The organism is Acinetobacter sichuanensis (assembly GCF_003024515.2).
Taxonomy (GTDB): Bacteria; Pseudomonadota; Gammaproteobacteria; order Pseudomonadales; family Moraxellaceae; genus Acinetobacter; species Acinetobacter sichuanensis.
Map to the genome: position 1 here is coordinate 1 of NZ_PYIX02000037.1, position 43525 is coordinate 43525.

The 43525-nt window shown below is 38.5% G+C and carries 33 protein-coding genes, 2 tRNA genes and 1 riboswitch; of the genes, 17 read left to right on the forward strand and 18 right to left on the reverse strand.

Annotated elements, in window-relative coordinates; all coding sequences use genetic code 11:
- Nucleotides 1-186 (forward strand): helix-turn-helix transcriptional regulator (locus C9E89_RS23695; protein WP_228199059.1); only part of this gene is annotated, 186 nt, incomplete at its 5' end.
- On the opposite strand, the gene C9E89_RS17150 is transcribed toward C9E89_RS23695, so the two are convergent.
- On the reverse strand, nucleotides 176-1414 hold the full coding sequence (locus C9E89_RS17150; RefSeq protein WP_107009555.1) for a tyrosine-type recombinase/integrase: 1239 nt from the start codon (nucleotides 1412-1414) through the stop codon (nucleotides 176-178). The two genes, C9E89_RS23695 and C9E89_RS17150, sit on opposite strands and share 11 nt — an antisense overlap.
- A 166-nt stretch (nucleotides 1415-1580) precedes the next feature.
- A tRNA-Arg gene (locus tag C9E89_RS17155) sits at nucleotides 1581-1656 on the reverse strand.
- Nucleotides 1657-1843: 187 nt separating this feature from the next.
- Here C9E89_RS17155 and C9E89_RS17160 point away from each other — a divergent pair.
- The 9 genes from C9E89_RS17160 to C9E89_RS17200 all read left to right on the forward strand — a co-directional run bounded on the left by C9E89_RS17160 (nucleotide 1844) and on the right by C9E89_RS17200 (nucleotide 10119).
- Nucleotides 1844-2776, forward strand: coding sequence for an ABC transporter ATP-binding protein (locus C9E89_RS17160; protein ID WP_107009556.1), 933 nt, complete (start codon nucleotides 1844-1846; stop codon nucleotides 2774-2776).
- The gene (locus C9E89_RS17165) at nucleotides 2776-3549 is read left to right on the forward strand and encodes an ABC transporter permease (protein ID WP_107009557.1); all 774 of its coding nucleotides are present in this window, start codon (nucleotides 2776-2778) and stop codon (nucleotides 3547-3549) included. Before C9E89_RS17160 ends, C9E89_RS17165 begins: the two co-directional genes overlap by 1 nt.
- The gene (queF, locus tag C9E89_RS17170) at nucleotides 3549-4373 is read left to right on the forward strand and encodes an NADPH-dependent 7-cyano-7-deazaguanine reductase QueF (protein ID WP_107009558.1); all 825 of its coding nucleotides are present in this window, start codon (nucleotides 3549-3551) and stop codon (nucleotides 4371-4373) included. Before C9E89_RS17165 ends, queF begins: the two co-directional genes overlap by 1 nt.
- A gap of 23 nt (nucleotides 4374-4396) precedes the next feature.
- Entirely contained in the window at nucleotides 4397-5047 is a 651-nt protein-coding gene (locus tag C9E89_RS17175) for a hypothetical protein (RefSeq protein ID WP_107009559.1), read from the forward strand.
- 220 nt (nucleotides 5048-5267) lie between these two features.
- Nucleotides 5268-6116, forward strand: coding sequence for a metal-dependent hydrolase (locus C9E89_RS17180; protein WP_107009560.1), 849 nt, complete (start codon nucleotides 5268-5270; stop codon nucleotides 6114-6116).
- Between the two features lie 229 nt (nucleotides 6117-6345).
- Nucleotides 6346-7488 carry a rod shape-determining protein RodA gene (rodA, locus tag C9E89_RS17185; RefSeq protein ID WP_107009561.1) on the forward strand — a complete coding sequence of 381 codons (1143 nt, stop codon included), beginning with the start codon at nucleotides 6346-6348 and terminating at the stop codon, nucleotides 7486-7488.
- A gap of 70 nt (nucleotides 7489-7558) precedes the next feature.
- Nucleotides 7559-8524: a lytic murein transglycosylase B gene (gene mltB / locus C9E89_RS17190; protein ID WP_373431838.1), complete on the forward strand. Its 966-nt coding sequence runs from the start codon at nucleotides 7559-7561 to the stop codon at nucleotides 8522-8524.
- Between the two features lie 283 nt (nucleotides 8525-8807).
- Nucleotides 8808-9419 carry a septal ring lytic transglycosylase RlpA family protein gene (locus C9E89_RS17195; protein ID WP_107009563.1) on the forward strand — a complete coding sequence of 204 codons (612 nt, stop codon included), beginning with the start codon at nucleotides 8808-8810 and terminating at the stop codon, nucleotides 9417-9419.
- A gap of 253 nt (nucleotides 9420-9672) precedes the next feature.
- Nucleotides 9673-10119, forward strand: coding sequence for an Mpo1 family 2-hydroxy fatty acid dioxygenase (locus C9E89_RS17200; protein WP_107009564.1), 447 nt, complete (start codon nucleotides 9673-9675; stop codon nucleotides 10117-10119).
- A gap of 246 nt (nucleotides 10120-10365) precedes the next feature.
- Here the strand turns inward: C9E89_RS17200 and C9E89_RS17205 are convergent, their stop codons facing one another.
- Nucleotides 10366-10914: a DUF3465 domain-containing protein gene (locus tag C9E89_RS17205; RefSeq protein ID WP_107009565.1), complete on the reverse strand. Its 549-nt coding sequence runs from the start codon at nucleotides 10912-10914 to the stop codon at nucleotides 10366-10368.
- A 69-nt stretch (nucleotides 10915-10983) separates the two neighbouring features.
- Between C9E89_RS17205 and C9E89_RS17210 the strand changes: the two genes are divergently transcribed.
- Nucleotides 10984-11589, forward strand: coding sequence for a hypothetical protein (locus C9E89_RS17210; protein ID WP_107009566.1), 606 nt, complete (start codon nucleotides 10984-10986; stop codon nucleotides 11587-11589).
- A gap of 57 nt (nucleotides 11590-11646) precedes the next feature.
- Here C9E89_RS17210 and tsf read toward each other — a convergent pair whose 3' ends face one another.
- Nucleotides 11647-12525 (reverse strand): translation elongation factor Ts, encoded by an 879-nt coding sequence (tsf, locus tag C9E89_RS17215; protein ID WP_107009567.1) that lies wholly within the window; start codon nucleotides 12523-12525, stop codon nucleotides 11647-11649.
- A gap of 142 nt (nucleotides 12526-12667) precedes the next feature.
- Nucleotides 12668-13420: a 30S ribosomal protein S2 gene (rpsB, locus tag C9E89_RS17220; RefSeq protein ID WP_107009568.1), complete on the reverse strand. Its 753-nt coding sequence runs from the start codon at nucleotides 13418-13420 to the stop codon at nucleotides 12668-12670.
- 218 nt (nucleotides 13421-13638) lie between these two features.
- On the opposite strand from rpsB, the gene map reads away from it, so the two are divergent.
- The 3 genes from map to C9E89_RS24050 all read left to right on the forward strand — a co-directional run bounded on the left by map (nucleotide 13639) and on the right by C9E89_RS24050 (nucleotide 16143).
- Complete coding sequence (map, locus tag C9E89_RS17225) at nucleotides 13639-14466, forward strand: type I methionyl aminopeptidase (RefSeq protein ID WP_107009569.1); 828 nt, start codon at nucleotides 13639-13641, stop codon at nucleotides 14464-14466.
- 326 nt (nucleotides 14467-14792) lie between these two features.
- Nucleotides 14793-16019 (forward strand): MFS transporter, encoded by a 1227-nt coding sequence (locus tag C9E89_RS17230; RefSeq protein WP_107009570.1) that lies wholly within the window; start codon nucleotides 14793-14795, stop codon nucleotides 16017-16019.
- Nucleotides 16012-16143 carry a hypothetical protein gene (locus tag C9E89_RS24050; RefSeq protein ID WP_265935933.1) on the forward strand — a complete coding sequence of 44 codons (132 nt, stop codon included), beginning with the start codon at nucleotides 16012-16014 and terminating at the stop codon, nucleotides 16141-16143. Before C9E89_RS17230 ends, C9E89_RS24050 begins: the two co-directional genes overlap by 8 nt.
- A gap of 75 nt (nucleotides 16144-16218) precedes the next feature.
- Here C9E89_RS24050 and C9E89_RS17235 read toward each other — a convergent pair whose 3' ends face one another.
- Nucleotides 16219-17316 (reverse strand): AAA family ATPase, encoded by a 1098-nt coding sequence (locus tag C9E89_RS17235; protein WP_107009571.1) that lies wholly within the window; start codon nucleotides 17314-17316, stop codon nucleotides 16219-16221.
- Between the two features lie 123 nt (nucleotides 17317-17439).
- The gene (gene sthA / locus C9E89_RS17240; protein WP_107009572.1) at nucleotides 17440-18855 is read right to left on the reverse strand and encodes a Si-specific NAD(P)(+) transhydrogenase; all 1416 of its coding nucleotides are present in this window, start codon (nucleotides 18853-18855) and stop codon (nucleotides 17440-17442) included.
- Between the two features lie 255 nt (nucleotides 18856-19110).
- Between sthA and lipA the strand changes: the two genes are divergently transcribed.
- Entirely contained in the window at nucleotides 19111-20124 is a 1014-nt protein-coding gene (lipA, locus tag C9E89_RS17245) for a lipoyl synthase (RefSeq protein ID WP_107009573.1), read from the forward strand.
- Between the two features lie 79 nt (nucleotides 20125-20203).
- Here the strand turns inward: lipA and uca are convergent, their stop codons facing one another.
- From uca to C9E89_RS17270, 5 genes are all read right to left on the reverse strand, one after another.
- On the reverse strand, nucleotides 20204-23821 hold the full coding sequence (gene uca, locus C9E89_RS17250) for an urea carboxylase (protein WP_107009574.1): 3618 nt from the start codon (nucleotides 23819-23821) through the stop codon (nucleotides 20204-20206).
- A 2-nt stretch (nucleotides 23822-23823) separates the two neighbouring features.
- Nucleotides 23824-24477: an urea amidolyase associated protein UAAP2 gene (locus C9E89_RS17255; RefSeq protein ID WP_107009583.1), complete on the reverse strand. Its 654-nt coding sequence runs from the start codon at nucleotides 24475-24477 to the stop codon at nucleotides 23824-23826.
- Nucleotides 24478-24491: 14 nt separating this feature from the next.
- On the reverse strand, nucleotides 24492-25235 hold the full coding sequence (locus C9E89_RS17260) for an urea amidolyase associated protein UAAP1 (RefSeq protein WP_107009575.1): 744 nt from the start codon (nucleotides 25233-25235) through the stop codon (nucleotides 24492-24494).
- A 26-nt stretch (nucleotides 25236-25261) separates the two neighbouring features.
- Nucleotides 25262-25359: riboswitch (guanidine-I (ykkC/yxkD leader) on the reverse strand.
- 358 nt (nucleotides 25360-25717) lie between these two features.
- A tRNA-Ser gene (locus tag C9E89_RS17265) sits at nucleotides 25718-25807 on the reverse strand.
- 98 nt (nucleotides 25808-25905) lie between these two features.
- Complete coding sequence (locus C9E89_RS17270) at nucleotides 25906-27939, reverse strand: NADPH-dependent 2,4-dienoyl-CoA reductase (RefSeq protein WP_107009584.1); 2034 nt, start codon at nucleotides 27937-27939, stop codon at nucleotides 25906-25908.
- 241 nt (nucleotides 27940-28180) lie between these two features.
- Here C9E89_RS17270 and C9E89_RS17275 point away from each other — a divergent pair, with 241 nt between their 5' ends.
- Nucleotides 28181-29008: a hypothetical protein gene (locus C9E89_RS17275; RefSeq protein WP_107009576.1), complete on the forward strand. Its 828-nt coding sequence runs from the start codon at nucleotides 28181-28183 to the stop codon at nucleotides 29006-29008.
- A gap of 50 nt (nucleotides 29009-29058) precedes the next feature.
- Here the strand turns inward: C9E89_RS17275 and dld are convergent, their stop codons facing one another.
- The 5 genes from dld to C9E89_RS17300 all read right to left on the reverse strand — a co-directional run bounded on the left by dld (nucleotide 29059) and on the right by C9E89_RS17300 (nucleotide 35905).
- Entirely contained in the window at nucleotides 29059-30750 is a 1692-nt protein-coding gene (gene dld / locus C9E89_RS17280; protein ID WP_107009577.1) for a D-lactate dehydrogenase, read from the reverse strand.
- Between the two features lie 158 nt (nucleotides 30751-30908).
- Nucleotides 30909-32063 (reverse strand): FMN-dependent L-lactate dehydrogenase LldD, encoded by a 1155-nt coding sequence (lldD, locus tag C9E89_RS17285; protein WP_107009578.1) that lies wholly within the window; start codon nucleotides 32061-32063, stop codon nucleotides 30909-30911.
- 3 nt (nucleotides 32064-32066) lie between these two features.
- Nucleotides 32067-32810, reverse strand: a complete 744-nt coding sequence (gene lldR, locus C9E89_RS17290; RefSeq protein WP_107009579.1) for a transcriptional regulator LldR — start codon at nucleotides 32808-32810, stop codon at nucleotides 32067-32069.
- Between the two features lie 31 nt (nucleotides 32811-32841).
- Nucleotides 32842-34512, reverse strand: coding sequence for an L-lactate permease (gene lldP / locus C9E89_RS17295; RefSeq protein WP_171405165.1), 1671 nt, complete (start codon nucleotides 34510-34512; stop codon nucleotides 32842-32844).
- Nucleotides 34513-34993: 481 nt separating this feature from the next.
- Nucleotides 34994-35905: a DMT family transporter gene (locus tag C9E89_RS17300; RefSeq protein ID WP_107009581.1), complete on the reverse strand. Its 912-nt coding sequence runs from the start codon at nucleotides 35903-35905 to the stop codon at nucleotides 34994-34996.
- A 166-nt stretch (nucleotides 35906-36071) separates the two neighbouring features.
- Here C9E89_RS17300 and C9E89_RS17305 point away from each other — a divergent pair, with 166 nt between their 5' ends.
- Complete coding sequence (locus C9E89_RS17305) at nucleotides 36072-36923, forward strand: LysR family transcriptional regulator (RefSeq protein ID WP_107009582.1); 852 nt, start codon at nucleotides 36072-36074, stop codon at nucleotides 36921-36923.
- Between the two features lie 46 nt (nucleotides 36924-36969).
- On the opposite strand, the gene C9E89_RS17310 is transcribed toward C9E89_RS17305, so the two are convergent.
- Nucleotides 36970-43503 carry an Ig-like domain-containing protein gene (locus C9E89_RS17310; RefSeq protein ID WP_213069650.1) on the reverse strand — a complete coding sequence of 2178 codons (6534 nt, stop codon included), beginning with the start codon at nucleotides 43501-43503 and terminating at the stop codon, nucleotides 36970-36972.
- Between the last annotated feature and the right edge of the window lie 22 nt (nucleotides 43504-43525).

The window sequence follows — 43525 nt, forward strand, 5'->3', positions numbered from 1 at the left end:
ATTTTAACAGTACCACAGACACTAAAGCTTCTTCAGATCTCACGCACTACTTTATATAGAATGTTTGAAAATAGTGAATTGACTAAGATTAAGTTTGGTGAAAATAGACGTTCTTCTATCCGCGTTAAGTTATCTGAAGAACTGGAAAAGGAGTATGAGAAACAAATTCAAGCCCTTATTGTTTAAGGGCTTTTTCTTTAAGTGAGTCTAGATAATCAGACCATGCTTGCATCATAATCACACGCTCATCCAAGTATTTTGTTCTGTTGTATGCCCTGCCGTGCATGTCTCGCACTCTATGTCCAAGTTGTTGCTCAATACGCTCAATTGGAAATTTTAAGACTTCATCTAATAAAGTTCGTGCTGTTGCACGGAAGCCGTGACCTGTTGTTTCTCCGTTTTTAAATCCTAAACTTTTTAATGACTTGTTAATTGTACTGTCACTAAGAATTCTAGTCTTGCCCCAATGATTAGCAAAACAATATTCTGAATTGCCTGTGATAACATGAAGCTCTTTAAATAGATCTAGGACCTGTTTTGAGAGTGGGACAATTAATTGTGTACCTGTTGAGTTTTCAGTCTTAGCGGGTGTATAGGACCATACTGCATTTTCCAAATCAATATCAGACCACTTTGCGGTGCGTAGCTCACCCGGTCTGACAAAGACATGCGGTAATATTCTTAATACATAACATGTAATGATTGATCCTCTATTATCATATTGATCTATCTTAAGAAGAAGTTGCCCCAAAGCATCGGGATCAACAATTGCTGAATGGTGCTTTCTTTGACCTGTCTTTAAAATACCCTGTATGTCGGCTGCGACATTTCTATCACATAAACCTAAAACAATTGCATATTTGAAAACTTGACTTGCTTTAGATCGCATACGTCTTGCAGCTTCAAACTTACCCTGTTTTTCATAAATCTGACAAACAGTTAAAAGTTCACGTGCTGAAATTTCATGAATTGGACGCTTACCAAGAGCATCGAATAAATGTTGATAAGAAAATGCATTACGAGAAACAGTAGATGGAGCAAGATTTTCTGTTTTCATGAATTCACGTGCAACATGCTCAAATGTATTTGAAAGTGCATTTTTAGCATTTTCTTCTTCTTGTTTTTTCTCTATAGATGGATCTTTATTTTCTGCAAGCATTTCGCGATATTCATCGCGATATTTACGTGCAGATGCTAATGTAATTTCAGGATATACGCCAATACTGAGTGTTGCTCTTTTTTTTGTAATTGGACGCACATAATCAAAACGCCAATAAGTTCCACCTTTTTTGTCTAAAAATAAGTATAAACCGCTACCATCAGATAGTTTTTTGATCTTATCTGGTGCTTTTTTGTGAGCTGCGATTTCCGCTTTGATCTTCGTGTCAGTGAGACTTACAACGAGTTTAGCCATTTTTAACGGTACATTTTTGATGGTTTTAACGGTATACCGTATAAAATACCGTAAAGACCGTGAAAAATTACGGTACATGATGGTACATAACGGTACAATGAGTTTTATTGAATGCTTTTAATATAAAGGGTTTTGGTACTAAATGGAACTAAAAGGAACATTAAGATGGTGCGCCCAGCGAGACTCGAACTCACTCCACAGGCTTCGGAAACCCGTACTCTATCCTGTTAAGCTATGGGCGCTTAAAAGAAGTGCGCACATCATATCAAAAATTTAACTTAGGTAAAGCATATATCGTGCATTCGCACACTTTGCTGCTCAAGCTTTATCCAACGTTCTATATCAGCAACGCACTATTCCTAGCATTACACTTGGTTTATTTATCAAGTTCGCTCACAATATACGCTCCTACATTCACGTGAGAATTTCATGGCTGATGCATTGACGTTAAGAGATTTATCTAAAACTTATCGAAATGGCTTTCAAGCACTTAAAGGGATCAATTTAACTGTTCCTGAAGGTGAGTTTTATGCTCTTTTGGGTCCAAATGGTGCAGGAAAATCAACAACGATTGGGATCATCAGTTCACTTACACGTAAAACTTCAGGTCGTGTAGAAATTTTTGGGCATGATTTAGATACACATCCATCCAAAGCAAAACAGTGTTTAGGTATTGTTCCACAAGAATTTAACTTTGGGCATTTTGAGAAAACTTTTGATATTTTAGTCACGCAAGCAGGCTATTACGGTATTCCTAAAAAACTTGCTGAACAACGTGCAGAAGAATATTTAGAAAAATTAGGGCTTTGGGAAAAGCGTGATGTCCAAGCCCGTATGCTTTCAGGTGGTATGAAACGTCGCTTAATGATTGCTCGCGCTATGATGCATGAACCTAAATTATTAATTTTAGATGAGCCTACCGCAGGTGTAGATATTGAACTACGCCGTTCAATGTGGGATTTTCTGACTGAAATGAATGAGAAAGGCACAGCAATTATTCTAACCACGCATTACTTAGAAGAAGCTGAAATGTTGTGTCGTCAAATTGCGATTATTGATCGTGGCGTGATTAAAGAAGACACTTCCATGAAAGCTTTTCTCAGTCAACTCAATGAAGAATCTTTTATTTTTGATTTAGAACATCCAATTGAACCTTTTCATATTGAAATCTTTGGTTTGACATTTAACCTCATTGATCCAATGACCTTAGAAGTAACCATGGATAAAGCACATTCACTCAATGATTTATTTCAACTTTTAGAAGCACAAGGCATTCGTGTGCGCAGTATGCGTAACAAATCAAACCGCTTAGAAGAACTCTTTGTGAAAATGGTCGAAAAAAATCTAGAAGGAGATGCGTAATGAATTTTACCCAACTCAAAATTGCGCTTTTTACCCTTGTACATAAGGAAATTCGCCGTTTTATGCGGATTTGGCCTCAAACCTTATTACCCCCTGCAATCACAATGAGTTTGTACTTCGTGATTTTTGGAAATTTAGTTGGTTCACGTATTGGGCAAATGGGTGGTTTTAGTTATATGCAATTCATCGTGCCAGGTCTGGTCATGATGGCAGTGATTACAAATAGCTATGCTAACGTTTCTTCAAGTTTTTTTAGTGCAAAATTTCAAAAAAGTATTGAAGAACTCATTATGAGTCCTGTTCCACTGCATTTAGTACTTTGTGGTTATGTGATTGGTGGCGTATGTCGTGGCATCTTAGTCGGAACGATTGTGACATTAATGAGTCTGTTTTTCACTGACTTAGCGATTCATAATATTTTTGTGACAATCTATACCGTTATTATTACTTCTTTATTGTTTTCTTTGGGCGGCTTTATTAATGCTGTCTATGCAAAATCATTTGATGATATTTCAATCATTCCAACCTTTGTATTAACTCCACTTACTTATTTAGGTGGTGTATTTTACTCAATTAGTGCTTTAAGCCCTTTTTGGCAAAATCTCTCTTTAGTGAACCCGATTGTATATATGGTCAATGCTTTCCGTTATGGTATTTTAGGTCATAGCGATGTTAATGTGACCTTATCCTTAATTGTAGTGACATTATTTTGTGCTGTACTTTATGGAGTCGCTTACTATTTACTTTCTCGTGGTTCAGGAATGCGTGAATAATGACTGTTGAACAATCTCTTTTGGGTAAAGATACCGATTACCCAACCACCTATCAGCCTGATATTTTATTTCCAATTTCACGTACTCAAGCACGTGAAAATTACCAACATGTAGAAGGTATATATAAAGGAAAGGACTGGTGGCATATTTTTGAAATCTCTTGGTTAAATCTTCAAGGGATTCCTCAAGTTGCAATTGGTCGCATGACTTTACCTGCTTCGTCTGAGTTTTTACTCGAATCCAAATCATTAAAGCTCTATTTTAATAGCATGAACTTTACTCAATTTGAGTCTAAAGAAGCATTTATTCAAAGAGCTGAAAAGGATTTGTCGCACGCTGCTCAAGCCGAAGTAACGCTGACTTTATTTCATGTTGATGATTTAGAAATTTCAAAACCTGAAGGGATTTGTATTGATGACCAACAACCTGACTGCCTAGTCAATCACCCTGATGCACGTCTTTTGGCTTTTGATAAAACAGTCAATGATGCTGACAAAAATGTTGAAATTCAATTATATTCACATTTATTAAGAAGCAATTGCCCTGTGACAGGTCAACCTGACTGGGGCACGATTTTTATTCGATATCAAGGTAAAAAACCTTGTTATCGCAGCATTTTAGCTTATATTATCTCTTATCGTCAGCATAATGGCTTCCATGAGCAATGCGTGGAGCAAGTTTTTGCAGATCTTTGGCAAAATTTACAGCCAGAAAAGCTGATGGTCTATGCAACATATACGCGCCGTGGTGGTTTAGACATTAACCCTTGTCGTGTATCAGATGAATCATGGATGCCAAGCCCTATTCGATTGGCGAGACAATAAGACAAAACATTGAGGTTTTAACAATGCCCTTTTTTGGTTTTGTACCATCAGATGAGCTTTTAAAGAACATCCAGACTGGTATTGAGAAAAAAAATTCTAATGAACCACTGTACCCATTACGTGACCAAACAGCACTTTTAATTAATGATGAAATTATTGATGCTTTATTGGTTCAACTTGTGCAGCGTTTCCCAGCAAGTGAAAAACGCGATACAGCTGAAAAGTTAGCGGGTTATGTAAAATCAACTGTTGCTGTGCTACTGAAGCAACTCCTCAGCAAAGCAGACAATAATGTTGTGCGCCAATCTGTGGAGTTTTCTGAACGTAGTTTATTTAAAGATCCAACAGGTGAAAATCGTGTAGGAACAACTTTAGATGCAAATTTAGTTACAAGCCTTAAATATAATTTTGCTGAAATTAAAGCAGGAAATAAAATTGATAAAGAAGCTCTAGCTGAACTATATAAACAGTTTGCTGATGCTGCAATTCGTCATTTTATGATTGATTTTAATAAAACTTTAGATTTAGGCATGATTAAACGTAAAGCATCTGATATCGGTGCTGCTGCCGTGACTAAAGCGGTACATATTGCGATCAATAAACTGATTCCAAATCTAAGTCGTGAAGAGCTTAAAGCTGTTGCTGAATATCACGATTCGTTGTTCTTCTCTTAATCATTTGTTGTTGTCATATAAAATGCTCTTTTTAAAAGGGCATTTTTTATCTCTTATTTTATTGCGTCTAAATCTCAGCATTTAATATAAAGCTGTTTCATTCACCCAATTAAAGATATAAAAAAATTTAAAGCCAATGTTTCATCAATCCACTCTGGCACATTAATAAAAGCTGCACTCTTACTCACCTTTTCACAAAATAAAAAAGATAGGTAAAGCCATGTTGAAAAATCTTTCAAAAAATGCCAAGCAATATCAACGACATTTACAATCTACTATTTCAATACGTAAAACACGTTTTGATGCGCAATACACTGAACGCCACTACACTCATGCAACTTTAATTTCGCATTTTCTAACTGCCTTATCGATCACTTTTCCACAAGGTGAACGTTTTTTTGTAGAAACTGTACGCAATGTGAGAGATCAAATTGAAAACCCTCGCCTTCAAGCTGATATTTCGGGTTTTATTGGTCAAGAAGCGCATCATGCTCAAGCACATGAACAGTTTAATCAAGCAGTACAATCGCCACATTATAATTTGATGCACTACAATGCTGCTTTTGAAAAAGAAATGAAACGTTTGAGAACCTTAACTCAGCGTCGGCAACTTGCTGCAACTGTGGCTTTGGAGCATTTTACTGCACTCATGGCAGGTTATATGTTGAAATATCCTGAGTTTATGTTTAAAGGTCTTTCACCAAACATGAAACAACTATGGCTCTGGCATGCTATTGAGGAAATTGAACATAAACATGTTGCATTTGAAGTCTATCAAACGATTTTTAACCATTTACCACAACGACGTAGAAGTATGCGCACCATCACGATTGGTTTTATTAGCAGCACCACGTTTATGACCGCAGACTTACTCTGGCAAGATCGCAAAAATAGCTTATATTCACCACAACAGCTCTTTAAAAACATCAAAGCACTTTATGGATTAGGTTTAATGATGCTACGTTTAAGTCCTGAATATTTTGCTTTTTATCGTGCAGACTTCCATCCTGAACAATTAGATCAACAAGAATTACTTGAACAAGGACGACAACTTTTAAATCCAAGTTAATTGGTATTGAGTCAAATCATTTTCTCAAAGCTTAAGAAACAACTCAAAGTGATCTTATTCATGAAAAAATTCTCTTTGTCTAAAATGGAGTGACACCCTATTACTATTTTTGATTTTTTAAACTTTGCTGCATTTTTAAACTTAATATGAATAGATCAGCCCATAGATTACCTTCAAGTCTTATTGTGATAGCATTCACAAAAGCTATTTCCCCACACGCTCATTTGCCATGTCACCAAATTCACAATACAAATTTTTACGCCAATCACCTCGTGATGGCTTAAGTACACGCTCCAGTATTTCGCGTTGGCAACGTTTACATATCGACCCTTGGCTGAGCTTATTTTTAATTCTCAATGCAATACTCGGGCTTGGGGTTTTATATAGTGCTTCAGCACAAGATTTGGGTTTGGTTTCAAAACAAGCAATGAGTTTTGGAATTGGTTGTCTGATTATGTTTGGACTTGCACAAATCCCACCAAAAGTATATCAAGCCTTTGCACCCTACTTTTACCTATTTGCTGTGCTGTGTTTGGTTGCTGTGGTTATTTTTGGTGAAATTCGAATGGGTGCTCAACGCTGGATCGCAATTCCTGGGGTTGGCAGTGTACAACCCAGTGAGTTTATGAAAATTGCTATGCCACTTATGGTGGCTTGGTTTTTAACACGTCAACCACTCCCTCCTCGTTTTGGTCATGTTTTGCTCTCTCTGGTTTTAATTGGTGTTCCATTTTTACTGATTGCAGAACAACCTGATTTAGGTACATCCTTACTGATTTTAGCCAGTGGAATTTTTGTTTTATTTTTAAGTGGATTATCTTGGAAAATGATTACTGCCGCATTTGCAGCGGCTGCCGTTATACTTCCTGTTGCATGGCAATTTTTACTCCATGATTACCAACGTCAACGTGTCATGACTTTGCTGAATCCTGAAGCCGATGCTTTAGGTACAGGTTGGAATATTATTCAATCAAAAACAGCCATTGGCTCAGGTGGATTTACAGGTAAAGGCTTTCTTGAAGGCACACAATCTCATCTACATTTTTTACCAGAAGGTCATACAGACTTCATTATTGCTGCCTTTTCTGAAGAATTTGGTCTGATTGGTATCATTATTTTGATTTTAATTTATTTTGCAATTATCTTCAGAACCTTCCAAATCAGTTTGCAATGCTTTCATAATTTTGGACGATTGGTTGCAGGCGCCTTTGCTTTGTCATTTTTTGTGTATGTATTTGTAAATGCAGGCATGGTCAGTGGTATTTTACCTGTAGTCGGCGTGCCATTACCATTTATGAGTTATGGCGGTACTGCAATTATTACATTAATGGCAACTTTTGGTATTGTGATGTCCATTCATATGCATCGCTAATTTACCCCCATAGAAAATTAGGAAAATATACTTTATGTTAAATTTTAGGCTTTTTCAAAAAGTAAGAAACATGGGTTTTTGTGCTGTGGCACTGTCTATTACCAGTTTTTGCCAAGCAAATGATTTTGCGAATGATCCGCAATATAACAATTTCAAACTAAAAACAATGCAAACATATGGGCTAAGCAGCGATCAAGTGGATTGGGCAATGAATGGCTCTCGCAATTTACCTAATATTATTAATATTATGAATCGCCCTGGTGAAAGTAAGCCTTGGTATCAATACAAAACTAACTTTTTAGCAGAAGGTACAATTCAGCGTGGTGTACGCTTTAAAAATCAATACGCAGATACGCTAAATCGAGCAGAACAACAATACGGTGTTCCTCAAGCGATTATCTTGGGTATTTTAGGGGTTGAAACAGGTTATGGTGCAAATAAAGGCTCTTTTGTTACACGTGATGCTTTAGCAACTTTAGGTTTCGGTTATGAACGCCGAGCACAATATTTCCAAGATGAACTTTCGGCGCTGATCGCATGGTCATATAAAGATGGTGTACCTACAAATTCAATCGTAGGCTCTTATGCTGGTGCTGTAGGCTACCCACAATTTATGCCAAGTAATATTCCATTATATGGTGTGGATTATGATGGCAATGGTCATGTCGATTTGAGAAACTCGGCTGTAGATGCGATAGGTTCGATTGCAAATTATTTAGCACAAAAAGGTTGGCAACGTAATCAACCGATTGCTTTTCAAGCACGATATACAGGTAATAATCCTGATGCTGTCATCGCCAAAGATTTAACACAACCAACCCCCTTTGGCGTACTTAAAAATCAAGGAATTAGCGCTCTCAATCCAATTGTTAAAATTGATGATTTAGATATGGTAAATGTCATTCAATTACAAGAAAGTTATGGACCGACTTACTACATCACTTACCCGAACTTTCAAGTAATTACCACCTATAACAAAAGCAGAATGTATGCCACTGCACTCTGGCTTTTAGGGACTGAAATTGTGAGTCGTTAAAACTTATTTTTCTTCCCGATTAAATAAGTCAAGATTTTTCTCATCAAAAATGGTTACTATTTAATCTTTTTAAATGATTAGTTACAATTACGGTTATTTTTTATACTGATTCTGTAAGTTTTTGTCCTTTTTGTAACTAATCATCAAATATTACTAGACACATTCGTTACTGCATGAATATTATCCCCTACCGTTAAATGTGGTTGCAAAAGTAAATTTACAGACCTGAATGATGAATTTTCACGTTTTGAAAATTTGGTTTTAGGTTCCCAGGAGTTAAACAATGCATGCTTCACTAAAATATATGATCGCCCTGACCATGGGCTTGAGTATGACGCAAGTCAACTCAGAAATGGTACAGTCATCATACTTAAACAACGATTCAGATAGTTCAAGTCTTGCTTCACGTGTTGTAAACAAAGACTCAACTAACTTTAATTCACACTTTTCAAACCTAAACAGTTTGTCAATTACTGAACGTTCAAGCGATAAAATCCGCCGTGACACCCTTGCTGCAAAAGTTCAAGTGCAAGACAATGAGCCTTCAGTCATTGATAAATTAAATGCTGTTGCATCAAATACTGTACGTAAGTTCAGCCAAACAGGTGTTGCCTCTTGGTATGGTCGTCAATTCCACGGTCGTAAAACAGCGAGTGGCGAAACATTTGATATGAATGAACTTACCGCAGCTCATCGCAGCCTGCCACTGAATTGCTACATTCGTGTAACAAATAAAAATAATGGCAAAAGCGTTGTGGTAAAAGTCAATGATCGTGGTCCATTCCATGGCAACCGTGTACTTGATTTATCTTATGGTGCAGCAAAACGTCTTGGCATTACCAACTCAGGCACTGCTAGTGTGAATATCGAACGTGTAGACGGTCCTAACTCTTAAAATTTAGCTCCCATTTAACGTGAAAAGCCACTTTAAACGTGGCTTTTTTAATTCAATGGGATTTTAATATTCACTTTATCTTTCATCTTTTATTACTCACTTTAAATTATTAATAAAACTACTTTTTAAAATACATTGGCTTAAAATCTCAAAACTATCAATATTTAGTCTTTGACCATTATTAATTTCTCGTTTATATTTGCCAAAAGTGCTTAAAAAATAAATGAAATAAATCTAGCGCACGGAGTGCAATATGAAATCTATAACTGAATGGTTCGATGAATATAGCGAAAGCCATCAGAATCCAACCAATAAAGTCATCCACTGGGCATGTGTTCCTGCAATTTTATTTTCAATTCTTGGGATTTTGGCACACTTTAGTGCTTTGCTTACTGCTTTAGTGATTGTCTTAACCTTAGTATTTTATACTCGCCTTGATCTTGTTCTTGCGGTTGCGATGACTGCTCTGATTGCAGTAATGGCTTGGGTCATTTATTTCCTTCCTGTCGGTGTTGGTTTTTATATTGGTGTCTTTATTATTGCTTGGATTGGGCAATTTTATGGTCACAAAATTGAAGGTAAAAAACCTTCTTTCTTCAAAGATCTACAATTCCTCCTGATTGGTCCTGTATGGTGCATGGATGCCTACCTAGGAAAAGTACTACCAAAATGGAAATCGCGCCAAAAACTCGCATTTTAGCGCAAATAAATAAGGGTTAAATTTCACTGTTAAATTTAACCCTTATTTTCTGATATAAAACGAGTCAAAAGATATCAAAAATTACATTTGCTCAAATTTATTATTGCTGTTTTACGCTCTAAAATATGCTGAGAAAATTATATTGATTTAAGATCAAAACAAGATAAAAAGTTACATTTTCACTCAAATATTTTATTCTTTTTTAAGCGCTCATTATATTCTAGAAGCTGTTACTTCATTTACAAATTAACGAGAAATTTGACTATTATGTTTTAACCAACCATCTTCATGATGCCGATTTGGATCATGATGTGTCCAATGAATCACACCTCCTTGCTCGCTATATTCATATTCACCAAAAAACTCCACCAAATCACCCTTCTGTAAATTTTCTAGCCTAGGTGCTAAATCAATATTATGTGCCACTAACACAGTCAGACCATTTTCTAACGCTAAAATAAATTTTTGATGACGTGAGCCTTCACGATCATCTTTCAATATTGCCTTCACTTTACCCGAAGACTGAACTTGTATATTACTCAATTTAGTCTCATAAGCTTGACGAATAGTATCTAAACCTTGCTGATTCTGATGATTTAGTGAGGAGTTTTTTGGTTGAATGATTTGCTTTTGTTCTGTTGAATTTTCAATATTTTCCACATCTGAAGATGTTGTAGTAGTGAATGATTGATCAACTTGTTCAAGACTTTTTTCTTGTTTTAAATCTATACCTAAATAAGCAACGACAAGTATAACAATAATTGCACCTATGCTTAGGTTGGTCTTATTTGCCATCGGTATTCATTCTATGCTAAACATTAGTTGCTTAAATTATATAAATTTTTCTAACAACGAGAAAGCCAAATGTCTGAACAAGAACAATTAAGAAACGTATTTATAGAAATTTTTCCTGATCTGAGGATTCAAGATTTTCCTGAAATCAATACTAAAGACTATAGCAATACATGGCTGATGGATTGGAAAACTAATTATGAATGTGCTCAGAAAATCATTGCAAGCTGTGAATTTTCAAATTTCAGTTGGCTTTTAGAACAACATTTTAAAGCGTTAACTATAGTAAAATCATCAGGATATAATGTTTCAAATATTTTAAAAGACATATTTTCCTATATTGAACAGTTTGAAGATCAGACTGATCATGCATTAATTGACTTGAATGAATTAGAATATGATGCTTCATTTTTTGACGAAGATGAGCTGAGTTTTGAAGAACAATATGCGATTGCAATCGATAATATTACATCAGATATTCTTCAACATAACTTAAACGTTATTGTGATAGAACATGGTGAAAATATTGATTTTATTTTAAGTCAGGCGACTTTTAAAGCTTTATCGAAATTAGAAAAAATACTCAAAATGATCTATGACAATAGTGATATCACACTTTACTATCATACACATCAGCAAGATTATTCATTTGAATTTTTATTAGAAAACCGAATATAAATGCTGAAAAAACCCCTCAATAATGAGGGGTCTTTTCATTTTACTGAAATAGTAAAATTATTGTGCAGCAGCAGCTTGAGCAGCAGCAACTTCGTCAGCGAAGCTCATTTCTGCTTTTTTCTCAATACCTTCACCTACTTGGAAGCGAACAAATTGAGCTACTGTAGTACCTGTTGCTTTCAATACGTCAGCAACTTTTTTCTCATTGTCAATCACGTACATTTGACGCTCAAGAACAACTTCGTTCAAGTATTTTTCAACTGAACCAGTAACCATTTTTTCAACGATATTTGCTGGTTTACCAGATTCAATCGCTTTTGCTTCTGCAATTTCTTTCTCTTTAGCGATAAGATCAGCAGATACGCCTTCAGCATTTACAGCAACTGGGTTGAATGCAGCAACGTGCATTGCAATACCTTTACCAGTTTCAGCATCACCTGTGTAAGCTACAACAACACCAATTTTTAAACCGTGTTTGTAAACTGCAAGGTTTTTGCCTTCAACAATTGTTGCACGACGAACTTGGATGTTCTCACCGATTTTTTGAACAAGTGCGATACGTGCTTCTTCAACAGTCGCACCATCTTCAAGTTTCAATTCAGCAATTTTCGCAGCATCAGTTTCGTTTGCAGCTAAAGCAGCAGCAGCAACTTTTGCAGAGAAACCAGCAAAGTTTTCATCTTTTGCAACGAAGTCAGTTTGGCAGTTTACTTCTAAAAGAAGTGCTTTGTTGCCTTCTTGAGCAATTGTGATTGCGCCATCAGCAGCAATGTTACCCGCTTTTTTAGCTGCTTTTGCTTGACCAGATTTACGAAGGTTATCAATCGCTAACTCGATGTCACCGTCTGCTTCTGTTAATGCTTTTTTGCATTCCATCATTGCAAGACCAGTACGGTCACGTAATTCTTTTACCATGCTCGCAGTAACTGCAGTCATGTTGTTCTCCTAAATACGGTAGAAAATTGAATTCTGTTAACAAAAACGGCCCAAACATGAAATCTGGGCCGTTTTGCTGTTTCGACGCTTAATTTGCCACCATTACATGTCGCAAAAATGACAAGCCTGCGTCAAAAACGCATTAAGCCTCAGGAGCTTCTTTAGCAGCTTCTTCGCCTTTAGCTTGTGCATTTGCTTGAGTTTGAGCGTATTCTTTACCAGCAATAATCGCATCAGCCATAGCAGAAGCATAAAGCGTTACAGCACGGATCGCATCATCGTTACCAGGGATAACGAAATCTACGTTATCTGGGTTAGAGTTTGTATCAACGATACCAATTACAGGAATACCAAGGTTCTTAGCTTCTTTAATTGCAATCGCTTCGTGGTCAACGTCAATGATGAACAATGCGTCAGGTAAACCACCCATGTTCTTAACACCGCCAAGACCACGTTCAAGTTTTTCCATTTCACGAGTACGTTCTAAAGCTTCACGTTTAGTAAGTTTAGCAAAAGTACCATCTTGTGATTGAGTTTGAAGATCTTTTAAACGGTTGATTGACTGACGAAGAGTTTTCCAGTTAGTCAACATACCGCCTAACCAGCGATGATCTACATATGGTTGACCAGCGCGTTGAGCTTGTTCACGGATGATGTTAGAAGCAGCACGTTTAGTACCAACGAATAATACTTTGTTCTTTTTGCTAGCTAGGTTGTTAACAAAGTTCAAAGCATCGTTTAACGCAGGAACAGTGTGCTCAAGGTTAATGATGTGAATTTTGTTACGCGCACCAAAAATGTATTGACGCATTTTTGGGTTCCAGAAGCGAGTTTGGTGACCAAAGTGCGCGCCAGCTTGAAGAAGGTCGCGCATGCTTACGTTGTAATCTGCCATTTTCTTTACCTTAAAGTTTGGGTTAAGCCTCCATATGTCCGCATTCTCCACCCTTACGGGCACCCAGAGGAATGTGTCGACATATGTGCGGATTTTTAAATTTCCAATATCAAAATCTTCAATGAAGTCTCAAAGAGAAATTCACGAAAAGCATTTGATAAATTGGGCGGCTATTTATACCATAGTCACATACAAATTTCCAAAAGTTTTTAAAGATCATGAACAGTACTTACGAAGCTCCCCGTCGATTAATCAAAACCCCAGAAGAAATTGAGAAAATGCGTATAGCGGGCAAACTGGCGGCAGAAGTTTTGGATATGATCAAACCGCATATCAAACCAGGTGTTTCCACACTTGAATTGGACACGATTTGCCATGATTATATTGTTAATAAACAAGATGCTATCCCTGCTTGCTTAGGCTATGGTGCAGCACCAGGTCGTCCCGCTTTTCAACATGTGATTTGTACTTCAGTCAACCATGTGGTTTGTCATGGCATCCCTTCTGAAGCAAAAATTTTGAAAAAAGGCGATATTCTTAATATCGATGTCACTGTGATTAAAGATGGTTATCACGGTGATACCAATATGATGTATATCGTGGGTGGCGAAACCTCTATTCTTGCTGATCGTTTATGTAAAGTTGCACAAGAAGCAATGTATAAAGGCATGGAAACTGTTAAGCCTGGTTCAACCATTGGTGATATTGGTGCAGCAATCCAAAAATATGTAGAGTCAGAACGTTTTGGTGTAGTCCGTGAATATTGCGGTCATGGCATTGGTACTGTTTTCCATGATGAGCCTCAAGTATTACATTATGGTCAACCTAACTCAGGTATGATTTTAGAAGAAGGCATGACCTTTACTATTGAGCCTATGGTCAATGGCGGTGATTGGAAAACCAAACTGCTTGGCGACAAATGGACAGTGGTTACTAAGGATCATAGTTTATCTGCTCAATATGAACATACATTGTTGGTTACTAAAACAGGTGTGGAAGTACTTACAGCTCGCCCTGAAGAAGATCTTTCTCGTTTTGGTCAATAAGTTTTGATGGTTTATTGAATGTTTTTTATTATTCAGTAAATAAAAGGTTATCTATCAGTTATTAGACCAATTCCCCCTTCTTAAGCAGTATGACTGTTTATCTAAAAAAAGAAGGGGGAATATTATGGTAGTTAAAATAAAAATTAGGCTTAAAAATAAATCATTTTTTATTTCTGTTTGAATTTCATTACAATATAGCCTTGTTATTGTTAAAATTTTATATAAAACCTTATCACTTTATTTTATCAATAAGTAAATTTTTATTCTGTCGTTTTGATGATTTTATTGCTATACAATCCTAAAAGTATACATTCAATGGATTGATTATGTCTCGCTCTTTAGATGATACCCAATTTTCTAAATCCCTCATTTATATGCTGATTGGTAGTGCATTTATTTTAGCGCTATCTTTAGGTATCCGTCATGGTTTTGGCTTGTATTTAGTACCAATGAGCCATGAGTTTGGCTGGAGTCATCAAGTTTTTAGTCTGGCAATTGCAACTCAAAATTTGCTTTGGGGTGCAGTGCAGCCATTTACTGGGGCTTTAGCTGATAAATATGGCAGTAAAATTGTGGTTGCTGTTGGTGGGGTTTTGTATTGCATTGGCTTATTGTTAATGTCGATCAGTTCGCAAGCTTGGATGCTCAACCTAAGTGCAGGTTTGATTATTGGTCTTGCCCTTTCTGCAACATCATTTTCAGTGTTGCTTTCTGCGGTTGGTCGAGCAGCACATCCAAGTAAACGTAGTATGGCAATGGGGATTGCCAGTGCTGCGGGTTCTTTTGGTCAATTTATCATGTTGCCAACAACATTATTAATGATCAAAAGTGTGGGGTGGTCAGCAGCCTTAATCATCAGCGCCATTTTAGTGGCTCTCGTTGTTCCTTTAGCTTGGATGCTCAAAGCGCCCGCTTATGTTGCCCCAAAAGCCGTTACACAGTCCACTCAAGCCAATTTAAGTTTTAAACAAATTTTAAAAATTGCATTTACACATAAACCTTTTTTATTTTTGGCACTTGGATTTTTAGTTTGTGGTTTTCAGGTGGTATTTTTAGGTATTCATTTACCGGGTTACTTAGTTGATCATGGTTTTGATGCTTCAAGTGGAACTATTTTTCTTGCTTTGGTTGGGCTATTTAATATTGTTGGCACTTATGCTGCAGGTTATTTAGGAGATAAATTTTCTAAACCTCATCTCCTCATGGGTATCTATGGGTTACGAGGTATTGCGATTGTAAGTTTCCTTGTCATTCCTTTAAGCACATGGACTATTTATACCTTTGGCATTGTGATGGGTATTTTATGGTTATCTACTGTACCATTAACCAATGGAATTGTTGCCAATATGTTTGGTATTAAATATCTCACTATGCTGAGCGGTATTGTATTTTTTACCCATCAAATCGGCTCATTTTTTGGTGGCTGGCTCGGTGGTTTAAATCACGATCTCACAGGAAATTATAATTTAATGTGGATCGGTTCTATTGCTTTGAGTATTTTTGGTGTAATCGTTCATTTTTTTGTTAATGAAAAGGCGGTAGTGAATGACTGATCTTGGCTGGCTTAAAATATCGATTGTATTTGGTGTCGTAGCTCTGTTTACACTCGCTGCGATTCTATGGAGTCATACACCTGAATTATTTGAATATTTCAATATGGCATTTTGCGCGCATTAAACTTTACAAACGTTTCTTATGTAAAGATAAGCGCGCATCGTTCACATCAGAAGTCTATCGCACTGATCAAGCTTTTCAGGATATCGCCACAATGACGGTTTCACCTTGTTTTTGATCTAATTGAATATGATTGACTTCACGATAAGTTTGAATCATTTTTGCTAAATCAGGAGAATGTGTGGTGACTAAAATCTGAGTATATTGACTCGCTTCTGCGATCAGCATTGCAAGTGTAGGCAATAAATCGGGGTGTAAACTATTTTCAGGCTCATTGAGCGCCATAAAATATGGCGGTCTTGGGCTGAGTAAAGCAACCACCAAACATAAAAACCTTAAAGTTCCATCTGAAAATTCAGCACTTTCCAAAGGTCGCAAAACGCCCTCTTTTTTCATCATCATTTGAAAGCGCCCTCCCAATTCTTCAACATAAAATTGCGTATGTGGAAATGCCTTTTGCAAAATAGTCAACAACGTTTCAGTTTGCCCACGTTCGCGCAAAGTTTCAAAAGCAGCAGCTAAGTTTGCACCATCATGGCTTAAAACAGGTGAGCGAATGCCCACTTGAGGAACACGCATAGATGAAGATGAGCTGACAGAAAATTCATGATAAAAACGCCAATTTCTCATGGTTTCACGAATCTGTGAAATTTCAGGATATAAATGTGGATCTGCCAATTGTCCAAACAACGAATCTTCCTGCGTTAACAACATTGGATAACTGACACGTTCACCATCGACATTTTTAAGAAAGGCAGCTTGATTAACACGCTCCATTAATTCACTCATGCGCCGACGTTGATAACCGCTCAGCCAAAGATTTTCTTTTTTGACCAATGGATCTAATGCAAACAAACTGATTAGAGGTTCAGGAAAACCGATTTCCATTTGATAATCATAATGTTGCATTTCTACTGACAAGATCATTCGCTTTGGGTCTTTGGCTCGATCTCCTGCACGATGCCCACCTGCCCACATCACTTTTTGAATACCACCCTCTTCTGCAATCGCCTCTGATAAACGCCCATTGGCTGCTTCATGCAATAACCGCACAGCCTTGTAAAGATTGGATTTACCGCAACCATTCGCCCCACTGATAATATTGAGTTGTTGCAGGGGTAAAGTGATATTCCGAACTGAACGAAAGCCTTTGATGGTGACAGATTGAATGCTCATGCCATTTTCCAGATTTTATTTTTTTTGAATATAAAGGTTGTACAGAATCCATAAAAAACCCGCAAGCCTAAACTTACGGGTTTAAAAGTCACATTGATCTAATCTAGATAAGATCGGATGCTTTTAGAATAAACGATTCATACCATTTAAGGTTGCCACACGGTAAGCTTCAGCCATCGTTGGATAGTTAAATGTCGTTTCAACAAAATACTTAATGGTGTTGTTACCACTCTGCATTACTGCCTGACCAATATGGATAATTTCAGCCGCATTATTACCAAAACAATGCACGCCTAAAAGCTCTAACGTATCACGATGGAACAAAATTTTAAGCTCGCCGACCGTATCACCTGTAATTTGTGCACGTGCCAAATGGCGGAATGATGCTTGTCCCACTTCATATGGAATTTTTTCAGCAGTCAACTGACTTTCAGTTTTACCAAAGAAAGAAATTTCTGGAATGGTATAAATCCCTGTTGGAATATCCGTTACAGGTTTAACATTTTCTTCACCGCTCATGTTCGCACCAGCACAGCGCCCTTGGTCATACGCAGCCGAAGCCAGCGAAGGCCAACCGACAACATCACCTGCCGCATAGATATTTTCTACTTCAGTTTGATATTGCTCATTTACAGCGATTTGACCACGACCATTTGGATGAATACCCACATTTTCCAAACCTAAACCATCTGTATTTCCTGAACGACCATTACACCACAAAATAGCATCAGCTTTGATTTTCTTACCACTTTGTAAATGTAGTACAACATGGTCATCAAAGGTTTCAAGATGATCAATTTGTTCATTATGACGAATCAATACACCTTGCTCACGTAAGTGATAAGACAAGGCATCCGCAATTTCATCATCTAGATAACTTAAAAGCTGATGCTGCGTATTGATCAAATCAACTTTATGATCTAAACCAATGAAAATGGATGCATATTCACAACCAATTACACCTGCACCATAAATGATGATTTTATGAATGGTATAATCTAGGTCTAAAATTTTATCTGAATCAAATACACGTGGATGATTAAAATCTAAACCTTGTGGACGGTATGGTCGACTGCCTGTTGCCACGACAATTTGCTGACAAATTAGGCTCTCTTTAACACCGTCTTCATTAAAAATTAAGACTGTATTTTTATCTTGAATATATGCACGACCATGGAATACATCAATATTGTTACGATCATAGAAACGTGAATGCGTATCAACTTGTTGTTGAATCACTTTATGTGCGTTACGTAATACTTGTTTCATCGTAAATTGTTTCCAATCTCCAACTTTTTTAAACAATGGATCACGTTGGTAACGAATAATACTAGATACTGTTTGACGCAATGCTTTACTTGGAATAGTACCGACATGTGTACAATTACCACCAAGCTGTTCACGTACATCTATGATTGCAACGCGCTTACCTGATTTTGCAAGCTTCATTGCCGCGCCTTCACCCGCAGGACCAGAACCGAGTACAACTGCATCATATTTTGAAAAATTCCCGCTCACCAGTTCTTTTTTACGTGGCATTCAAAGCTCCTCATACTTTATTGGTACACTCGTCTTGTTGCATATTATGACTTAAAGTTGGTTGTTTTGCTGTATTTACCTAGCATATATTCTGTGATGAGCACATTTAGTAAATGAATAGTGTTTTTACCCCATCATTTCGCATTTCCGTTATAATGTAAAAATCAGTTTGAATGACAACTTATATACATTCCTTAAACGAATGTTCAGTTAACGTGTCAGATCTCCTCGTCAAAAACAGTGGAAAAGTTGAATATGTCAGAAAACCGTAAACCAGAACAGGGTGTAAAATTACGTGGTGCAGAAAAGGTTGCTCGTATTCCTGTAAAAGTTATACCAACGGTTGAAACACCTCGAAAGCCTGATTGGATTCGAGTGAAAATGGCTGCGCCTGATGAAGTTCAACGCATCAAAACAACATTGCGTGCACAAAAACTACATACCGTTTGTGAAGAAGCCGCTTGCCCAAATCTACCTGAATGTTTCGGTGGTGGTACTGCAACCTTTATGATTATGGGTGATATTTGCACACGTCGTTGTCCATTCTGCGATGTAGCACATGGTCGTCCAAATGCACTTGACGCTGATGAACCACGCCATATGGCTGAAACGATTGCAAATCTAGGTCTAAAATACGCTGTTATTACTTCTGTAGACCGTGATGATTTACTCGATGGTGGTGCGCAACATTTTGTTGATTGTATTAAAGAAGCTCGATCTTTAAGCCCTAATACTTTACTCGAAATTTTAGTTCCAGACTTCCGTGGTCGTATGGATGTCGCTTTACGTATTATGACTGAATGCCCACCTGATGTATTCAATCACAATATTGAAACTGTACCGCGTTTATATAAAGCCATGCGTCCAGGTTCAGATTATCAACATTCTTTGAACTTATTGAAAATGTTTAAAGAATACTGCCCAGATGTACCAACCAAATGTGGTTTGATGGTGGGTATTGGTGAAACTGAAGAAGAAGTGATTGCATTACTTGATGACTTACATGCACATGGTGTTGACTATGTCACCATTGGTCAGTATTTACAGCCATCCAAAGAACACGCGCCAATTGACCGTTTTGTAACGCCTGAAGAATTTGAGCGCTATACTGCACATGGTCAAAAGCTTGGTTTTAGAAATATTTGGGCTGCGCCTATGGTGCGTTCAAGCTATTTTGCAGACCGTCAATATTATGGCGAACCTGTTCCAGCAGTGCGTCGTAAAACCGATCCTGCCAAAAAAATTACAGTGCAAACCATTGAAGCTTAAGCTTATATAAAGCCTCCAAGCAAAAAGCCAATCATTTATGATTGGCTTTTTTTATAACAAAATATCCTTATAAATAGAATCAAGCCACAGGAGCCAACGTAAACAACACTTGCCCTGTTTTCACCCTTTGCCCTTTTTCAATCACAATTTCCTCAACCTTCATCCGTTCAGGCGCAATGATGGGAATCTCAATTTTCATGGCTTCAATCACAGCTAATGTTGCGCCTTCTTCCACAATATCACCCGAAGCACATTCAATTTTCCAAATAGAACCTGGCATATGAGATTCAACAGCACAACCACCTTCAGGAATCGTAACTGCTTCGCCATCATCTACAGCATCCAGACTTTCAGAAATATATTCCTGAAGCCCTGCCTCATGCCAACGACGGCGTTCAGCATCAAAGTTCGCTTGTTGTAAGGTTTTAAAAGCGTGAATACTTTCTTGATTCTCTTGCAAAAACTCATTGTATTCTTTGAGGTTTAATACACCTTCTTCAATGCGTAACTGCAAACGCCCTGCTTTAAAATCTTCACGCATTTGCAAAAGTTCAGTTTCAGAAACCTCATAAAACTTCACTTGGTCAAAGAAACGTAACAGCCATGGCATGCCTTCGGCAAAATCAGGATTTTGACGATAACGACTCCACATTTGCGTAGTACGCCCAACAAACTGATACCCCCCAGGACCTTCCATGCCATAAACACACATATATGCGCCACCGATACCCACTGCATTTTCAGGTGTCCATGTCCGTGCAGGATTATATTTGGTGGTCACTAAACGATGACGCGGATCAAGTGGTGTTGCGACTGGTGCACCAAGATAAACATCACCGAGTCCCATCACCAAATAGTTGGCGTTATACACCACATCTTTAACCGCTTGTTTATCTTTTAAACCATTGATACGACGAATAAATTCAATATTATCAGGGCACCACGGCGCATCATGGCGCACTGTCTGCATATAACGCTCAGTCGCTAACTGAGTCTGTGAGTCTTCCCAAGCCAAGGGTAAATAAACGGTTCGTGAAGGCACCTGCATTTCACTCACATCAGGCAATTGCGTTTCAGCGACTTGAAGTAAACGTAATAAATCCAATTGATCCAGTTGAATCGAATCAAAATGAATTTGCAGTGAACGAATCCCCGGTGTCAGATCAATAATCCCTTGAATATTCTGATCTTTTACCCATTGCATGAGCGCATGGATACGAAAGCGTAAATTGAGATCTAAAACTAATTCACCATATTCAACCAGCATATAGTTGTTACCTGCTGGGCGATAAACCACATCAGGCGCACCATTTTGACCTTTTAAAGTATCCAATATTGCATTTTTGAGTGTCGCCAGTTCAGGATAAAATGGTTCATCAAATGTTGCTTCCAAGCTATCTAATGCTGTCATTTGAGCATGATATTTTTCATTTAATACTTTGGCTTGTGCATAGCTGACAGGAACAAATCTGACCTGATCCCCTGCCTTGAGTTGTCCAACTTTCCAAAGCTCCGAATGGATAATCACCGCAGGACAGACAAATCCCCCCAGACTTGGACCATCTGGACCAAGAATAATTGGCATGTCGCCTGTAAAGTCGATTGCACCAATGGCATACGCATTGTCATGAATATTGGACGGATGCAGACCTGCTTCACCTCCATCCATTCGTGCCCATTCAGGTTTTTCACCAATCAACCGCACACCTGTACGGCTTGAGTTAAAATGAATTTCAAATGTCTGTGCAAAAAATCGTTCAATATCTTTTTTTGTGAAAAAATCAGGAGCGCCATGAGGTCCATACATCACGGCAATTTCCCATGTATTGCTGAATGTTGGTCTTTGCGTTGGTGCCAATGCCCTGATTTCTGCTGATGGATCTGTTGCGTGATATGCCGTAATCGGCAACATATCACCGACCAATAAATTGCGCCCTGCATGCCCACCAAACTGCCCTAAAGTAAAAGTTGCCTGAGAACCCAAATACTTAGGTACTTTCAACCCACCTTTGATACCAATATAACTGCGGCAGCCTGTTTTGATTTGACCTGTTTTCAGGATTTGCCCTTTTTTGACAATGATGCTTTGCCACATAGCAACAGCTTCACCATCCAAGGTTGCAACCATGTCACCACCTGTGATGACAATCTGACTGTCACAGTGAAATTTTAATGTCGGACCCTGCAAAGTACATTCCAGACCTGCACTATTATGCGGATTGCCGAGCAGTTGATTGGCAATATTCAATGATAAGGGATCAATTGCACCCGATGGCGGCACCCCAACATCCCAATAGCCCACCCGCCCCGTAACGTCTTGCACAGCAGTCTGAATCCCTGCCTGTAAGACTTCAATTTTTTGTATAGTCCATTCAAACGTATTTAAAAAGCGTGTGGTCTGTGTGCCTTGATGAAACACATCACAGGCAATAATATTTTCCAGATACTCAAGGTTGGTTTCAATGCCTGCAATTGAGGTGTTTGCCAATGTATCTGTCATGGCTTGAATCGCATCATCACGATTTTTTGCAGTGACAATGATTTTCGCAATCATCGGATCATAAAATGATGACACATTGGAACCTGTTTCCACCCAGGTTTCTACTCGTGCATTATCATCAAATTTCACAGAGGTCAGCAAACCTGCACTCGGTTGAAATTGCTTGACAGGATCTTCAGCATATAAACGAACCTGTATAGAATGCCCTTGCGACTGTAACTTTTCAGTTGGTGCAGTCCAATCACCACTTGCAAGGGTCACCATCCATTCCACAAGGTCTACACCAAAAACCTGTTCGGTCACACCATGCTCAACCTGTAAACGGGTATTGACTTCAAGAAAATAAAATTGCTGTGTTTCTGTGTCCATCACAAATTCGACAGTCCCTGCCGAACGATAGTTGACAGACTGCATCAATTGAATCGCAACATCTTGTAAATAATCACGTTGCTCATCATTCAGGTGCGGCGCAGGTGTTTCTTCAATGACTTTCTGATTACGGCGTTGTACGGAACAATCACGTTCACCTAAAGCCAATACTTGCCCTTTGCCATCACCAAAAATTTGTACTTCAATATGTCGGGCATGCTCTACAAATTTTTCTAAATACAATCCTGCATCTTTAAAGTTTGCTTGTGCAAGATAAGAAACGGTTTGATAAGCCTCTTTAAGCTCCGTTTCATTCCACACTAAACGCATACCAATACCGCCACCCCCTGCAGTACTTTTTAACATGACAGGATAGCCAATCCGTGAGGCTTCCCGTAATGCTTCTGCCTCATCTGCCAATAAGGAACTTCCCGGAAGCAATGGGACTTGGCTTTTAATTGCCAACTCACGTGCGGTATGTTTTAAACCAAAGTCTTTCATCTGACTTGAAGTGGGTCCAATAAATGCGATGCCTTGATTCTCACAAAGATCACAAAATTCGGCATTTTCAGACAAAAAACCATAACCAGGATGAATCGCTTCAGCCCCTGTCTGCTTGGCGACTTCAAGTATTTTTTCAATATTTAAATAGCTTTGACTTGCAGATGAATCCCCAATAAAGACCGCTTCATCCGCCAAAGTCACATGCAAAGAGTCACGATCTGCTTCGGAATACACTGCAACAGAAGCGATTCCTAATTTTTTTAATGTACGAATGACGCGGCAAGCAATCGCACCACGATTGGCAATCAGGACTTTATTCAACATTTTTATGCCTCCTCACCATGATGGACAATCAGTTGAATGGGGGTTGGGTTATAAGCATTGCAAGGATTGTTGAGTTGTGGACAATTTGAAATCAGCACAATTAAATCCATTGCGGCCAGTATTTCCACATATTTTCCTGGTGCTGAAATCCCATCATCAAACTTCAATGCACCTTCTGCGGTGACAGGTACATTCATAAAAAAGTTAATATTGGGTCCAATATGGCGTACATTTAGTTCATGTTTAAGCGCAATAGGATGCTGTGATAAAGCTGTCATAAAATTATTGCGGCAACTGTGCATTGGATATTTATCAAGCGAGTAGCGTACCGTATTACTTTCACACGAACATGCGCCACCTAGGGTGTCATGACGACCACAATTATCATCATGAATGGTGGCAATTTGATTCCCAAGGTTGCTGTATAAAATGCTTCCTTTTTCCAGATAAATCTGTCGATTCAGGGCTAAGGTATCTGTTGCACTATAACGCTCCTCAGGATTTTCCGCCGAGATGAACAAAGTATCGACCGCCTGATTACCCTCCAAGTCCACAATACGAAAATACTGTCCCTGTTTTACCTCACACATCCATGCTTCGCCTGCAAGACAGACCTCATCAATGACTGTGTTTTTAAATATTGCTGATGTCGTCATTTTCATTCTCCCGTTTAACCCGCCAAGGCGTAGTAGCGATGATTATTTTGAAAAGCCCGTTGATTTTGTGGACAGGCATCACGGCAGACATCTGTTGTTGCCAAAGGCAAAGCTTTAAATAAGGAAAGTTGTATATCAGCAGGTTGATAGGATTTGCTTTGATCCAAGCCGTGTGGTGTAGCGGATAAAAACACCAGACAATCCATTTCAAAACGCAACTGAAGCATTTGATGGGTACAATCTGATGGAATATGCCTCAGATGACCTGCATCATCAGGGCTGACTTTGGAAAATAAGTTCAGGGTTGCACTTAAATCACTGCACCCCAAAGCATATTTGCTCATTTCAAGGACTAAACTGTCCTTGCCATTGCGGTACATTTCATTACGTGCATCCTGAAAAGTCTGTTTGCCAAATTGTTTTTCAATTTGTTCAGCACTGCTTGCACCACAAAAAACATCATTCCAACCATGATCATCTCTGACGATGGAAGCCATGACCCGCCCCAGATCGGACATCAGAATATGCCCTGTACTTAAAAATGCAGTATGTTGTGCTTTTAAACTGTCAGGCATATTAAAACGCTCAAGTTTATCTTCAGCATTTACACAAAATAAGGACACATTGGCTTGTGCGCCCAATGCCTGAAATTGCAACAATGTGCCCCGCCGAATACGTCCCGACCAATGATGTCCGCCTGGTAAAAGTTCTGTCCATAATGGAGTCTGATCGTGAAAGATGCTGTCTGATCTGCTCATTTGCCTGACCTCTGCTGATTAGTCCAACCTCCCGGGCTTTTATCCCTCCGTGTAGCTCAAGCGAGCCGTGAACTCTCGGTCTCAGACATACAATTGAAGTATCGGAACCCTAGATCACTTTTTCATGACAGAAGAAATGCAAATGACGTGCCAGTTTAATATTACGATTTATTGCCTTCATCATACTCAATGGCAGCAAAAATGAGCAATGATTGCGCACAACCCTATGGTGGCGTATAAAAATGCACTGAAATATTCAACAATGCTTTAAATTCAGTGGTAACTATAGATTGAATAGTGCTATTGAAATTTTATAAAAAGTTAAATATGGCAGTCTTGATTCGACCAATAAGACAATTGGAATATCTTTCCATAGCAAATAACTTATAAGCTGATGTAATTTATTTTTATTCAATAAACTACACTAATCAAAAATAAAAGCAAAAAAAGACCCTTGAATGATCAAGGGTCTTTTAAATATTTGGCGGAAGCGGTGAGATTCGAACTCACGGAGGACTCGCACCCTCGTCGGTTTTCAAGACCGGTGCATTAAACCGCTCTGCCACGCTTCCATGTGCGAAAGAATACTAAGCTTTTTAAATTATGACAAGTAAAATATAAGCTTAAAGCATTCAAGTGCATAATGTTTCACCAAAATGAATGATTTTGTTTAAAGTTTGGCTGCAATTTCAGCACCTTCACGGATTGCACGTTTAGCATCTAACTCACCTGCGAGCTTGGCACCACCAATCACGTGATAGTTTGCCAAGGTATTTTCACCTTCATTCGGCATCAAATCTTTCACAGACTCCTGACCTGCACACACAACAATCGTATCAACACGCAATAATTGGTCATGACCATTGACCTCAACCCATAAACCTTCATTAGTCACAGCCTTATATTGCACACCACGCATCATACGCACTGCATGTTTTTTCAGTTGTGCACGATGAACCCAACCAGACGTTTTACCCAAACCTATGCCCAACGGGGTTGTTTTACGTTGCATCAGGTAAATCCGACGAATCGGTGCTTCAACCTCAGCAGGAACAGCACCACCTTCGGTCATATAGTTTGGATTTGAGTCAACACCCCATTCACGTTGCCAGTCTGCCAAAGGTTGTGGCTGAGGTTGATGTTCAGGTTTAAGTAAATATTCCGATACGTCAAAACCAATCCCACCTGCACCAATGACAGCAACACTATGTCCCACAGGTACACCACGTAACACTTCTGCATAAGACAACACTTGCGGTGCATCACTGCCTTCAATCTTTAATGCACGAGGTACTACACCTGTAGCGATCACGACTTCATCAAAGCCTTCACGCTCAAGTTGCTCACGATTGACTTTGGTATTTAAACGTAAATCCACACCCGTTTTTTCAATCTGAACTTTGAAATAACGAATAGTTTCATGAAACTCTTCTTTACCAGGCACGACTTTCGCAAGGTTAAATTGTCCACCCACTTCATTTGCTGCTTCAAATAAAGTCACTTGATGCCCACGCTCAGCCGCAACCGTTGCTGCAGACATGCCTGCCACACCACCACCGACAATCGCAATTTTTTTCGGTTTTTTCGCTTTTAGATAGACCAGTTCTGTTTCATGTGCAGCACGTGGGTTGACTAAACAACTCGCACGTTTATTTTGGAAACTGTGGTCTAAACATGCTTGGTTACACGCAATACAAGTATTAATTTCATCAACACGGTTGGTTGCTGTTTTATTCACCCAAAATGCATCGGCAAGTAATGGACGTGCCATCTGCACCATATCTGCTTTGCCTGCTGCCAGAATTTCTTCTGCTGTATCAGGCATATTGATTCGGTTGGATGCAATAACAGGTACAGAAACGTGTTTTTTCACTTCAGCGGTATAATCGACAAAAGCTGCACGTGGTACCGAAGTCACAATGGTAGGAACACGAGCTTCATGCCAGCCGATGCCTGTATTTAACAGTGTAATGCCTGCTTTTTCCAATGCTTGCGCTACAGTAATGACTTCATCCATGGTATTGCCATCATGAACCAAATCCAGCAAAGACAAACGGAAACAAATAATAAATTTTTCACCGACTTGTTCACGAATGGCTTTGACAATTTCCACGGCAAAACGCATACGGTTTTCAATTGGTCCACCCCAACGGTCTTCACGCTGATTGACATGGCGGCTTAAAAACTGATTCAGCAGATAGCCTTCTGAACCCATAATTTCCACACCATCATAACCCGCTTTTTTTGCCAGACTTGCAGTTTTGGCATAATCCTGAATGGTATCTAAAATCAGACGATCACTCATTTGACGTGGTTTAAAAGGCGAAATTGGTGACTTGATTGGACTTGATGAAACCACAAAAGGTTGATAACCATAACGACCTGCATGCAGGATTTGCATGAGAATTTTGGCACCATGCTTATGTACTGCATGGGTGACCAAGCGGTGTGGCGCAATATCTCCCAAGGTATTCATAGTACCGCCAGCAGGCAATAACCAGCCTTGACGGTTAGGTGAAATCCCACCCGTAATAATCAGCCCTACACCACCTTTGGCACGCTCACCAAAATAAGCAGCGAGTTTTGGATAATTATAAAAACGGTCTTCTAAACCTGTGTGCATTGACCCCATAACCACACGGTTTTTAATGGTCGTAAATCCTAAATGCAACGGTTTTAAAATATTGGCATAGCGAGTTGTCATGGCACATCCTTTTTTAATATTTGGCTTTGCAACTTGTTGCATACTACTGTATCGAAATTTAGAAATTTTAGGATGACTACTTCTATTTTTTTCCATGTTGATAATGTCAATTTCATCAATATATAAAAATAAAACTAATTCTTGCATACTGAACCCTACAGCTTTACAACAATTCTCATCATAAAGTTAGGCTAGGCTAAATCACATCATCATAAAACTTAAAAATAGAGCATCGAAGATCATGAGCCATCCTGTATTTTTAACCAGTTCAACATTTAGTCATATGCCTTTGGGCAGCCAAAATCAATGGCAAGATTTTTTTCAGACTGCTTCTTTTGAACTTGAAGCAAATGCTTTTATTCCAATTTTATGGTTCATGCTGTTTAAACAGAACAATCTTCATTGGGCAAAATACATTGAAGATTTAGATTTTAACGATATTCATCACCAAAATGATTTTGAAGAATATCAACAGGAATGTGCTGATGAACATTATGCCTATTTAGTCATTGATCGGCAGCAGGCTTTGGTCAATTTAGCACAGCAAAAATCTGTTTTTATTGAGATTTTTGGTGCGGAGAATGTAGGCTATTTTGCAGATTTTCAAGCGATGATCGAACAGCATTATCCTCAATATATTTTGCTTAGAACCAATGGCTTACCTTTAGATCCTGATGATGCTAAATTTTTACTGCATCCCTTACAACAACTTGAAAATTATCGGTTAAATACAGCACAAAACTCAGATTTCGCAAAATTTCAGCGTCAAGACTTTGCCCGTTTTGAAGATCATTGTTACTTTTTTTATGGTGAAACTCCACAGATCGTATTAGAATCAAAACTTAAAGATCAGACCGATCCCTTTGAAAATTCAGAAAGTTTTACCTCTATGACAACACAAGATACACAATCTTCTAGTTTAGCAATTTGGCTATGTACTGCCATTGTCGTTTTAGCAACTTTAGCCGTTTATTTTAGTAGTCACTCTGTATTGTATTCAGCAATTGTATTTTTTCTCAGTGCATTTGTTTTGGGGTTTATTTCTTCTAAAATCGGTCAACACAAATAAAAAAGCCATGTCTTTACATGGCTTAATGCATCATTTTTAAAATTAAAGCATTATTTCCAATGCTTTAACTTACTTGTCTGCCCAATTCCCACATTAAAACTATTGGTTGGATCAAGTTTTTGATAATGATTTTTCAATGCAGGTTTAGCCACATATAAATGCCCAACATTATGTTCAGCAGGATATTCCGCACCACGATCATCAAGCAAATGCCACATTGCATGCTCCATTGCCAAAGGATCTACGCCTTTTTTAACAATATAATCCTGATGGAACACATGACATAAAAAATGCCCATAATAGAGTTTATGAATGATTTGTTCATCCATCTCTTTTGGCAAAGTTTCCACCCATTCACGGTCATTTCGACGTAGCGCAATATCCAGTGCAACAATATCTTCCACTTCTGAACGATGTGTATCACGATAACGAATCGCAGCACCTGCCACCGCAAAGCGATGTAAAAATGCTTTACGCCCTTCTTCATCGGTACAACGGAAATAATTACCTGAATTTTTATCTGCAAAATAGCATTTCAGAAAATGATCAACTTGATCAACATCCTGATTTTCAATCCGAATCACCAAATGATGTTCATATAAGTCACGAAATTCATTCATACGTTTCGGTAAATGATTTGGCATGAACTTGGTCACAAGTTGCAAAAATTTATCGGATAAACCACGTAAATGAAGTTTTTCCAGATAACCATCGACTTTGTCTTTCATGGCAAATGCAGCAGGTACTTTTGCCGTACCAAACTTTTCAATGAACATGAAAGTGTCTTTGCCATATTCCGCACCAATGTCATAAGCAACACGGTGAATGTATTCCCCTGCAATCGGCAGACGTGGCAAATCTTTGAGCAAGAAACGGCGAATTTCTGTCAAATCATCATGTGAATTGGTACCAACATAAAACACCTGACTTGGAATTTTTTCAAAGGTATCCAAACGCACCGCAAAAACACAGACTTTACCTGCCGAACCTGATGCTTCAAATAAACGGCTTGGGTCAGCATTAAAACGTGCAGGAGTATTTTCATCGACCTGCTTCACATCATGTGAGTAACGCTGATCCGATGCACAGCAACTTGCATTGTTAACAATGTCTTTGATTTGATAATTTTTATTTTCAAGATTCGATAGAATTTCTTCAGGGGTTTGCCCTAGATTCACTCCGAGATGATTAACTAACTCTAACTTGCCCGAAGTATTGACCTGTGCATATAGAGCAAGTTCAGTATATGCCGGACCACGGCGCACCAACGCACCGCCTGAGTTATTGCACACACCACCCAAAACCGATGCACCAATACATGATGAACCAATCACCGAATGTGGTTCACGGTTAAATTGTGCCAAATCTTTTTCAAGTTTATCCAGCGTTGCACCCGGCAGGCAAATGACTTGCTGTCCCTCATTAATCACCTGAATACCTACCAGACGACGGGTACTCAGCAGAATCACAGGGCGGTCATAATCATCACCAAATGGCGTTGAACCGCCCGTCAAACCTGTATTTGCCGCCTGCATAATTACAATACAATCTGCATTCACCGCAGCCTGCAACACTTGCCATTGTTCCAGCAAAGTCCCCGGCACCACCACAGCCAATACCTGCCCCGAACCATAGCGACGACCTTGGCGGTATAGGCGTGTGTCATTGTCATCTGTCAAAACGTGTTGTTGACCCACGATGTTGATGAGGTTTTGGATGGTGTTTGATGATTGAGTTTGCATGGTCCTAGAGTCTTCCATTTTATAAATGTGTTCCCTCTCCTTTCAGGAGAGGGTTAGGGAGAGGTGCTTTTCAATTAAATGAAGGAGATAAATTCTTCCCCTCATCCTAACCTTCTCCCAAAGGGAGAAGGAACTTCAATGCATCTGAAATGACGTATTTAACCCGCTAACTCTTTCTCTAACTTAACCAAACAATCAGAGGTAATATCTGCAATGGTTTTAGCACCTGTTAAAGTCATTGCCACACGCATTTCTTTATCAATTAAATCAAGCAGATTGGAAACACCATCACCACCTGCTGCACCCAATGCATATACAAAGGCACGTCCCAACATACAAGTATCTGCACCAAGTGCAAGCATACGCACCACGTCCAAACCGTTACGAATACCTGAATCCGCTAAGATTTTAATATCACCTTTCACAGCATCGGCAATAGGCGGAAGCGCACGCGCAGAAGATAAAACGCCATCGAGCTGACGACCACCGTGGTTAGACACTACGATCCCATCTGCACCAAAACGTACTGCATCTTTAGCATCTTCAGGGTCAAGAATGCCTTTGATCACCATTGGACCATCCCAGAACTCACGAATCCACTCTAGGTCTTTCCATGAAATCGATGGGTCAAAGTTATTGCCCAACCAACCAATATAATCTTCCAGACCTGTAGGTTTGCCTAGGTATTTAGAAATATTACCCAAGTCATGCGGACGTCCCATCATGCCAACATTCCATGCCCAGTGTGGATGGAAACAAGACTGCATATAACGACGCATTGCTGCATTTGGACCACTCATACCTGAGTGTGCATCACGGTAACGTGCGCCCGGAACTGGCATATCCACGGTAAATACCAAAGTTGAACAACCCGCGGCTTTAGCACGTTCCAGCGCATTTTTCATAAAACCACGGTCACGCAGCACATACAACTGGAACCACATAGGACGGTTAATGGCAGGTGCAACTTCTTCAATCGGGCAGACGGATACGGTAGATAAGGTAAAAGGAATACCTTTTTTGTCAGCAGCAACCGCTGCCTGCACTTCACCACGGCGTGCATACATGCCTGTTAAACCTACAGGCGACAGCGCAACAGGCATCGACAAGGTTTCATCAAACAGCTTCGTTTCTAAACTCAGTTGCGACATGTCATTGAGCACACGTTGTCTGAGTGCAATTTTTGATAAATCTTCCACATTGCGTTTTAGGGTATATTCCGCATATGCACCACCATCAATATAATGAAATAAAAATGGCGGTAGACGACGTCGCGCGGCTTCACGGTAGTCATTTGCAGAAGAAATAATCATGTTCTATATCCTGTTTAATCGACTTGCACGTTGACGACGGGCTTCTTCCTCATCAATCATTCGTACTTGTTGAACTACAAACTCAATATGTCCACACACTGCACTTCGGGCAGCTTCTGGATCCTGTCGCTCAATTGCATCCATCACCTGAAAGTGCTGGTCACGCAACTGATCGTAACGTTTGGCTTCGGTATAGACTTTGCGTCTGCCCAAAACCACGTTGTATTGCAACAAATCAAATAAACCCCGCATCATCTGAATCAAGACCAGATTGTGCGAGGCTTCAGCAATGGCAAGATGAAACTTTGCATCGGCAATGGCTGCCTGATGGTCATCTCCCAATGCCTGAAAATGGGTGATCTGGTCATAACACTGACGGATATTTTCCAGATCCTGTGGTGTGGCACGCTGGGCGGCAAACCATGCCGTGCCACCTTCCAAAATAATTCGGGCTTCCTGCACATCAAAACGATAGGCAGGATCTTCATCGATCAGATTACTGAGCGGTTCAACAATCTGATATTTCGACCAATTGCTTGGCAGTTGCTGCAAAAAAGTACCCGCTCCGACTTTGCTGACCAGCATGCCCGTACTGGTCAGTTGTTGAATGGCTTCACGCAAAGAGGAACGGGAAACTGCGAGTTGTTCACATAGCTTACGTTCCGCAGGTAAACGGTCTCCGACTTGCATATTGTTGTCTTCAATCAACAACTTTAAATTTTGTACAATCTTGTCAGAGACTTTCATCTGCTTTCCTCAGCTCACATTCAACGTCGTGTTATGGAATCATCCATGGGAACACATAGGCTTGTAATGTGATAATAATACCAATCATCACAGTAAAGGTAATACTGTGCTTGACGGTAAAACGGAACAAATCAGATTCTTTACCCACCAAACCGACTGCCGCACAGGCAATAGCGATGGATTGTGGTGAAATCATTTTGCCAGTCACCCCACCACTGGTATTGGCTGCAACAAGTAAAACTTCGGGTACACCAATTTGTTGTGCTGTGGTCGCCTGCAATGCAGAGAACAATGCATTTGCCGATGTATCTGAACCTGTCAGGAACACACCCAGCCATCCCAAAAATGGTGAGAAGAAGGTAAATGCCTGACCTGTATGCGCAAGTGCAAGCGCAAGCGTTGCAGACATGCCTGAATAGTTGGCAATAAATGCAAAAGCCAACACCATCCCAATTGAATAAATTGGAATTTTCAGTTCATTCACTGTTTCAGCAAAAGTCACTACAGCATCTTTTGGCTTCATTTTTAAATAAATGATGGTAATGATCGCAGCAATAAAAATCGCTGTACCCGTTGCAGACAACCAGTCAAATTTATAAATGGCATCGTAGTCTTTGATTTCATTGACCACAGGTGGCATTTTTTGAATCATTTGATGTAAAAATGGCACTTTGATCGAAATCACTAAATCTGCAAGCGCACCATCTTTGGCAAATAATGCTTTAAATGGCTGAATACTCCAGATCGTAACCATTGCGGTTAAAATCGCAAACGGTGACCATGCTTTGGCAATCTGAGCAATACTGTATTTTTGCTGTTTTTGTGCAGCAAGATTTTCATCAATCGAGCTGTCTTCATTGGCAAAACGGAAAATATGTTTTGGCTTCCAGAATTTCAATAAAATGGTCAGCGAAACCAATGCCGCAATTGCCGCTGTAATATCAGGCAGTTCAGGACCAACAAAGTTCGAAGTCAAGTATTGTGCCAAAGCAAAAGAACCACCACCGACAATCACCGCAGGCCATGTTTCTTTCACACCACGCCAACCATCCATGATTGCCATGATCCAGAACAACACGATAATCACCATAAATGGCAACTGACGACCGACCATCTGGCTGATTTCCATGGTTTCAACGCCTGAAACCTGCCCTGCCACAATAATTGGAATCCCCATTGCACCGAATGCAACAGGCGCAGTATTTACAATCAGGCACAGACCTGCTGCATACAATGGTTTAAAACCTAAGCCAACCAATAACGCTGCGGTAATCGCCACAGGTGCACCAAAGCCAGCTGCTCCCTCAAGAAAGGTACCAAAGGCAAAACCCACAAACAGCATTTGTAAACGCTGATCTTCAGTAATCGACAGTATCGAAGAACGAATAATATCGAACTGACCCGTTTTCACTGAAATTTTATAAAGAAACACTGCCCCGATAATGATCCATGCGATTGGCCACAGACCATACAAAAAACCATAAACCATTGAGGCAAAAGCCATTGCCGTCGGCATTTGGTAGGCAAATAACGACACTAAAAGCGCCAGTACAACGGTAATTGTACCTGCGACACTGCCCTTCATTCTGAACACAGCCAATGCCAGAAAGAAGAAAATAATTGGGATCAAGGCAACTAAACTGGAAATCCAGATATTGCCCATCGGATCATAAATTTGTTGCCATTGGTGAAGCATTGTCATCTCCTTGAAATGCTTTCAGGAAAGTTGAATTTGGTCAGATCAGATATTTAAATTAAGTTAAAATTGGTCATACCAATTTTGTAATAAAACCTAAATACCCACCCATTTAGCGCAAAATTGTAGAATTATTCTATAAAATAAGCAATTAAAAACCAAAATACAAATACTGGTCATACCAATTTATTTGAAATTATGTGGATTGGTTCAAGTATTTTTGCTGATTAATTTAAAAATAAGTAAAGAAAATTTGCTGTTTTTATTTATATTTTTCCTAAAAATAACATTTATAAAAAAACAGCTACAACTTTAGTCTTAGATTTAAATTTTCAATTTTTTTAAATCGACTTTTTGCTTTTTTCTCTCAAAAATTAAAAAATCTCTCTACAAAAGCTCAGCATTTTACTGAATTGTAGAGAGATTTTCTGTCAAAATTACGACAACACTTATCTATAAAATAAAGTTTTTTATTGGCTTTTCTCTATCAAGATAGACTTTTTTGCTCAGCACTTCGTGATTGAGCTTTTATTTTTAATGAACTAAAAATAATGCCTGAACAAATAAAAGCAGCACCGATCAAAATATTGACTGTCAAAGGTTCATGCCATAAAACATAACCAAAAAATAAACTTAAAATTGGAATACACATAATCGAGATAGAAGCCACAAAAGTATCCACCTGACTCACGATCCAATTCCAAAGTACAAAGGCAAACCCTGTTCCAATGACAGCAATATAAAACAAAATCGAACTATTTAAAGGATTTGTCCACACACTCAAATTGATCGGTTCAAATACCAAAGCCCCGATTAAAATCACGCTTCCACCTAGCAAAAGTTGCCAAATGGTCAATTTCATTTTGTCGTATGTTGCAAAATTCTTTTTCATATAAATGGTGGTTAAAGCCCAGAAAAAGCCAGAAAGAATCAGGAAAAATTGTCCAATTAAAGCCACATTGACATGAATATGTTGTAACTGAGGCCACAGAATCGCAACCAGTCCCAAAGTACCTAAAATCAGTCCCATAATTTTTTGCGAATTTAAACGCTCATTTAAAAAGTAATGTGCCAATACGCCAATAAAAATAGGCATTGTAAACACCAAAACCGCTGACAGTCCTGAGTCTACAAACTGCATCGCAAAAACTTGTGTTGCATAAAAACCAAAACAAATCATTAAACTAGAAATAATCAACGCTTTCCAATCACCTTGATTTGGTAAAATCGATTTTCTAAGTACAGCTTGCACAATCATCAACGTCAATGCAGCCAAAATCAGGCGCATTGAAACAAATAAAAAAGGCGGAAAGATTGAAAGACTATGTTTGACCAGTCCCCATAATGATCCCCATACTAAACACAGCAACGCAATGGCACTCACAACTTTAATGTTCATTTGCTGTACTCAAAAATAGAAAGTTTGTTCAGTATAAAAAATAAATGACATCATGAATAATGCTATGTTTTAATAGATACATCATTTTTTTTGATGTGTATTGCCAAACATTCCGACTCTTCTTTGCTTTTTTCTACAGTCAGTTGACTAAATCTTGAGGTTTTATATGAATATTGACATTAATGATATTAAATCTTTTGTCACAGTTGCTGAACTTAAAAGCATCACAGCCGCGGCAAATAAGCTGAATTATTTACAGTCCAATATGACCGCAAAAATCAAAAAAATTGAAAATCACTATAAACGTCAACTCTTTATTCGTAAGCCCAAAGGCGTTGAACTGACTGAATCAGGCATTCATTTGTATGATCAATATAAAAAAATGCTGTTTACTTGGGAAGAAACTGAAAATAAGATTTATCAACAAGAAAAAAAGCTGCGTTTTGGTACCAATACTAGTATGGGAGGCATGCGTTTTTATCCCTCGTTTCATCAACTTTATGAAACTTATCCCGACCTTTCCATCACCATGAAAACGGGGGCAACAGGTTTTATCGAAGATGAAATTTTGCAGGGAAATTTAGATATTGCTTATGTGCTTGGGCATCCAAAACAGAAGAATTTGCAATATATTCATAAAGCTGACGATGAACTTGTGATCATTGGAAAAAATATAATTAATCATGATCATTTTACTGATTGTCTGCATCATCAAAATATTTTATTGGCTTCTGAACAATGTTGTTATTCAACAACATTAGATCAAATTTTTACTGATTATCACATTAAAAAAGGTGAAATGACTCATATTTTTGATCATGAGGCATTGATTCAATTTACTCAACTTGGTATGGGTATTTCCATGATTGCAAAGTCGCTCATTGAGAAGTTTAAAATCCAATATTATATGGAAGTACCTGAACAATATCGTGAAATTGGCTTGTATCTCATTGCTCGAAATGACCATGTGTTTACCCCGATTGAGAAGCAATTTGTTGGATTAAATGAAAGCCTTTAAAATAAAAAAGAGCCTTCGAAAAGGCTCCTTTAGATCATATTAAAACTTAATATACAATCTGTTGATTATTCAATAAGTCATCTAATGTAGTATTCACATTTTCAAGAATTAAAAGCTGTGTCATTTCATAATTTGTTCCACTGCCATCTCGGTCAATACTAATCACGGTGTTATTATTTGCCTCATCGAATTCAACAAGAATGTGATCCAACACTGAATTTAAATCATTCCAAGTCGCAGTATCATCAACAAATAACTCACTCAAATTAATTTTATCTGCGGCTGTATCATTGCTTGTATCACCAACATGGAAGTTCGTCCAAGTATCAAGACCATTCCCTCCTGTCGCAGTACTTTCCTCGAGTACTTTGAAAATAACATTGTCACTTTCATTGAGATAGCCAACAAATATGTCATCTTGCGCACGACTTTCTGCTTCATGAGTCGGCATGAGAACAAAATCATTAGTATCAAGGCTTACAGCGACACTTTCACCATATTCTGTATGTGCTGCAATGACATTTACAATCCCTTGATATCCACCTAAATCTATTTTAAATGATCCATCATTTTCATTACTCACAAGAGCAATAACATTCCCTTGACCATCCTCAACTCTTATCTCACGTTGAGCCTCTGCATTACCTATTAAATATCCTGTTTCATCTAAACTTAAATCGGTCACAGCATTTGGTACAGGATGGACATAAACATAGCTCACACTCAACGTATATTGAGTACTTTCAACATTTGCGCTACTTATAGCAACAAAATGTACTTCTTGGTCTAGTGCAGTATACCCTCCTAAACTACCTGTTATTTGACCTTGAGCATTTGAGCGCCCATCTCCAATTTGATTACCGTCACTATCTCTAACAATAATTTGACTATTCGGCGTTGCATCACCTGTAAACTGCCCTGTCGTATTGTCTACTTGAATCTCTTTCACCACAGGTGTTTTACTATAATTTTCTGCTAACTCCGCTGTTGCCAATGTGATCGCTTGACTCTCATTACCAGCACGATCAATCACGGTAAAAGTCACGTCTACAACATTGGCTGAAAGACCAAGTAAGAAATTACCCTCTTGATCAGCTATTACCGTATAGGTATTTTGAGTATGTTCACCTGAGATATATTCAATACGTATCGAACTCCACGGTTCAGAAATACCTGTTAATGTGCCTTCATTTAATTTTAACTCAGTGGCAACCGATGGTGCTAAATGATCAATTGGTGCTGTCACTGATGTCATTGGACTTTTATTACCATTTGCATCAGTCACTTGGACTTGTATCGTCTCACCATTCCAATAACCAGAACCTGATAAACCCGCTACATATAATGAAAACTTACCATCAACATCCGCTTGAGCGGTATAACCTAGACTTTCACCTTTATCATTAAAAGCTTCCACTTTTGCAAAAGCTTCTGTTTGCCCAGTGATATACTGAAATTGTTGTTCTAGATCAATCGCTAAATCACTTGGGGCTTCTGGTGCAATCGTATCTACAGGTGCGGTAATTTCTGTATAGTTACTTGGATAATTATTATAAGCAACTACCCTTAACACCTGTCCACTGATATAAGGTTGGTTGAACTGTATAGCAAATTGCCCATATTCACCACTATATCCAGATGCAACCATGTTTCCATTTTTTTCATAAACAACGATTTGTGTCGATGCATCCGCTTGTCCTGTCAGCGTTAAGCCATTTTCAGTAAGCACAATATTGCTTGGAGCCGCTGGTGCTTGAGTACTCGCTTGTACAATATAGGTTACAGCCTCACTTTCATTCTTTGCCAAGTCTATTGCTGTAATGGTCAACACTTCGCTTGGTAAAACAACTTGACCAATATATTGATTAATCTGACCATTTTCATCTGCTTGCAACCAAAGATTTAAAACATCACCATCTTGATCAACAATTTTCAACGTACTATTTTTTTCAGTTGTTGCTGTTATATAACCATCTTCAGAAATATTAAAATCCTGAACCACTGGTGCAACATTATCTAATGGTGCTGCGATCTCTGTAACTTGACTGTATTGGCTTCCATCATAAACGCGTACATGTAGGCTTTGACCTTGTAAATAATAACCATTTAATTCAACAGTAAAGGCTGCTTCATTGATATAAGATTGAGCAATTACCTGCCCTGTACTACTATCAATAACCTCAATAGACTTACCAACTTCTGCATTTCCTGTAATGGTATTACCTAGTTCATTTATTTTGACATCTGTAGCAGCAGCAAGACCATTTTCAACCAATGGAATATTGACTACAGCCTCTTCACTACGGTTACCTGCACGATCCACAGCAACAACTCTTAAATCTTCTCCTTGATATTTGCTTAAATTAAAATAAAAATAAGATGAAAAATCTCCATCAGAATTTGTATTAACTGAATGAACTAGTTGATTATATGGATCTAAAACCTCAATCAATATATTTTCTTCAGATTGTCCTGAAATAATATTATTTTCAGTATCCAAAACAAGCTGCTCTACTTTATTTGGTGGTACATCATCAACCAAAGCAGTAACCACAGTTTCAGGACTTGGATTTTTCGCACGGTCAAGTACAACAAAGTGTAACTCTTCACCATGTAAATAAACTTGATTCAAAGAACCTGCCACTTGACCTGTTTCATTGGTAAAGCCCTGACCTATTTCAATACCATCTTTATCATAAACTTTGATGGTCGAGTTTGCTTCAGCAGTTGCTGTAAACTCTTGCCCATTCTCATTTAAAACAATATCTTTTAACGCTTCAGGTGCAACATCATCTAACGGTGCTATGATTTTTGCTTCTGGGCTTGTATTACCTGCCGCATCTACCACAACAATGCTAAGTTCTTGTGCCTTGAGCAAGTAATCATAGAATTCTAAGTTAAAAGTACCATCTGCATTGACGTTATATGATCCCCAACGTACAGAGAGTTCGTTACCTTCTTGATCATAAACTTTGATGGTTGTATTTGGTTCAGCCTTACCTGTAAGAATTGAACCGTAATAACCTTCTGTAAGATTTAAATCTGTTGCAGCCGATGGTGCAATATTATCCAATAAAGCATTTATAACTGTTTCGGCACTTGAGTTTTCAGCACGATCAAGCACAACAAAATGCAATTTTTCTTCATTTAAATAGACATTATAAAAATATCCAGTCGCTTGACCAGTTTCGTTGGTAGAACCTAGACCGATTTCAATACCATTTTCATCATAAACTTTGATGGTCGTATTTGCTTCAGCAGTTGCTGTAAAATTACGTCCATCTTCATTTAAAACAATATCTTTTAACGCCTCAGGTGCAATATCATCAAGTGGTGCAATGATTTTTGCTTCTGGACTTATATTTCCTGCTGCATCTACCACAACAATGCTAAGTTCTTGTGCCTTGAGCAAGTAATTATAAAATTCTAAGTTAAAAACACCATCTGCATTGATGGTACTAGAAGTACCCCAATGTACAGAGAGTTCGTTACCTTCTTGATCATAAACTTTGATGGTTGCATTTGGTTCAGCCTTACCTGTAAGAATTGAACCGTAATAACCTTCTGTAAGATTTAAATCTGTTGCAGCCAATGGTGCAATATTATCCAATAAAGCATTTATAACTGTTTCGGCACTTGGGTTTTCAGCACGATCAAGCACAACAAAGTGTAACTCTTCACCATCTAAATAAACTTGACCAAAAGAACCCGTTACTTGACCTGCTTCATCGGCAGAGCCCTGACCGATTTCAATACCATCTTTATCATAAACTTTGATGGTCGCGTTTGCTTCAGCAGTTGCTGTAAAGTTAAGTCCATTCTCATTTAAAACAATGTCTTTTAGGGCTTCAGGTGCAACATCATCAAGTGGAGCTTTAATAGTGACAGGATTACTTTCATTGCCAGCATAATCTACTACCACTACCTTAAACTCTTCATTATGAAGATAATGCTTTCCAAGACTGACAATAAAACCACCATCAGCACCCACCACATTAGACCAAATATCAACCAATTGACCTGAGCTATCCAATACTTTGATCATTGCATTAGGCTCAGCAATTCCTTTTAATACAGAGCCTTCTTCTACAAACTCAAGGTGAGTTGCAACTTCTGGTGCAACCGCATCAATTAATGCAGATTTATGCGTAGCTACACTTTCATTACCTGCGCGATCTACCACAATAAAAGTCAGACTTTGACCATTCAGATAGTAATTAGAAAATGACCCAATGACTTCTCCATTTTTATCTGCCTCACCTGAACCAATCACCTGCTTATTTGTATCCAATACTTTTACTAAACTATTTGCTTCAGCTTTAGCCGTAAAGTTAAGTCCATTTTCATCTAAGACAATGTCTAAAATTGGCTCAGGTGCTATTACATCGTTGTGTGCATGAGCAATAACTTCTGTACTTCTATTCCCTGCACCATCAATCACTACAAATTTAAGTTCTTGTCCATTTAATAAGTAATCACGAAAGTTACCTTCTACCTGCTCACTATTATATGATGTATACCCATACCCAACTACGTTATTATCCTTATCAAGAACTTCAATCCAACTCCCGATTTCAGCTATTCCTGTAAAATCAATACCATTTGGATCAAGTACCAAATCTGTAATTGCTGGCGGTGCAGTATAATCAACAATAGCACTAGATTTTTGACTTTGATTACCACGTATATCTGTAATCTCTGCAAATAATTCCTCACCATCAATCAGTGGACGTTTACTTACAAGCTCAAAATCCCCATAGTTTGTTGCTACACCTGTAGCAACCTCTACGCCATTGATATCTGTGATAATGACTGTACTTAATGCTTCAGCGCTTCCTGAAATAGTTCCATCTTGAGCAATTTTATAGATATACGGTTCTTTCGCATAATCTGGAGCAATAATAGATGCTGCAACACTTTCATTTTTATTTGCATCTACAACAATAACATTGATTTTTTGAGCATCGTGTAGATCAGTATAAATTGTAAAATGACCTTGTTCATCTACTGTATTCGATGAACCTGTATTGATCACATTGCCAAATTCATCTTGGAGAATGATTGTTGCCCATGGCTCGGCTGTTCCTGTCAATACTGAACCTTCTTGATCAAATAATAAATCAGTAGCAGGTTCTGGCGCAGTCCAATCTACAAGGACAAGTTCATCTTCACTGGTTACGCCATGTTGATCAATAATACTCAAATAAAGTGTTTCTCCTTCAATCAATGCACGATTAGCAACTAAAGAAAACGCACTCACAGATGAATGATCATCATCACCAACACTCATACGCCCTAACTCATTTCCATGAGCATCTTTTACAATGACAACACTTAAGTCTTCAGCAAAACCTTGAATAGTATTATCTTTTCCAACAAGTGTCACTTGCGGTGGATAAGCAACATTTGGTGCTACAATCGTAGTTTCAGTAATATTATTATTTTTATCCGTCAATTTAACTTTAAGCACTTCTGCTTCATTGACTTGTGCTATTAACTGAACAGTAAATGTTCCATCTACCAATGTTGCTGCATGCCCAAGAAACTGATCATTTGCATCATAAATATCAATTGAAACATTGCTTGCATCTAAAATTTTACCTGAAATACTTGTTCCATATTGATCAAATTCAATCTGCCCATCTATTTGAGGTGCGGTATAATCTGCCAAAACAGCATTTTCATATCCTGATATTTCATTCTTTTTAGCAACAATAACAACCGTTTCACCTTCTGGAATCGCATTGCCTAATTGTGCTTTAAATTCAACTGTTCCTGTTTGAGCAAGTTTCGCTGATGAATTCTCAGTGACTTGTATAGTTTCTATGACCTTTCCAGTAGTGTCATAGATAATAAGCTCACTACCTGAGGTAATTAATCCTGTAATTTCTCCTGTTTCACTCATATGTTGAACAGTTAAAATAGGAACTTCAACAACAGATAAAACAGCTGGTGGGCTTGTATAACCATTATATGTTGCTGTTAGCGTTAAATCTTGATTTTGATAACCTGCTGGTAAATGTGCTTCAAAGTTTCCTGCCGCATCAGTGCCTACAGTTGCAATAAGCACAGAATTTGAATCAAAAATTTCAATTGTACTTCCAGCGTAAGCAAAGCCTTCAATGGTTGTGCCATCTTGATCATTAGCAATTGCTTTTGTAATACCAGGTAAATCAGGCTGTGGATCTATAAAGTATTCATGTGTAATTTGCTGAGTTTGAATATTCCCTGCAACATCCTGAAAACTCAAATTAACAATTAACTGTGCAGAAGGTGCATCTACCCATAAATCAGCGGTAGGGATCTGAGCAACCCATTCATTTGTTCCTGCATGATAAGTGAAAGTATAGTTCTTCCCTAAAACCTCTGTTTGAATGACTGAGGTTGAAACATCTAAATCACTTGGTAAATCTTTCAAACTTAATACAAAATCAGTAATTTTACTTGGTTCTTGTAAGCGAATAACATTATCACTACTGACCGATAAATCAGCAACTGTATTAGCCGAAATCTGAATCAGATTATCGACCACCACCGTTTGTACCGCTGTTGTCGCGGTGTTACCTGCAAGATCTGTCACAACTGCTTTAAACTGATAAGTT

What these genes read in the sequence shown, in the direction of transcription:
- lldR (WP_107009579.1), bottom strand. Translation starts at nt 32,810, where the DNA reads ATGAAAGTCTCTGACAAGATTGTACAAAATTTAAAGTTGTTGATTGAA.
- dld (WP_107009577.1), bottom strand. Translation starts at nt 30,750, where the DNA reads ATGCAAACTCAATCATCAAACACCATCCAAAACCTCATCAACATCGTG.
- C9E89_RS17195 (WP_107009563.1), top strand. Translation starts at nt 8,808, where the DNA reads ATGCATGCTTCACTAAAATATATGATCGCCCTGACCATGGGCTTGAGT.
- sthA (WP_107009572.1), bottom strand. Translation starts at nt 18,855, where the DNA reads ATGCCACGTAAAAAAGAACTGGTGAGCGGGAATTTTTCAAAATATGAT.
- rodA (WP_107009561.1), top strand. Translation starts at nt 6,346, where the DNA reads ATGTCACCAAATTCACAATACAAATTTTTACGCCAATCACCTCGTGAT.
- C9E89_RS17255 (WP_107009583.1), bottom strand. Translation starts at nt 24,477, where the DNA reads ATGACGACATCAGCAATATTTAAAAACACAGTCATTGATGAGGTCTGT.
- uca (WP_107009574.1), bottom strand. Translation starts at nt 23,821, where the DNA reads ATGTTGAATAAAGTCCTGATTGCCAATCGTGGTGCGATTGCTTGCCGC.
- map (WP_107009569.1), top strand. Translation starts at nt 13,639, where the DNA reads ATGAACAGTACTTACGAAGCTCCCCGTCGATTAATCAAAACCCCAGAA.
- C9E89_RS24050 (WP_265935933.1), top strand. Translation starts at nt 16,012, where the DNA reads ATGACTGATCTTGGCTGGCTTAAAATATCGATTGTATTTGGTGTCGTA.
- C9E89_RS17175 (WP_107009559.1), top strand. Translation starts at nt 4,397, where the DNA reads ATGCCCTTTTTTGGTTTTGTACCATCAGATGAGCTTTTAAAGAACATC.
- lldP (WP_171405165.1), bottom strand. Translation starts at nt 34,512, where the DNA reads ATGACAATGCTTCACCAATGGCAACAAATTTATGATCCGATGGGCAAT.
- lldD (WP_107009578.1), bottom strand. Translation starts at nt 32,063, where the DNA reads ATGATTATTTCTTCTGCAAATGACTACCGTGAAGCCGCGCGACGTCGT.
- tsf (WP_107009567.1), bottom strand. Translation starts at nt 12,525, where the DNA reads ATGACTGCAGTTACTGCGAGCATGGTAAAAGAATTACGTGACCGTACT.
- C9E89_RS17205 (WP_107009565.1), bottom strand. Translation starts at nt 10,914, where the DNA reads ATGGCAAATAAGACCAACCTAAGCATAGGTGCAATTATTGTTATACTT.
- C9E89_RS17300 (WP_107009581.1), bottom strand. Translation starts at nt 35,905, where the DNA reads ATGAACATTAAAGTTGTGAGTGCCATTGCGTTGCTGTGTTTAGTATGG.
- C9E89_RS17165 (WP_107009557.1), top strand. Translation starts at nt 2,776, where the DNA reads ATGAATTTTACCCAACTCAAAATTGCGCTTTTTACCCTTGTACATAAG.
- C9E89_RS17200 (WP_107009564.1), top strand. Translation starts at nt 9,673, where the DNA reads ATGAAATCTATAACTGAATGGTTCGATGAATATAGCGAAAGCCATCAG.
- queF (WP_107009558.1), top strand. Translation starts at nt 3,549, where the DNA reads ATGACTGTTGAACAATCTCTTTTGGGTAAAGATACCGATTACCCAACC.
- C9E89_RS17235 (WP_107009571.1), bottom strand. Translation starts at nt 17,316, where the DNA reads ATGAGCATTCAATCTGTCACCATCAAAGGCTTTCGTTCAGTTCGGAAT.
- C9E89_RS17260 (WP_107009575.1), bottom strand. Translation starts at nt 25,235, where the DNA reads ATGAGCAGATCAGACAGCATCTTTCACGATCAGACTCCATTATGGACA.
- C9E89_RS17305 (WP_107009582.1), top strand. Translation starts at nt 36,072, where the DNA reads ATGAATATTGACATTAATGATATTAAATCTTTTGTCACAGTTGCTGAA.
- C9E89_RS17275 (WP_107009576.1), top strand. Translation starts at nt 28,181, where the DNA reads ATGAGCCATCCTGTATTTTTAACCAGTTCAACATTTAGTCATATGCCT.
- mltB (WP_373431838.1), top strand. Translation starts at nt 7,559, where the DNA reads ATGGGTTTTTGTGCTGTGGCACTGTCTATTACCAGTTTTTGCCAAGCA.
- rpsB (WP_107009568.1), bottom strand. Translation starts at nt 13,420, where the DNA reads ATGGCAGATTACAACGTAAGCATGCGCGACCTTCTTCAAGCTGGCGCG.
- C9E89_RS17230 (WP_107009570.1), top strand. Translation starts at nt 14,793, where the DNA reads ATGTCTCGCTCTTTAGATGATACCCAATTTTCTAAATCCCTCATTTAT.
- C9E89_RS17150 (WP_107009555.1), bottom strand. Translation starts at nt 1,414, where the DNA reads ATGGCTAAACTCGTTGTAAGTCTCACTGACACGAAGATCAAAGCGGAA.
- C9E89_RS17210 (WP_107009566.1), top strand. Translation starts at nt 10,984, where the DNA reads ATGTCTGAACAAGAACAATTAAGAAACGTATTTATAGAAATTTTTCCT.
- C9E89_RS17160 (WP_107009556.1), top strand. Translation starts at nt 1,844, where the DNA reads ATGGCTGATGCATTGACGTTAAGAGATTTATCTAAAACTTATCGAAAT.
- C9E89_RS17180 (WP_107009560.1), top strand. Translation starts at nt 5,268, where the DNA reads ATGTTGAAAAATCTTTCAAAAAATGCCAAGCAATATCAACGACATTTA.
- C9E89_RS17270 (WP_107009584.1), bottom strand. Translation starts at nt 27,939, where the DNA reads ATGACAACTCGCTATGCCAATATTTTAAAACCGTTGCATTTAGGATTT.
- lipA (WP_107009573.1), top strand. Translation starts at nt 19,111, where the DNA reads ATGTCAGAAAACCGTAAACCAGAACAGGGTGTAAAATTACGTGGTGCA.